Source organism: Frankia nepalensis (assembly GCF_016786325.1).
Classification (GTDB): Bacteria; Actinomycetota; Actinomycetes; order Frankiales; family Frankiaceae; genus Pseudofrankia; species Pseudofrankia nepalensis.
The window spans coordinates 1-55,145 of sequence record NZ_JADWYU010000248.1 but is presented as its reverse complement, the minus strand read 5'-3'; the positions used below and the strand labels follow the sequence as shown (position 1 = coordinate 55,145).

The 55,145-nt window shown below is 72.9% G+C and carries 45 protein-coding genes; 17 read left to right on the top strand and 28 right to left on the bottom strand.

The genetic code is table 11. The annotated features are described in order from the left end of the window. Window positions 1-171: 171 nt before the first annotated feature. The 3 genes from I6A81_RS38640 to I6A81_RS38630 form a co-directional block, all read right to left on the bottom strand. Window positions 172-966 (bottom strand): enoyl-CoA hydratase/isomerase family protein, encoded by a 795-nt coding sequence (locus tag I6A81_RS38640; protein WP_203003456.1) that lies wholly within the window; start codon window positions 964-966, stop codon window positions 172-174. A gap of 124 nt (window positions 967-1,090) precedes the next feature. Continuing rightward, entirely contained in the window at window positions 1,091-2,305 is a 1,215-nt protein-coding gene (locus I6A81_RS38635) for an acetyl-CoA C-acetyltransferase (protein WP_407661446.1), read from the bottom strand. Between the two features lie 19 nt (window positions 2,306-2,324). Then, entirely contained in the window at window positions 2,325-3,221 is an 897-nt protein-coding gene (locus tag I6A81_RS38630) for an SDR family oxidoreductase (RefSeq protein WP_203003454.1), read from the bottom strand. A gap of 100 nt (window positions 3,222-3,321) precedes the next feature. Here I6A81_RS38630 and I6A81_RS38625 point away from each other — a divergent pair, with 100 nt between their 5' ends. Next, entirely contained in the window at window positions 3,322-4,617 is a 1,296-nt protein-coding gene (locus I6A81_RS38625; RefSeq protein WP_203003453.1) for an acyl-CoA dehydrogenase family protein, read from the top strand. A 114-nt stretch (window positions 4,618-4,731) separates the two neighbouring features. Here I6A81_RS38625 and I6A81_RS38620 read toward each other — a convergent pair whose 3' ends face one another. After that, window positions 4,732-5,712: a phosphotransferase family protein gene (locus I6A81_RS38620; RefSeq protein WP_203003452.1), complete on the bottom strand. Its 981-nt coding sequence runs from the start codon at window positions 5,710-5,712 to the stop codon at window positions 4,732-4,734. Between the two features lie 42 nt (window positions 5,713-5,754). Between I6A81_RS38620 and I6A81_RS38615 the strand changes: the two genes are divergently transcribed. Beyond that, window positions 5,755-6,540 (top strand): SDR family NAD(P)-dependent oxidoreductase, encoded by a 786-nt coding sequence (locus I6A81_RS38615; RefSeq protein ID WP_203003451.1) that lies wholly within the window; start codon window positions 5,755-5,757, stop codon window positions 6,538-6,540. Window positions 6,541-6,592: 52 nt separating this feature from the next. Here I6A81_RS38615 and I6A81_RS38610 read toward each other — a convergent pair whose 3' ends face one another. From I6A81_RS38610 to I6A81_RS38600, 3 genes are all read right to left on the bottom strand, one after another. Next, window positions 6,593-7,426: a TauD/TfdA dioxygenase family protein gene (locus I6A81_RS38610; RefSeq protein ID WP_203003450.1), complete on the bottom strand. Its 834-nt coding sequence runs from the start codon at window positions 7,424-7,426 to the stop codon at window positions 6,593-6,595. A 234-nt stretch (window positions 7,427-7,660) separates the two neighbouring features. Next, complete coding sequence (gene fxsT / locus I6A81_RS38605; RefSeq protein ID WP_203003449.1) at window positions 7,661-10,360, bottom strand: FxSxx-COOH system tetratricopeptide repeat protein; 2,700 nt, start codon at window positions 10,358-10,360, stop codon at window positions 7,661-7,663. Between the two features lie 283 nt (window positions 10,361-10,643). Continuing rightward, complete coding sequence (locus I6A81_RS38600) at window positions 10,644-11,522, bottom strand: alpha/beta fold hydrolase (RefSeq protein ID WP_203003448.1); 879 nt, start codon at window positions 11,520-11,522, stop codon at window positions 10,644-10,646. A 124-nt stretch (window positions 11,523-11,646) separates the two neighbouring features. Between I6A81_RS38600 and I6A81_RS38595 the strand changes: the two genes are divergently transcribed. Continuing rightward, a complete protein-coding gene (locus I6A81_RS38595; RefSeq protein ID WP_203003447.1) occupies window positions 11,647-13,635 on the top strand; it encodes a BTAD domain-containing putative transcriptional regulator in 1,989 nt (662 codons plus the stop codon). An 18-nt stretch (window positions 13,636-13,653) separates the two neighbouring features. Here I6A81_RS38595 and I6A81_RS38590 read toward each other — a convergent pair whose 3' ends face one another. Continuing rightward, a complete protein-coding gene (locus I6A81_RS38590) occupies window positions 13,654-14,325 on the bottom strand; it encodes a TetR/AcrR family transcriptional regulator (RefSeq protein ID WP_203003446.1) in 672 nt (223 codons plus the stop codon). Window positions 14,326-14,453: 128 nt separating this feature from the next. Between I6A81_RS38590 and I6A81_RS38585 the strand changes: the two genes are divergently transcribed. From I6A81_RS38585 to I6A81_RS38575, 3 genes are all read left to right on the top strand, one after another. After that, entirely contained in the window at window positions 14,454-16,382 is a 1,929-nt protein-coding gene (locus tag I6A81_RS38585; protein ID WP_203003445.1) for a flavin-containing monooxygenase, read from the top strand. Between the two features lie 387 nt (window positions 16,383-16,769). Further along, window positions 16,770-18,509: an N-acyl-D-amino-acid deacylase family protein gene (locus tag I6A81_RS38580; RefSeq protein WP_203003444.1), complete on the top strand. Its 1,740-nt coding sequence runs from the start codon at window positions 16,770-16,772 to the stop codon at window positions 18,507-18,509. A gap of 243 nt (window positions 18,510-18,752) precedes the next feature. After that, window positions 18,753-19,616 (top strand): BKACE family enzyme, encoded by an 864-nt coding sequence (locus I6A81_RS38575; protein WP_203003443.1) that lies wholly within the window; start codon window positions 18,753-18,755, stop codon window positions 19,614-19,616. Window positions 19,617-19,725: 109 nt separating this feature from the next. Here the strand turns inward: I6A81_RS38575 and I6A81_RS38570 are convergent, their stop codons facing one another. The 5 genes from I6A81_RS38570 to I6A81_RS38550 all read right to left on the bottom strand — a co-directional run bounded on the left by I6A81_RS38570 (window position 19,726) and on the right by I6A81_RS38550 (window position 25,569). Further along, window positions 19,726-20,787, bottom strand: a complete 1,062-nt coding sequence (locus tag I6A81_RS38570; RefSeq protein ID WP_203003609.1) for an NADPH:quinone oxidoreductase family protein — start codon at window positions 20,785-20,787, stop codon at window positions 19,726-19,728. Between the two features lie 2 nt (window positions 20,788-20,789). Beyond that, complete coding sequence (locus I6A81_RS38565) at window positions 20,790-21,539, bottom strand: SDR family NAD(P)-dependent oxidoreductase (RefSeq protein WP_307875191.1); 750 nt, start codon at window positions 21,537-21,539, stop codon at window positions 20,790-20,792. Then, on the bottom strand, window positions 21,536-23,083 hold the full coding sequence (locus I6A81_RS38560) for an acyl-CoA synthetase (RefSeq protein WP_203003608.1): 1,548 nt from the start codon (window positions 23,081-23,083) through the stop codon (window positions 21,536-21,538). The genes I6A81_RS38565 and I6A81_RS38560 overlap by 4 nt, the downstream gene beginning before the upstream one ends. A 1-nt stretch (window position 23,084) precedes the next feature. Continuing rightward, window positions 23,085-24,371: an acyl-CoA dehydrogenase family protein gene (locus I6A81_RS38555; RefSeq protein WP_203003607.1), complete on the bottom strand. Its 1,287-nt coding sequence runs from the start codon at window positions 24,369-24,371 to the stop codon at window positions 23,085-23,087. Window positions 24,372-24,576: 205 nt separating this feature from the next. Then, window positions 24,577-25,569, bottom strand: coding sequence for a phosphotransferase family protein (locus tag I6A81_RS38550; protein ID WP_203003606.1), 993 nt, complete (start codon window positions 25,567-25,569; stop codon window positions 24,577-24,579). Window positions 25,570-25,772: 203 nt separating this feature from the next. Between I6A81_RS38550 and I6A81_RS38545 the strand changes: the two genes are divergently transcribed. Beyond that, window positions 25,773-26,456 carry a GntR family transcriptional regulator gene (locus I6A81_RS38545; protein WP_203003605.1) on the top strand — a complete coding sequence of 228 codons (684 nt, stop codon included), beginning with the start codon at window positions 25,773-25,775 and terminating at the stop codon, window positions 26,454-26,456. Between the two features lie 139 nt (window positions 26,457-26,595). Here I6A81_RS38545 and I6A81_RS38540 read toward each other — a convergent pair whose 3' ends face one another. After that, a complete protein-coding gene (locus tag I6A81_RS38540; RefSeq protein WP_203003604.1) occupies window positions 26,596-27,297 on the bottom strand; it encodes a TetR family transcriptional regulator in 702 nt (233 codons plus the stop codon). Window positions 27,298-27,670: 373 nt separating this feature from the next. On the opposite strand from I6A81_RS38540, the gene I6A81_RS38535 reads away from it, so the two are divergent. The 4 genes from I6A81_RS38535 to I6A81_RS38520 all read left to right on the top strand — a co-directional run bounded on the left by I6A81_RS38535 (window position 27,671) and on the right by I6A81_RS38520 (window position 30,699). Further along, window positions 27,671-28,156, top strand: coding sequence for a pyridoxamine 5'-phosphate oxidase family protein (locus I6A81_RS38535; protein ID WP_238429288.1), 486 nt, complete (start codon window positions 27,671-27,673; stop codon window positions 28,154-28,156). Between the two features lie 39 nt (window positions 28,157-28,195). Continuing rightward, window positions 28,196-28,945, top strand: coding sequence for an enoyl-CoA hydratase-related protein (locus tag I6A81_RS38530; protein WP_203003603.1), 750 nt, complete (start codon window positions 28,196-28,198; stop codon window positions 28,943-28,945). A 174-nt stretch (window positions 28,946-29,119) separates the two neighbouring features. Continuing rightward, window positions 29,120-29,752: a class I adenylate-forming enzyme family protein gene (locus I6A81_RS38525; RefSeq protein ID WP_203003602.1), complete on the top strand. Its 633-nt coding sequence runs from the start codon at window positions 29,120-29,122 to the stop codon at window positions 29,750-29,752. Then, window positions 29,749-30,699, top strand: coding sequence for an NAD(P)H-dependent flavin oxidoreductase (locus tag I6A81_RS38520; protein WP_203003601.1), 951 nt, complete (start codon window positions 29,749-29,751; stop codon window positions 30,697-30,699). The genes I6A81_RS38525 and I6A81_RS38520 overlap by 4 nt, the downstream gene beginning before the upstream one ends. 599 nt (window positions 30,700-31,298) lie before the next feature. Here the strand turns inward: I6A81_RS38520 and I6A81_RS38515 are convergent. Continuing rightward, window positions 31,299-31,763 carry a winged helix-turn-helix transcriptional regulator gene (locus I6A81_RS38515; protein ID WP_203003600.1) on the bottom strand — a complete coding sequence of 155 codons (465 nt, stop codon included), beginning with the start codon at window positions 31,761-31,763 and terminating at the stop codon, window positions 31,299-31,301. Window positions 31,764-31,955: 192 nt separating this feature from the next. Here I6A81_RS38515 and I6A81_RS38510 point away from each other — a divergent pair, with 192 nt between their 5' ends. Next, a complete protein-coding gene (locus I6A81_RS38510) occupies window positions 31,956-32,819 on the top strand; it encodes an NAD(P)H-binding protein (RefSeq protein ID WP_203003599.1) in 864 nt (287 codons plus the stop codon). A gap of 88 nt (window positions 32,820-32,907) precedes the next feature. Here I6A81_RS38510 and I6A81_RS38505 read toward each other — a convergent pair whose 3' ends face one another. After that, on the bottom strand, window positions 32,908-33,606 hold the full coding sequence (locus I6A81_RS38505; protein ID WP_203003598.1) for an SDR family oxidoreductase: 699 nt from the start codon (window positions 33,604-33,606) through the stop codon (window positions 32,908-32,910). A gap of 92 nt (window positions 33,607-33,698) precedes the next feature. Here I6A81_RS38505 and I6A81_RS38500 point away from each other — a divergent pair, with 92 nt between their 5' ends. After that, entirely contained in the window at window positions 33,699-34,640 is a 942-nt protein-coding gene (locus I6A81_RS38500; RefSeq protein WP_203003611.1) for an AraC family transcriptional regulator, read from the top strand. An 82-nt stretch (window positions 34,641-34,722) separates the two neighbouring features. On the opposite strand, the gene I6A81_RS38495 is transcribed toward I6A81_RS38500, so the two are convergent. Further along, the gene (locus tag I6A81_RS38495) at window positions 34,723-36,198 is read right to left on the bottom strand and encodes a B12-binding domain-containing radical SAM protein (protein WP_203003597.1); all 1,476 of its coding nucleotides are present in this window, start codon (window positions 36,196-36,198) and stop codon (window positions 34,723-34,725) included. A gap of 95 nt (window positions 36,199-36,293) precedes the next feature. Between I6A81_RS38495 and I6A81_RS38490 the strand changes: the two genes are divergently transcribed. Next, window positions 36,294-36,926, top strand: coding sequence for a TetR/AcrR family transcriptional regulator (locus I6A81_RS38490; protein WP_203003596.1), 633 nt, complete (start codon window positions 36,294-36,296; stop codon window positions 36,924-36,926). 56 nt (window positions 36,927-36,982) lie between these two features. Here the strand turns inward: I6A81_RS38490 and I6A81_RS38485 are convergent, their stop codons facing one another. The 4 genes from I6A81_RS38485 to I6A81_RS45925 form a co-directional block, all read right to left on the bottom strand. Beyond that, window positions 36,983-38,842: a serine/threonine-protein kinase gene (locus I6A81_RS38485; RefSeq protein WP_203003595.1), complete on the bottom strand. Its 1,860-nt coding sequence runs from the start codon at window positions 38,840-38,842 to the stop codon at window positions 36,983-36,985. A gap of 217 nt (window positions 38,843-39,059) precedes the next feature. Beyond that, window positions 39,060-39,974, bottom strand: coding sequence for a cyclase family protein (locus tag I6A81_RS38480; protein ID WP_203003594.1), 915 nt, complete (start codon window positions 39,972-39,974; stop codon window positions 39,060-39,062). A 330-nt stretch (window positions 39,975-40,304) separates the two neighbouring features. Further along, window positions 40,305-42,113 (bottom strand): diguanylate cyclase, encoded by a 1,809-nt coding sequence (locus tag I6A81_RS38475; protein ID WP_203003593.1) that lies wholly within the window; start codon window positions 42,111-42,113, stop codon window positions 40,305-40,307. Between the two features lie 272 nt (window positions 42,114-42,385). Beyond that, a complete protein-coding gene (locus I6A81_RS45925; RefSeq protein WP_203003592.1) occupies window positions 42,386-43,135 on the bottom strand; it encodes a helix-turn-helix transcriptional regulator in 750 nt (249 codons plus the stop codon). A gap of 46 nt (window positions 43,136-43,181) precedes the next feature. Between I6A81_RS45925 and I6A81_RS38465 the strand changes: the two genes are divergently transcribed. Next, window positions 43,182-43,745: a hypothetical protein gene (locus I6A81_RS38465; protein ID WP_203003591.1), complete on the top strand. Its 564-nt coding sequence runs from the start codon at window positions 43,182-43,184 to the stop codon at window positions 43,743-43,745. On the opposite strand, the gene I6A81_RS38460 is transcribed toward I6A81_RS38465, so the two are convergent. After that, the gene (locus I6A81_RS38460) at window positions 43,706-44,794 is read right to left on the bottom strand and encodes a Rieske 2Fe-2S domain-containing protein (RefSeq protein ID WP_203003590.1); all 1,089 of its coding nucleotides are present in this window, start codon (window positions 44,792-44,794) and stop codon (window positions 43,706-43,708) included. The genes I6A81_RS38465 and I6A81_RS38460 overlap by 40 nt on opposite strands. A 77-nt stretch (window positions 44,795-44,871) precedes the next feature. Further along, the gene (locus I6A81_RS38455; RefSeq protein ID WP_203003589.1) at window positions 44,872-47,088 is read right to left on the bottom strand and encodes an acyl-CoA dehydrogenase; all 2,217 of its coding nucleotides are present in this window, start codon (window positions 47,086-47,088) and stop codon (window positions 44,872-44,874) included. 839 nt (window positions 47,089-47,927) lie between these two features. Here I6A81_RS38455 and I6A81_RS38450 point away from each other — a divergent pair. Further along, entirely contained in the window at window positions 47,928-48,596 is a 669-nt protein-coding gene (locus I6A81_RS38450) for a TetR/AcrR family transcriptional regulator (protein ID WP_203003588.1), read from the top strand. A gap of 97 nt (window positions 48,597-48,693) precedes the next feature. On the opposite strand, the gene I6A81_RS38445 is transcribed toward I6A81_RS38450, so the two are convergent. The 5 genes from I6A81_RS38445 to I6A81_RS38425 all read right to left on the bottom strand — a co-directional run bounded on the left by I6A81_RS38445 (window position 48,694) and on the right by I6A81_RS38425 (window position 52,793). Further along, window positions 48,694-49,446: an SDR family NAD(P)-dependent oxidoreductase gene (locus I6A81_RS38445; protein ID WP_203003587.1), complete on the bottom strand. Its 753-nt coding sequence runs from the start codon at window positions 49,444-49,446 to the stop codon at window positions 48,694-48,696. Then, the gene (locus I6A81_RS38440; RefSeq protein ID WP_203003586.1) at window positions 49,443-50,306 is read right to left on the bottom strand and encodes an NAD(P)-dependent oxidoreductase; all 864 of its coding nucleotides are present in this window, start codon (window positions 50,304-50,306) and stop codon (window positions 49,443-49,445) included. Before I6A81_RS38440 ends, I6A81_RS38445 begins: the two co-directional genes overlap by 4 nt. Before the next feature lie 88 nt (window positions 50,307-50,394). Then, window positions 50,395-50,964, bottom strand: a complete 570-nt coding sequence (locus I6A81_RS38435; RefSeq protein ID WP_238429286.1) for a nuclear transport factor 2 family protein — start codon at window positions 50,962-50,964, stop codon at window positions 50,395-50,397. After that, window positions 50,961-52,049, bottom strand: a complete 1,089-nt coding sequence (locus tag I6A81_RS38430; RefSeq protein WP_203003585.1) for an alcohol dehydrogenase catalytic domain-containing protein — start codon at window positions 52,047-52,049, stop codon at window positions 50,961-50,963. The genes I6A81_RS38435 and I6A81_RS38430 overlap by 4 nt, the downstream gene beginning before the upstream one ends. 114 nt (window positions 52,050-52,163) lie before the next feature. Further along, window positions 52,164-52,793: a TetR/AcrR family transcriptional regulator gene (locus I6A81_RS38425; protein WP_203003584.1), complete on the bottom strand. Its 630-nt coding sequence runs from the start codon at window positions 52,791-52,793 to the stop codon at window positions 52,164-52,166. Window positions 52,794-53,540: 747 nt separating this feature from the next. Between I6A81_RS38425 and I6A81_RS38420 the strand changes: the two genes are divergently transcribed. Beyond that, window positions 53,541-54,761, top strand: coding sequence for an ABC transporter substrate-binding protein (locus tag I6A81_RS38420; RefSeq protein ID WP_203003583.1), 1,221 nt, complete (start codon window positions 53,541-53,543; stop codon window positions 54,759-54,761). Window positions 54,762-55,145: the final 384 nt, after the last annotated feature.

The following is a 55,145-nucleotide window of genomic DNA, read 5'->3' as shown; positions in this document are numbered from 1 at the left end:
CGGTCAGCGCCGACCTCGAGACGCTGCGCCACGTCGTCGTGACCGGCCCCGACCGGCTCGAGTTCCCGGGCGTCGCCCCCCCCCCCCGGGGGGCCCGGGGGGGGGCGCCCGGGCCCCGCCCCGGGCGCGGCCGAGGCAGCCGCGCCGTGCGCGCCTGGCGGGGTCCGCTGGTCAGGCTCTGCCCGCCCATTTCGCGCGCTCCGCGGCGGCCTCGTCGGTGGCATGGGTGATCAGCTGGTTGCGGTTCTCGATCTCGAGAGCCGCGGCGAAGCTGGGCGCGTCGGTGTTCGCCTGCAGCGCCCGCTTCGTCAGCTGGACGCCGAGCGCGGAGTGCCCGGCGATCCGCGCGGCCAGGTCCAGGGCGTGCTCCAGCAGCCGGTCGTCCTCGACGACGGCGCTGACCAGGCCGGCGTGGTGGGCCTCGTGCGCGGTGACGGTACGCCCGGTGAGCATCCAGTCGGCGGCGACCGTCAGGCCGACGATCCGGGGCAGGTAGTAGCTCATGCCCATCTCGGCGCCCGAGAGCCCGAGCTGGATCGCCGCGTTGGCGAAGGTCGCCGACGCGGCGCACACCCGCAGATCGGCCGCCAGGCACAGCGCCATCCCGCCGCCGACGGCGGGGCCGTTGACAGCGGCGATCACCGGCTGCGGCAGCGCGCGCAGCGCCCCCGGCAGGCCGGCCATGCGTTCCTGGAAGCGCAGCCGGTCGATGGCCGGGGCGGACGCCTCCGGCAGGCTCGGCCCGAAGTCCCGGACGTCGAGGCCCGAGCAGAAACCGCGGCCCGCGCCGGTCAGCACGACCACCCGGGTCTCGGCGTCGGCGGCGAGGCGCGCGCAGGTCTCGGTCAGCTCGCCCAGCATGACCTCGTCGATGGCGTTGAGCCGCCGGGGGCGGTTGAGCCGCAGTACGGCGGTTCCTGGCGCCGGCGTCTCGAGCTCGACCGCCGTCGTCGTCTCGCCGGTCATCGCCACCCCGGCGCCGCCGCCGCGCGCCCCGCCGTCTCACCCTCCGCCGTCTCACTCCCCGCCGCGCTACCCCCCGCCGCGTGACCCCCTGCCGCCTCGCCGCCTGCCGTCTCGCCGGTCATCGTCAGAGCCTCTCGACGATCGCGGCGGTGCCCATGCCGCCGCCAGTGCAGATGGTGACCAGGCCCGTGGCCAGGTCGCGGCGTTCGAGCTCGTCGAGCAGCGTTCCGAGCAGCATCGCGCCGGTCGCCCCGATCGGGTGTCCCAGCGCGATGGCGCCGCCGTTGACGTTGACCTTGTCGTGGTCAAGGCCGAGGTCGCGCATGGTCTTCAGCGGCACCGCCGCGAACGCCTCGTTGATCTCCCACAGGTCGATGTCGGCCGCGCTCATGCCGGCCAGGGCCAGGCACCGCTCGGCGGCGGGGCCCGGCGCGGTCAGCATGATGACGGGCTCGGACCCGACGGCCGCCGTGGCCCGCACGCGGGCCCGGGGCGCGGCCCCGTTCGCGCGCGCCCAGCCCTCCGAGGCCACGACCACGGCGGCGGCCCCGTCCACGACACCGGAGGAGTTGCCGGCGTGGTGGACATGGCTGATGGGCCCGGCCTGGGGATAGCGCGCCTGGCAGAGCTCGTCGTAGCTGCGCGCGTCGCCCTCCGGGCGCGCCGCGCCCATCTCGGCGAACGCGGGGCGCAGGCCGGCCAGCCCTTCCGCCGTGGTTCCCGGGCGCGGGTGCTCGTCCCGGGCCAGCAGGACCTCGCCGCCAGGACCGGTGACGGGGATGATGCCGCGCTCGAAGCGGCCTTCGCCGATGGCCTGGGCCGCGCGGCGCTGGCTCTCGGCGGCGAACGCGTCGACGTCGCGGCGGCCGAAGCCCTCCAGCGTGGCGATGAGGTCGGCGGAGACCCCCTGCGGCACGGTGGCGTAGCGCTCGCGGAAGGCGGGGTTGTGGCCGTCGATGGTCACCGAGCCGGCGGCCAGGCCCCAGCGCGACATCGACTCGACGCCGCCGGCGACCACGAGGTTCTGCCCGCCGCCGCGCACGCCCGCCGCGGCGACGGTGACCGCCTGCAGGCCGGACCCGCAGAACCGGTTGAGGGTCATCCCGGGAACGGTCCGCGGCCAGCCGGCGAGCAGCGCGCTCAGCCGGGCGATGCAGTCGCCGTGGTCGCCGCTGAGCATCCCGTTGCCGGCCACGACGTCGTCGACGTCCACGGGGTCGAAGCCGACCCGCTCGGCGACGGCGCGCAGGCACTGCGCGAGCAGCTCCTGCGGGTGCACGCCGTGCAGGGCGCCGGTCGGGCGCCCCCTGCCCCGGGGGGTGCGGACCGCGTCGAGGATCCAGGCGTCGGCCACGGCGTCAGTTCACCTCGTGGAACAGCGTGCGCGGGCGGGCGTCGGCCAGTAGCTGGCGCACGGCGGCGCCCACCTTCTCCGGGCTGTCCACCGGGTCCGTGGAGGGCCCGCGGTGCCAGCCTTCGGCCACCGCGAGCACCAGTCCGGAGGACTCGATGACCTGGCCGGTGACGTCCGCGGAGTCGGGCGAGGCGAGCCAGGTCAGCACCGGGGCGACCCAACTCGGCGCGAAGCGGGCCCGGATCTCGTCGCTGATCTCCAGGCCGCCGGTGAGCCGGGTCAGCGCGCCGGGCGCGATCGCGTTCACCGTGACGCCATAGCGGGCCAGCTCCTGCGCGGCGATCTGGGTGAACGCGGCGATGCCCGCCTTGGCCGCGCCGTAGTTGCCCTGGCCCGGATTGGCGTAGAGCCCGGACACCGAGGTGGTGTTGATCAGGCGGGCGTCGTTCGTCTCCCCCGCCTTGGACCGGGCCCGCCAGTAGGCCGCCGCGTGGTGGCTGGGCGCGAAGGTGCCCTTGAGGTGCACCTTGATCACCGCGTCCCATTCCTGCTCGGACATCGAGAACAGCATCCGGTCACGCAGGATGCCGGCGTTGTTGACCAGCACGTCCAGCCCGCCGAAGGTCTCCACGGCCTGCGCGACGAGCCGGGCCGCCCCCTCCCACGAGCTCACGTCGTCGGTGTTCGCCGCGGCCTGCCCGCCGAACGACCGGATCTCGGCGACGACCTCGCTCGCCGGCCCGGAGTCGGCGCCGGTCCCGTCGCGGCCGCCGCCCAGGTCGTTGACGACGACCCGCGCGCCGTGCCGCGCCAGGGACAGCGCGTACTCGCGCCCGAGCCCTCGCCCGGCACCGGTGACGACGCACACCCGCCCGTCGCAGACACCTAACGCTGGGGTCATCTCCGCTCCGTTCCGCCGACGAGTTCGCGAGCAGCTTGACCCTGCTCGGCTTCGGACAGCACTGTCAACTCGTTGCGACCGCGATCGAAAGGGACGGCCGATGGCGTGGGACTTCTCGACGGACCCCGAGTACGCCGAGCAGCTGGCGTGGGCGGAGGCGTTCGTCCGGGAGGAGTGCGAGCCGATCGACCTCGTCATCCGGGAGTCCCATGATCTGGGTGACCCGGTCCGCCAGGCCCTGATCCCGCCGCTCCAGAAGGTCGTCAAGGAGCGTGGCCTGTGGGCGACGCATCTCGGGCCGCATCTGGGCGGCCCCGGCTACGGTCAGGTGAAGCTCGCGCTGCTGAACGAGATACTCGGGCGCTCGGAATGCGCGCCGATCGTGTTCGGGTCCCAGGCGCCGGACTCGGGAAACAGCGAGATCCTCGCCCGCTACGGCACGCCGGACCTGAAGAAGCGGTACCTGGAGCCGTTACTCGACAACCGCATCGTGTCCTGTTTCTCGATGACGGAGCCGCAGGGCGGCGCCGACCCCAAGGTGTTCACCACTCAGGCCGTCCGGGACGGCGACGAGTGGGTCATCAACGGCGAGAAATGGTTCTCGTCGTTCGCGTCGATGGCGGCGTTCATCATCGTCATGGCGGTGACCGACCCGGACGCCCCGCCGTACGAGCGGCACACGATGTTCGTCATCCCGGGCGGGACACCGGGCGTCAACGTGCTGCGCGACGTCGGCCTCGGCTACCAGCCGCTCGGCGGCGGCCGGGAGGGCTACGTCCGCTACGAGAACGTGCGCGTGCCGGACGACCACATGCTCGGCCCGCGCGGAGGCGCCTTCGCCGTCGCCCAGACCCGCCTCGGCGGCGGGCGGATCCACCACGCGATGCGCACCGTGGGCCTCGTCCGCCGCATCTTCGACATGATCTGCGAACGGGCCGTCTCGCGGTACACCCAGGGCGAGCTGCTCGGCAACAAGCAGATGGTCCAGGAGATGGTCGCCGACTCGTGGACGGAGATCGAGGCTTTCCGCCTGCTCACCATGCACACGGCCTGGAAGATCGACCAGTTCGACGACTACCAGAAGGTGCGCGCCGACATCTCGGCCGTGAAGGCCATGATGCAGAAGGTGCTGCACGACGTGTCCGCGCGCGCCCTGCAGCTTCACGGCTCGCTGGGCACGACCCACGAGATGCCCTTCGTGGCGCATCTCGTGGAGTCGTTCGTGCTCGGCCTCGCCGACGGGCCGACCGAGGTGCACAAGGTGACGCTGGCGCGCCAGCTCCTGAAGAACTACAAGCCGGCACCGGACCTGTTCCCCTCCGAGCACCTGCTGCGGCTGCGCGCGGCGGCGGAGGCCAAGTTCGCCGACCGGCTGGCGGGCATCCCCCGCGTCTGAGCCCCGCCGGCGGCCTGACGCGTTCCTCGCGCGGTCCTGGCGTGGGTCCCGGCGGGCCGCCGCCGTCGCGGCGCCGGCCCGAGGGCCCTCGGAAGGATCAGCGCCGGTCGAGGATCAGCGCCGGTCGAGGAAGTGCCGCGCGCGCTCCAGCAGATGGGGCAGGGTCGCGGCCATCTCCTCGAGCGCCGGGTCGGGCTCGGCGGCCCGGCGGTTGTGCTTCACGATCAGCGACCACGTGGCCGCCGACTTGAAACAGGCCAGGGCCTGGAACCAGGCCAGGTCCGGCACGTCGCGGCCGAGCGCCCGCGCGTAGGCCGCCGCGAGGTCGTCGGGCCCCGGAAGCAGCCCCGTGTAGGCCGTCGCGCGGCGGTACGTCGCCGCGTCGGCGTTGACGAGGAACCAGCCGAGGTCGGTGCGGGGATCCCCCACCGACCAGATCTCCCAGTCGACGACCGCGGTGACGTCCGGACCGTCGGCGAGCAGGTTGCCCAGGCGGAAGTCCCCGTGCACCAGGGCGGGCGCCAGGGCCGGCGGCTCGCCGGCGCGCAGCGCCGCGGCAACCGCGGCCCAGCCGGGGACGAGGGCCGCGTCGACGGTCTCCAGCGGCCGGCACCAGCGGTCGACCTCGACCCCCGGGCTCACCAGCGGCTCCGCGGCGAGCCCGAGCGCCCCCGGGTCGAGACGGTGCAGGACGGCCAGCGCGCGGGCGGCCGCGCGCAGGCGCTCGGCGACCACCGCCGCGGGCTCCCGACCGTCCCCACGGTCGAACAGCGGCTCCAGCGAGGTCCCCTCGACGAAGGACATGACGAACAGCGGGGGTACCTCCGGCGGGTCGCCCGGGTCCTCCCACACGACCTCGGGGACCGCCACCGCCGTCGGGGCCAGCGCGCGCAGCACCCGGGCCTGGCGCAGCACGTCGCGGTTGCGCACGGGCGCGACCCCCGGCGGCGCCACCTTCACCACCACCCGCCGCGCGCCGATCGACCCGGCGTAGGTCAGGCTCGAGGCGCCCCCCGCCAGCGCGCGCACATCCCGCACCCCCGCCGGGGCGAGGCGGTCCGTCAAAAGGTTGAACTCGATGTCACGTCCGGCCATGGTGCTTAGTGTCGCCGTCCCCCGGGGTCACAAGGAGCGTCGTTGAGCAGCGGATGCGCGGGAAAGGTCGCGCTCGTCACGGGCGCCAGCCGTGGGCTGGGCAAGGCGATCGCGCAGCGGCTGGCCGCCGAGGGCGCCACCGTCGCGATCACGGCGCGGACGCTGGAGCCCGACCCGAAGTACACCGGCTCGCTGCGCGAGACCCGCGAGGAGATCCGGGCGGCCGGCGGCGCGGCCATCGCCGTCCAGGCCGACTTATCCCGCGACGAGGACCGCGCCAGGCTGTTCGAGGAGGTCACGGCCCAGGTCGGCGCCCCGGACATCCTCGTCAACAACGCCGCCGTGACCTTCCTGCGGCCGCTGGACACCTTCCCGCCGCGCCGCGCCCGCCTGATGATGGAGATGCACGTCGTCGCGCCCTTGCATCTCACGCAGCTCGCGGTGCCGGCGATGCGCGAGCGCGGGCGGGGCTGGGTGCTCAACCTGACGTCGGTCGGCGGTGACCACCCGTCCGGGCCGCCCTTCTCGCCGTTCGACACCGACGCCGGCTTCGGCATGTACGGGACGGTGAAGGCCGCGCTCAACCGCCTGACCCTGAGCCTCGCCGCCGAGCTGTACGGCGCCAACATCGCTGTCAACGCCGCGGCGCCGTCGAACCCGGTGGCCACACCGGGTGCCGGCACTCTCGACCTGGCCAAGGAGGAGACCGAGGACATCGGTCTGATCACCGAGACGGCCTACATCCTGTGCACCGGCGACCCGGCGACGATGACCGGCGTGATCGCCCGCACCCAGCCGTTCCTCGCCGGGCTGGGCCGGTTTCCCTGACGGCCGCGCGGGCCCGCCCGGCCGGGCCCGCACGCCCTCCGGCGGCGGGTTCTCAGGCCACCGTCTCCTCGCCGACCAGCGTGGTGCGGTGCATGAGCCGGCGGGACTGCGCGGTGTAGGGCTGCGCCCGGTGCAGCATCCCCGTGTTGTCCCAGACGACCAGGTCTCCCTGGCGCCACTGGTGGCGCAGCGTGAAGCGCGGCTGCGTCGACCATTCCAGGAGGCGGTCGAGCAGGGCCCGGCTCTCGTCCGCCGCCATGCCCACGACGTGGTCGGTCGTGGCGCCCACCAGCAGGGACCTGCGGCCGTTGCCGCGGGTCCAGACCAGCGGCTGCACCCGTGACGGCGCCCGCTCCCAGGCCGCCCGCTGCTTCGGCGTCGGGTCCGGGTTGGCCAGCAGCTGCGACGCCGTGAACGTGTGCAGCACGCGCAGGTTGGCGTACTCGTCCTTCTCGGCGTCGGTCAGCGCCTCGTAGGCGGCGTAGGTGCTGGCGAACTCGGTGTCGCCGCCGCTGTCGGCGACCTGGCGGGCGGTGAGCAGGGTCGCCTTCTGCGGGACCTCGTCGGTCACCCCGTCGATGTGCCAGAAGAACGTTCCCCGCCGGTAGGCGGCCAGGGTGCTCTGGGCCGGGTCGAGGCTGATCGCGGAGATCTCCGGGTAGGTGCTGTCGCCGCCCATCGGCGCGACGACGACCGTGCCCAGCATCCGGCTGAAGGCGACGAGATCGGCGTCGCCGATGTGGACCTCGCGGTAGACCACGACCCCGTACCGCGCCAGCGCCGCCTGGCATTGCACGGCGATCTTCTGGTCGACCAGCTCGTGGCCGGACAGACCCGTGATCTCGACTCCGACCTGGGCACCGAGCTTGGTGAAGGTGACGGCCATCGTTCCTCCTGTCAGGCTGGTCCAGCGTCGGTCACGGCCGGTCAGGACGGGTGTCACACGCCGGCCACTCCCTGGGAAACGGCTCGGTGCGTACCGCGCCCGCGGCCTTCCGTCGCGAAACCGTCGTGCGCCGCCGGCGTCGTGCGGGACGTGACACCGCCAGCCCGTTGGGCACTTGCCCAAACGCCCGAACAGACCTACCACTGGGCGTTCTGAGCGGTCAAGAAGCCAAGGTCACCGGCGGGCGAAGTCCTCCCACTCCCGCGCGGCCTGGCCCTCGCCAAGCAGGCGCAGGTCGCTGGCGAGGGCGGTCGCCGAACGCAGGGTGTCGGGATGGTCGTCGCCGAGGACACGGCGGCGGCGAGTCAACGTGTCCTCGTCGAGGGATCGGGCGGCCCGGTGGTCCCCGAGGGCGCGCAGGTCGGCGGCGAGATTGTTCATCGAGTCCAGGGTGTGGGGATGGTCGTCACCGAGTACCCGGCGGTGGCGGCCCAGGGTGTCCTCGTCGAGAGAGCGGGCGGCCCGGTGGTCGTCGAGCGCGCGCAGGTCGGCGGCGAGGTTGTTCGCCGAGCGCAAGGTGAAGGGGTGGTCGTCGCCGAGGATGCGGCGGTGGCGGGCCAGGGTGTCCTCGTTCAGTCCCCGGGCGGCCTGGTACTCCCCGAGCATGCGCAGGTCGGCGGCGAGATTGGTCGCCGAACGCAGGGTGTCGTAGTGGTCGTCGCCGAGGAGACGGCGGTGGCGGGCCAGCGTGTCCTCGTTCAGTTCGCGGGCGGCCTGGTACTCCCCGAGCTGGTGCAGGGCGACGGCGAGGGTGATCGCCGAGTCCAGGGTGTGGGGGTGGTCGTCGCCGAGAACCCGGCGGTAGCGGGCCAAGGTGTCCTCGGCGAGGGTTCGGGCGGCCTGGTGTTCCCCGAGAGCGCACAGGTCGGCGGCGAGGTTGTTCGCCGTGCGCAGCGTGTCGGGGTGGTCGTCGCCGAGGAGACGGCGCCAGCGCGTCCGGGTGTCCTCGTCGAGGTCCCGGGCGGCACGGTAGTCCCCGAGCAGGTACAGGGTGAAGGCGACGCCGTGCGCCGAGCCCAGGGTGGCGGGGTGGTCGTCGCCGACCATCCGGCGGCACCGCGCCAGGATGTCCTCGGCCACGGTCCGGGCGGCCTGGTACTCCCCGAGCACGAGCAGGACGGCGGCGAGGGTGGTCGCCGAGTTCAGGGTGTCGGGGTGATCACTACCCAGGATGGTCTTCCACTGCTGGTACAGGGCGGCGGTGAGGGTGTGGGCGGCGCGGACGTCGCCTCGGGCGAAGAGATACATGCCGGCCTCGGCCAGCAGCCCGCGGGCCCCGCCGCCGATGTCGGTGCCCGGTTCGTCGGGGCGCAGCGCGGGGGCGGTGAGAACCAGGGGCGCCAGCGCGGCCCAGACCGGCCAGCCGGCCGGGTCCTCCACGTCGTGGGCGGGCCGGTGGGCCACCAGCAGTGCCCGCGCGGTCGCGGCGGCCTTCTCGTGCCGGTCGGGGGGTTGGTGGGCACGCATGACAGCCGCGACCAGCCGGTGCAGCGCGATGGTGTCCCCGAAGCGACGGGCCAGGGAGTAGGCCAGGACCGCGCCGATGGTGTCGTCGAGTTCCTCGGGCGCGAGGACGGGCCTGCGCCTGGCCCACCGGTGGTGCCTGACAGGTCGCCTGAACAGGGCCAGGGGGATGGGTTCGGGTCCGAGGTGGGCGCAGATGTCCAGCAGCGCCACGGCGGCCGGCGCCTGGGCGCGCAGCCGGTCCAGGGCCAGCGACCAGACGGTGTCGAGGTTGCCGCCATGGGCCAGGTCGCGGCCCCGGCGGAGCATCTCGGGGCGGCGGGCGCGGAACCTCGTCAGATAGTCAGCCGGAGAAAGGCCAGTGGTCTCCAGGTAGGCGGCAGCCTGTTCGAGGGCGAGCGGGAGGTCGCCGAGCTCGGCGGCGAGCGCGTCCGCGGCCCGCGGGTCGATGTCCGGCGCGCGGCGGGCCAGCAACGCGACAGCCTCGACGCGGGGCAACACGTCGACGTCGAGGGGCGCGGCGAGCCCACCCCAGGCCGGGTTCCGCGACGTGACGATCACCTGGCCGGGCCCGCCTGGCAGCCAGGGTCGCAGCGCGTCCGGGTCTTCGGCGTTGTCGAACACCATCAGCCACCGCTCCCGGCGACGCAGGGCGTCCAGCGCGGCCCGCGCGTCCTCGGGCACCCGCCCGGTCGTGGGCAGGCCGAGCCGGCCCGCGAGGTCGGCGAGACGCTCGCCGACCAGGGCGGCCTGCTCGGCCTCGACCCACCAGACCAGGTCGAACGCGGCCGCGTACCGGTGGGCGTACTCGATCACGAGCTGGGTCTTGCCGACGCCGCCGAGGCCGCGCAGAGCGGTGATCGCCATTGGTGAGCCCCGCGCGCGTCCGGCCCGCAGCCGGTCGAGCAGATCCTGGCGACCGGTGAAGTACCGCAGCCGCGGGGGCACGTTGAAGATCGCGGGTTGTCGGCCTGGGAACGGTGTGCCATCCGCCGCGCCCCCGGGCGTCGGCGCTGCGCCGGGAAACCCGGCGGAGACCCGGGCTGTCCTGGCCAGCCCGGTGGCCTCCAACAGCCGCCGCCGGGCGGTGTCCTCGTCGACGCCGTGCAGGTCCCGGTAGGAGATGGTGGCCAGCACCGGGGGCATCGGGCAGTCGGCGACCCGCAGCGGGATCAGTTTCCTGCCGGCCAGCGCCCCGGTCCATTCCTGGGTGCACCAGTGGGAGTCGAAGTAGGCGGGCGAGCAGAGGGCGACCGTCCGCCCGGCGGCCGCCATCTGCTCGTTGATCCAGACGACGAAGTTCTCCCCGGCCGGAGAGTCCCACACCTGCACGGCGACGGTCTTGCCGGACTTCTCCAGCGCGGCGGCCACCCAGGTCGCCCACGCCTCGTCGGCACCGGTGTAGGACACGAAAAAATCCACCCGCGCGGGTAGCGGGCCGGCCAAGTCCTCCCCCGAGACCACGCTCACAGCCTGCCAGACCGACGCGGACCGGCCCAGAGCACATCCACACCGAGTCATGACGCTGGTGGCTGGCTTGGCGAGCCGGAACTGACACGAAAACAAGGAGACCGGCGCGCATTCGGTGGTAACGGCGAGTTGACCACGAGGGGCAGCGAATCTGGCGGAGATACCCGAGGATCCTTTTGGCGGCCGCCCGCGGCGGCCACTTCGGGCCGCGGTCTCGACCCGTTCAACGGGTAAGGAGGTCTCGCAACGCCTTGCTTATGTCGGCGGGGGCCTCTTCGGCCATGAAATGGCCGCAGGCGACCGTGGTGTGCCGCAGGTCGGGGGCCCAGGCGCCCCACAGCGCTGCGGCGTCGAAGCCGAGTGCTGTGCCCCAGTCCTGCTGGAGCACGGTGACCGGCATCCGCAGCCGTCTGCCGCTGGCGCGGTCGACCCGGTCATGGTCGACGTCCACGCCGGCGGAGGCCCGGTAGTCGGCCACGATCGAGGGCACCGCGGCGCGGCTGGCGTCCAGGTAGGCGGCGCGGACGTCGGCGGGAAGGGCCCGCGGGTCGTTGGTCCAGATGTCGAGGAAGTGCCCGAAGAACACGTCCGGCGCGGCCAGGATCATCTGTTCGGGCAGGGTCGGGGGCTGGGCCATGAGGTAGAGGTGGAAGCCCACGGCGGCGGTGACACCGCGCATCACCTCCCACATGTCCAGGGTGGGGAGCACGTCGAGGCAGGCGAGGTGGGTGACCGCCTCGGGGTGGTCGAGTCCGGCGCGGAAGGCGACCAGGGCGCCGCGGTCGTGCCCGGCCAGCGCGAAGCGCTCGTGCCCGAGCGCGCGGGCCAGGGCGACGATGTCGGCGGCCATCGTGCGCTTGGCGTAGGCGGTGCCGTCGGTCTCGGCGGGTTTGTCGCTGGCGCCGTAACCGCGCAGGTCGGGGCAGATCACGGTGTGGTCGGTGGCGAGGTCGGCGGCGACGTGCCGCCACATCAGGTGGGTCTGCGGAAAGCCGTGCAGCAGCACGATCGGCGGGCCCGAACCGCCGACGGCCGCGTTGAGGGACACGCCGGCGGCGACGGGGACACGCCGATAGTCGAAGGTCGCGATGACAGGTGCCATGATTCCGCTCCTTTTCGCGGTGACCGGAGGTGATCAGACGTCTTCAGGGTGCCGAGCGCGGATGAGCATCGGATGAGCGCGCTACCGTGACCGCGGGGCGGCGCCCCGGAAAGGGCGGTCAGGGGTGCAGGTCCTGTTCGGCGTGCTGGGGCCGGTGGTGGCCTGGGACGACGCCGGGGACGCCATCGCCCTGAAAGGGCCTCGACACCGCGCGGTGCTGGCCCGGCTGATCATCGCCCGGCGGCGCGTCGTGCCGGTCTCCCGCCTCGTCGAAGACCTGTGGACGAATCCGCCGCCGGAAGCGGTGGGCGCGGTGCGCACCTTCGTGGCCGCGCTGCGCCGCGCCCTGGAACCGGGGCGCCCACCCCGCGCCCCGGCCCGGCTGCTGGTGACCGAGGGGCCGGGGTACGCGCTGCGCGCCGAGCAGCACGCGGTGGACGCCTGGCGCTTCGAGCAGGAGGTGGCCGCCGCCGCGACACTGCCGCCCACGGACGGGTTCCCACGGCTCGCGCGGGCGCTGGAGTGCTGGCGCGGGCCCGCCTACGCCGAGTTCGCCGATCAGCCCTGGGCCCGCGCGGAGCGCTCCCGGCTCGCGGACCTGCGACTTCACGCGGTCGAGCGGCAGGCCGAGGCCCGCCTGGCGCTGGGCCTGGCCGCCGAGGCGGCGGCGGACCTGGATGCGCACGTGGCCGAGCATCCCTGGCGTGAGGACGCCTGGCGCCTGCTCGCCCTGGCGCTGTACCGCGCCGGCCGCCAGGCGGACGCGCTGGCGGTCCTTCGCCGAGCGCGCGCGCTGCTCGCCGAGCAGCTCGGGGTCGATCCAGGCCCGGGACTGCGCGGCCTGGAGGCGGACATCCTGCGCCACGCCGCCCACCTCGACCCCCAGCCGGGCGGCGCGACGGGGCGGGTGTGGGCGCAGACGGCGGCGGCCTACGACCGCGCCGTGCCCTCCGGGGCGCGGGCACGCCTGGAGTCGACGGTGGGTCTCCTGCGCGACCTCGCCGTGACCGGGGGTGGCGGCCTTCAGGCGGCCCGCCGGCACCGGGTGGCGGCGATCGCGGCGGCCGACGAGCTGGGCGACGCGGAACTGACCGCCCGCCTGATCGGTGCCTACGACGTCCCGGCGATCTGGACGCGCGTCGACGAGCCGGAACAGGCCGCGCAGGTGATCGCCGCGGCGGAGCGTGCCCTGAGCGCGCTCCCACCCGGCGGGCACGAGGCGGCCCGGGCGCGGCTGCTGGCCACGATCGCCCTGGAGTCGCGCGGCACCCGCGCGGCCCGCGGGCCCGAGGCCGCCCGGCAGGCGGAGGAGATCGCCCGCCGCCTGGACGACCCGCGGGCGTTGGCGTTCGCGCTGAACGCCGTGTTCATGCAGACCTTCCACCGCGCGGGTCTGGCGCCGCGCCGGGACGAGATCGGCGCCGAGCTGGTCGCGCTGTCCGCGCGCCACGGCCTGGCCACCTTCGAGGTACTCGGCCACCTCATCCGGCTCCAGGCGCGCGGCGCGCTCGGGGACTTCCTCACGGCCGACCAGCACGCGAGCGCCGCGGACCGCCTGGCCGAACGCCACGAACTGCCGCTGGTGGGGGTCTTCACCCAGTGGTACGCGGCCCTGCGGCTCGCCGCGACCCGCCCGCCAGCGACGGCCGAGATAGCGGCGGCCTACCGCGACGCCGCCGCGCGGCTGGAAGGCGCCGGCATGCCGGGACTGGAGCACGGCCTGCTGCCGCTCGCGCTGCTGTGCACGCGGGTGGAACACGCGCTGCCCGCCAGCGCCGACGCGCTCACCGACTGGGGACCCTACGAGCCGTGGGCTCGCCCCCACACGCTGCTGGCCGAGGGCCGCCGCGAGGAGGCCGCCGCGGCGCTGCGAAAGGTCCCGGACCCGCCCCGCGACCTGCTGTTCGAGGCCCTGTGGTGCCTCACCGCCCAGGCGGCCATCTCCGTCGGCGACCGGGAGACGATGGAGCGTGCCCAGCGCGAGCTCACCCCCGCGGCGGCGGAGCTGGCGGGGGCGGGTAGCGGCCTGTTGACCGTGGGCCCGGTCTCGAGGCACCTGGGCGACCTCGCCGCCGCGCTGCGCCGTCTCGGGCCACCCCGGTCAGGACGCTGAGCTCCGCGGCGGGCCTCGTCAGCAGCGGGCCGGGGCGACGGGTACACCCGTCAGGGCAGTGACGGCCCGCGCCACCTCCGCCTGGGGCAGCGGCTGGACGATGTTGAGCTGCACGACGCCCAGCAGGTACAGGTGCAGCGCACGGGCTTGTTCGGCGGGGTCGTCGACCCCGCAGCGGGCCAGCGTCGCCTCGAACAGCTCGCGGAAGGTCTCGAAACAGGCGAGCAGCGCGGCGCGGGCGCCACGCGGCCAGGCGTGCGTGAGGTAGGCGCTCCAGATGATCGGGTTGTGCAGCCAGACCGCCTCACCGAGTTGGATCGTCCGCGCGCCGCGGCCCAGGAAGGTCCGCACCAGGACGCACAGCGCCTCGGGTCCGTCGGGCGCCTCGTCGCAGCCGCGCCGCGTCTGGGCGGCGAACTGCCGCAGGTAGGTCAGCACGGCGAGGTCGACCAGTTCGTCGGCGTCGTCGACGTAGTAGTGGACGGTGCTCTTCGTCAGGCCGGCCTCCTCGGCGACGGCCCGGATCGTGCACGCGGTCGGACCGGAGCGCGCGACCAGGCGGGCGGCGGCGAGCGCGAGACGCGAGCGCGCGGCCTGCTGGTTGGGCGACCACCGCTGCGTCGCGGCGAGTTCCTCGATCCGCTGCCCCGAATCCTCACCTGTCCAGGTCGCCTCCGGCGCGCCGGTCATCCCGCGCTCTCCTCATTCCACGCTCGGCATCCCACGTCCGGTATCCCACACCCGGTATCCACCTTCGATCCGGACACGTGTCCGAGACTATAGGACAGGCGTCCGAACCTCGTGCGATAGTTGCGGGCATGCGCCTGGACTTCACCCGCGAGGACATCGACGCTGACGACGCCACCATCCGGGCTCAGGCCGCCCAGGCCCCGGTGGCGCCGCTTCTCGCCGCGGTCGCGCAGCTCACCGGCGAGTACGACCTGTTATCCGACGACATCCGGCCCGATCCGGCATTACCGTGGATGCCGCCGGACTACGGCTACCCGTCCGAGACCGCGGCCAGGGCACGCCTTTCGGCCGCCGACGCGCTGATTCGTTATCGCGACCGCCGCTGCCCGCCGCCCGTCGAGCCGGATCCCAAGCAACTGCGCGCGCTGGTCGAGTTCGTCGTCGCGCCCGCCGCCGTCGACGACGACTACCTCGAACTGCTCCAAGAGGAGCTGGCCCTTGGCGGCGACCTTCGGGCGCCGCGATGGCGGGTGGCCACCACGGCGCCGCGCCGGCGGTTCTCCGTCGCCGTTATCGGCGCGGGGATGTCCGGCCTCGTCGCCGCGCACCGGTTGCGTCAGGCCGGCGTCGACGTGCGCGTCTTCGAGAAGAACACCGACCTCGGGGGGACGTGGCTCGAGAACTCCTACCCCGGCTGCCGCGTCGACGTGCCCAACCACCTCTACAGCTACTCGTTCGCCCAGACCGGCCACTGGCCTCAGTTCAACTCCACGCAGCCAGTCCTGCTCGACTACTTCCGAAGCTGCGCCGACGAGTTCGGGCTCGCCGAGCTGATCAGCCTTGGCACGGAGGTCGTCGAGGCCCGGTGGAACGACCAGACCAGCCGCTGGGCGCTGCGCCTGCGCGACGCGTCCGGCGCCGAGCGCACCCACGAGGCGAACGCCGTCGTCAGCGCCGTCGGCCAGCTCAACCGCCCAAGCCTGCCGGACATCGAGGGGATCGACAGCTTCGGCGGGCCGTACTTCCACTCGGCCCGCTGGCGGCATGACATCGACGTCACCGGACGGCGCGTCGCGGTCATCGGCACCGGCGCGAGCGCCGTCCAGTTCGTTCCCCCGCTGGCCGAACGGGCCGCGCGGCTGACCGTCTACCAGCGGACCGCGCCCTGGCTGCTGCCGGTCCCGAACTATCACGACGACCTGCCCGCCGAGATCAACTGGCTGCTGCGGCACGTGCCCGACTACGCCCGCTGGGACCGGCTGACCACCTTCGGACGCCTCCAGGAAGGCACACTCCCGCAGACCATCGTGGATCCCCGCTGGGACCGCTCCAACAACTCGGTCAGCGCCGTCAACGACCTGGCCCGGCGCCGGCTGACGGCCTGGTACGAGGCCGTGTTCCCCGATCCGGCGTTGCGCGCCAAGGTGCTGCCCACCCATTTCTACGGCGCGAAACGCATGATCCCGGACAGCGGTCGCTACGCGGCCACCCTGCAACGCCCGGACGTCACTCTGGAGACCGCCGAGATCGGACGGATCACCCCGTCGGGGATCCAGCTGGCCGACGGCCGGCACGTCGACCACGACGTCATCGTCTACGGAACCGGTTTCCAGGCGTCCCGTTTCCTGACTCCGATGCGCGTCGTCGGCGCGGGCGGCCTGGACCTGCACGACTGGTGGGACGGGGACGCCCGCGCTCACCTCGGGATCACGGTGCCCCGTTTCCCGAATCTCTTTCTCATGTACGGGCCGAACACGAACATCGTGGTCAACGGCAGCATCATCTACTTCTCCGAGTGCGCCGCCCGCTACATCACCGAGTGCGTGGGCCTGCTGCTCGCGCGGGACGCCGCCTCCCTGGACTGCCGGCCCGAGGCCCACGACCGCTACAACGAGTGGATCGACGCCGCCACCGACGAGCGCGCCTGGGGCGTCTCCGACGTGCACACCTGGTACCGCAACGGCAAGGGACGCATCGCGCAGAACTGGCCGTTCAACCTCTACGACTACTGGCGTCTCACCCGCGCGCCGAACCCGGCGGACTACGTCCTGCGCTGAAGGGGCGTCCCACAGGTGAAAGGGCGTCGCGGGGGGCCGGCCGTTGCCGAGGTGGGCGCGTTCCGTTCCGAGAGGCGGGAACGACCGCGTCCCGGCCAACCTGTGGCGTAGGACACGCGAGGACGTTATTTTGTCTAGACAGATCACGCCGTACCGCCTGTCAGATGACCCATCCCGCTCGGCGCCGGGCCCGGCCCGCGGGTCGCGACCACCGAGCAGGACCACGGTGATGATCGGCGTCCTGGCGGAACGCTGACCCGGGCCGGACGAGGAAGAGCGCGAAGCGCGTGGCGTGGACGTGCCCCACGCGCGGGATCTGGGGGTCCTCCCCGTGTGGGGGGGGACCGTCGGTCGGAGCAGGCACGGAACGCCTGGGAGGCGGGCTAGATGGCACCGAATTTCGACCACGTGATCCGTAACGGGACGATCGCGGATGGCAGCGGCGGCGAGCTGTTCGAGGGCGATGTCGCGATCAGGGACGGCAGAATCGTCGCGGTCGGCCGGGTCGAAGGCGCCGGCGACGTCGAGACCGACGCGCGGGACAAGCTGGTGACGCCGGGATTCGTGGACATCCACACCCACTACGACGGTCAGATCACCTGGGAGCACCGCCTGTCGCCGTCGTCGAGTCACGGCGTCACCACCGCCGTGATGGGCAACTGCGGCGTCGGTTTCGCTCCCTGCAGCCCGCACCATCGCGAGCTGCTGGTCAAGGTCCTGGAGGGCGTCGAGGACATCCCCGAGATCGTCATGGCGGAAGGTCTGCCCTGGACCTGGGAGACCTACCCGGAGTACCTGTCGGTGCTGGCCGATCGCGCGGCCGACATGGACTTCGCGTCGCAGCTCCCGCACGCGGCGGTCCGCGTGCATGTCATGGGAGAGCGCGGGGCGAACCGGGAGGCGCCAACGCCGGGCGACCTCGACGAGATGACGCGCATCGTCGCCGAGGCGGTGACGGCCGGCGCCATGGGGGTCAGCACCTCCCGCAGCATCGGCCACCGAACCCCCGAAGGTGACCTGGCGCCGACGGTCGGGGCCGACGAGGCCGAACTGCACGCGCTGGCGCGTGGCCTGCGCCAGGCCGGCGCGGGCGTGCTCCAGCTCATCGGCAGCCAGGGCGCGCACGACCCCCTCGCGGAGGTGGCGCTGTTCCGACGGCTGACCATGACCTCGGGCGGGCCACTGTCCTTCTCGCTCATGAGCTCGCAGCACTTCCCGGACCACCACCAGCGCTACCTCGACGCGCTGGCCGCGCAGGACCGCGACGGTCTCCCGCCGATCCGCGGGCAGGTCTTCCCCCGCCCGGTGGGAGTCGTCCTCGGGCTCGACTTCTCCTTCCATCCCTTCGTCTTCAACCCGAGCTACCAGCAGATCGGCGACCTGCCGCTGCCCGAGCGCGTCGAGGCCATGCGTGCCCCGGACCGTCGGGCACGGATCCTGTCCGAGCGGCCCGAACACCCCAACCCCGTCTTCCAGTACTTCGCCAGCCAGGACGCCGCGCTTTACCTCATGGCCGAGGTGCCCGACTACGAGCCGACGCCCGACAGGACGATGGGCGCGCTCGCGGCGGCTCGGGGAATCACCCCCCGCGAGCTGATCTACGACACGATCGTCGACAGCGGCGGGCTCGCCGCGTTCCTCCTGCCGGCCACCAACTACCAGAGCGACAGCCTCGAGCCGGTCCGCCTTCTTCTGCGGGACCCGCACACCGTCGTCGGCCTCGGCGACGGCGGCGCGCACTACGGCACGATCAGCGACGGAAGCTACCCGACGACCCTGCTCACCCACTGGACCCGCGACCGCACCCGAGGCCCGAGGATCCCGGTGCAGGAGGCGGTCCGGCTGCTTACCAGGCCAAACGCCGAGACCGTCGGGCTGCGCGACCGTGGCCTGCTCGCGCCCGGGTTCAAGGCCGACCTCAACGTCATCGACTACGACGCCCTCCGGCTGCACCGGCCCGTCGCGGTCCGGGACCTGCCCGCGGGCGGCCGCCGGCTCGTCCAGAAGGCGGAGGGCTACGCGCTCACCATGGTCAGCGGCGCCGTCACCTACCGCGACGGTGAACCGACGGGCGCGCTTCCGGGACGGCTGGTACGCAATCCCGCCACGGCGGCCCACCGGGCGTGAGCGGCGGACCGCCACACGACGCCGACGTGCCGCGCCTTCCGCGGCCGTCCGCGCATGGCGGTCCGCGCTTGGCCGTCGCTCACCCGGTCGCCGCGCGGCGCGTCGGAGGCCAGGGATCGGAGGGCCGGAGATCAGCCACGGCCCTGTCGCGGACGAGGTCCGGAAACACCACCAGGGAAAGAGGAAGCAGTGGCGTCGACATCACCGTCCCGTTCCTGGGCTCCCCCGGCCCCACCAGGCCCAGTGATCATCGAGGCGGCGATCAACGGATCCGTCGGGAAGGCACAGAACCCGAACGTGCCGATCTCCCCGGAGGAGATCGCGGCCGACGCGATCGCCTGCCTCGATGCCGGCGCCGCCATCATCCACAACCATGTCGACACCTTCGGCCCCGACGCGGTCGCCGCGGAGCGGTACCTGCGGGGGTGGCGGCCGGTGCTAGCGGCACGGCCCGAGGCGCTGATCTACCCCACCGTGAATCCCGGCCCGGGCGGCGAGATCGGCTATGACCACCAGGTCCCGCTCGCGGAGTCCGGGCTGCTGCGCATCGCCATCGTCGACCCGGGCTCGGTGAACCTCGGGGGACGCGGCCCCGACGGGATTCCGACCGGCGGGTTCGTGTACCGAAACTCCTACGACGCGATCGCCCATGCGTTCGGCATCTGCCGGGAGCACGCGCTCGGCCCGAGCATCGCCATCTACGAGCCGGGGTGGCTGCGCACGACGCTGGCCTGGTGGGACGCGGGCCGGCTGCCCCAGGGAGCGATGATCAAGCTGTACTTCTCGACGGAGCGCGGGCTCATCGGCGCCCCGTTCGGGCTCCCGCCCACCGCGGCCGCGCTCGACGCCTACCTGGAGATCCTGGGCGACCGGCCGCTGCCCTGGGCGGTGTCGGTCGTCGGTGGCGACGTGGTCGCCGCCGACGTCGCGCGCCTCGCCCTCGAGCGCGGCGGCCACCTGCACCTCGGCGTCGAGTTCTACGGCGGACAGCGCCAGCCGACGAACGTCGAGCTGGTCACCGAGGCGGTCGCGTTGTGCAAGGCCGTCGGCCGGCCGGTCGCGTCGAGCCCCGAAGCGGCCGAGTTGCTGGACCTCCCGCGCCGCTGACCGCGCGAGATCCCCGGCGCCCCCCGGCCCGCCCGCCGGGGCCCCCCCCCCCCCCCCCCCCCCCCCCCCGCCCCCCCGGCGGGGCCGGGCGCCGCCACGCCGTCCACGCTCACCGCCCGGCCGCCGGGCTGCTCACGTCCGACGGCATCTCGATGACGACCTTGCCGAGAACCCGTCGCTGCCGCACGACCCGCAGCGCCTCGGCCGCCTCCGCCAGGGGGTACCGATGCCCGATGGACGGCCGGACCTTGCCCTCGCGGTACCAGTCGAACAGCGCCTTCATGTCCCGTGCGTTGGCCGCCGGGTCGTGAAGGGCGGACATGCCGTAGGCGACGCCGATGATCGAGATGCACTTGAGGATCGTCTGGTTGACGCTCACGGTGGGTATCCCACCCGCGAACCCGATCGCCAGGTACCGCCCGTTCCAGGCGAGCGCGCGCAGCGGCTCGCGGATGTCGGCGCCCCCGACGGTGTCGAACACGACGTCGACCCCTTGGCCGCCGGTGTGCTGGCGCACCAGGGCCGAGAGCGCCTTCGGGTCGGCCGGGTCGAGCTCGCGGTGGTCGAAGGCGGCGTCCGCGCCGAGCTCCCGGACGAGGGCGGTCTTCTCGGCGCCGCCGGCGACCGCCAGCACCCGGGCGCCGGCGGCCTTGGCCACCTGGACCGCGGCCGACCCGCAGCCGCCGCTCGCCCCGGTGACCAGCACCGACTCGCCGGCCACGAGCCCGCCGCGGCCGATCAGCCCGTGGTACGCGGTGCCGTAGGTGATGTCGAACGCGGCGGCCTCGTCGTAGGGCATCGCGTCGGGGATCCGGTGGACCTGCTGCCACGGCGGCGTGACGACGGCCTCGGTCGCGAAGGCCCCGACGCCGACGACCGACAGGACCCGGTCGCCGACGGCGAGCCCGGTCACCTCGGCTCCCACCTCGACGATGTCGCCGGCGGCCTCGGTCCCCGGCACGAACGGCGGCTCCGTCCGGGCCTGGTACTGGCCACGGATCATCAGGACGTCCGGGTAGTTCACCGACGCGGCCCGGACCGCGATCCGGACCGCGCGCGGCCCGAGCGGCGCGCGGGGCCGGTCGCGCACCTCCAGCGCGTCCTCGCCGGTCAGCTCAGTGCAGACGACAGCGCGCACCGTGTCCTCGGCCGGGGTAGCCGTCGATGTCATGATCATCCTCCGTCCAGCGTCAGCAGCGCGCCGGTCATGTAGGACGACGCGTCCGACGCGAGGAACAGCGCCGTCCCGACGATCTCGTCGGGCGTGGCGATCCGGCCGAGCGCGATCCGGGCGGCGAACTGCTCGGCGAGCTCGGGCGTCGGGATCGAGCGGTCGAAGCTGTCGGTGTGGAACGAGCCGCAGACGATCGCGTCGACCCGCACGCCCCTGGGCCCGAGCTCCTGGGCGGCGGCGACGGTCAGCGCGTTCAGCCCTGCCTTCGCCGCCGCGTAGACGACGGTGTGCGGCGTGGGGTGCGTCGAGGCCTTCGAGCTGATGTTGATCACGGATCCGCCCGGTGGCAGGCGCGGGCCCGCGAGTCCCGTCAGGCGCAGCGGCCCCTTGAGGTTGACCGCGACCGTCTTGTCGAACAGCGCCTCGGTGACGCCGGCCAGCGACGGCGGCACGGGCGCGATGCCGGCGTTGTTCACCAGCACGTCGAGCCGGCCGAGCTCGCCGACGGCCCGGTCGACCAGCCGCTCGCAGTCGCCCCAGTCGCCGACGTGCGCGCCCACCGCGAGCGCCCGGCGCCCCTGGCGGCGGATCTCGGTGGCCACCGGTTCGCACGCCTGGTCCGTGCGGCTGGACACGACCACGTCGGCGCCGGCGGCGGCGAACCCGAGCGCGATGGCCCGGCCCAGCCCGCGGCTGGCGCCGGTGACCAGCGCGACCTTCCCGTCGAGCCGCAACGATGGTCCCGTCACGATCCGTCCTTGCGGTACTCGTCGTGCAGCACGCCCTTCGCCAGCTTCCCGGTGGGCATCCTGGGCAGCTCGTCGCGGAAGCTGACGACCCGCGGGACCTTGTAGTGGGCGAGGGCGTCGCGGGCGTGGGCGCGCAGCTGTTCGGCGAGCTCCGGCGACGGCGCGACCCCAGGGGCGGGCTGCACGACGGCGTGCACGTACTCGCCCATCTCGGGGTCGGGCAGGCCGAAGACCGCGACGTCGGCGACCAGCGGGTGCATCACCAGGCAGGCCTCGATCTCGGCCGGGTAGATGTTCACCCCACCCGATATGATCATGAAGCTCTTGCGGTCGGTGAGATAGAGGTAGCCCTCGTCGTCCAGATAGCCGACGTCGCCGACCGCGATCCAGTTCGGGTGGACCGGGTGGCGGCTGGACCGGGTCTTCTCCGGATCGCCGTGGTAGGAGAAGGAGGCGGCAGGCTGCTCGAAGTAGAGCAGCCCCGGCTCGCCGGCCGGCAGTTCGGCGCCGTCGTCGGCGCACACGTGCGGGACGCCGACCAGCGGCCGCCCGACGGAGCCGGGGTGACTCAGCCAGTCGGCGGCACCGATATAGGACAGGCCGGCGCCCTCGGTACTCGCGTAGTACTCGTCCACGATCGGGCCAAGCCAGTCGATCATGGCCCGTTTGACGTCGGGCGGGCACGGGGCCGCCGAGTGGATCACACGGCGCAGGCTCGACAGGTCATACCGCAGCCGCCGCTCGCCGGGCAGCTTGAGCACACGGACGAGCATCGTCGGGACGACCTGGGTATGGCTGACCCGCTCGCGCTCGATCACCGCGAGCATGCCCTCGGCGTCGAACTTCTCCAGCACGACGAGGGTGCCGCCCAGCTCGTGCACGCCGGCCGACCACTGCAGCCCCGCCGCGTGGTACAGCGGTGTCGGGCACAGGTAGACCGACGTCTCGTCCATCCCGAACACGGCCCGCTCCAGCAGGGACGTGCCGGCACCCTCGGGATCGTCGACGCTCCGCCCGGTCAGCGGACGGCGGATGCCCTTCGGCCGGCCGGTCGTGCCCGACGAGTAGAGCATCACCTCGCCGCGCGGCTCGTCGTCCAGCGGCGTGGCGGGCTGGGTGGCCAGCGCGGCCTCGTACGGCTCGAACCCGGCCAGCTCGCCGTCCAGGATGAGCCGGCATCCGAGACCGGGCACCATCGCGGCCGCCTCGGCCGCGGTGCCCGCCAGCGCGGCCGAGGTGACGAGCGCCTTCGTGCCGGAGTCCTCGATGATGTAGGCGGCCTCGGCCGGGGCGAGGTAGCGGTTGATCGCCGTGAGATACAGGCCGGACCGCTTCGCCGCCCAGTACACCTCGAAGTAGCGCGGGTGGTTCTCGGCCAGGATCGCGACCGTGTCGCCCACCTTCAGGCCGCGCGCGGCCAGCAGCCGCGCCAGCTGGGTGGACCTCGCGTCCAGCTGCGCGTAGGTGACGCGCTCGCCGCCGGCGGCCATGACGACCGCCGGCCGGTCCGGCGCGGTCCTCGCGTATAAGCCCGGATAGACCACGTCACCCCTCCACGAGGCTCGCGTAGCGGGCACGGGCGGCCTGGCGGCGCGCCGGAAGATGCTCGCTGGGCCAGGCGCCCTCGCTGGGGCGATGCTCCTTGAGGACGTCACGCGCGAGGGTGGCCTGATGGACCTCGGTAGGCCCGTCGGCGATCCCGAGCGCCACCGAACCAAGCAGCATGCGGGCCAGCGGCATCTCGTTGGAGATCCCGAGGGCGCCGTGCGCGTGCATCGTGCGCAGCACCGCGTTGTGGTACACCTTCGGCGTCGCGACCTTGACTCCGGCGATCTCCCGCCGGGCCGCCTTCGCCCCGTGGGTGTCGACGCACCAGGCGGCGTGCAGCACCTGCAGGCGGAACTGGGTCAGCTCGACCCAGGCTTCCGCGATCTTCTGCTGGGTCAGCTGCTTGCGCGCCAGCAGCTCGCCCTGGGTGGTCCGGCTCAGCGCGCGTTCACACAGCATGTCCAGGCAGCGGGCGACCGCGCCGACCGTGCGCATCGCGTGGTGCAGCCGGCCGCCGCCGAGCCGGGTCTGGGCGATGACGAACGCCTGCCCCTCGCCCCCGAGCAGGTTCTCCGCCGGCACGGCGACCCCGTCGTAGCGCACATAGGGGTGGTTGCCTGTGCCCTCGGCGTCGTAGCCCAGTCCGGTACGCCGGATCACCTCGAGCCCGGGGGTTCCCGCCGGGACGAGGAACATCGACGTTCCCTGGTAGACGGGCACGTCCGGGTTGGTGACGGCCATGACGATGGTGAACGCGGCCTTCTCGAAGCTGGAGGAGAACCACTTCTCCCCGTCGATCACCCAGCGGTCGCCGTCCCGCGCGGCCCGGGTCGTGAACAGCGCCGGGTCCGCCCCGCCCTGCGGCTCGGTCATCGCGTAACAGGACGAGATCTCCCCGTCGAGCAGCGGCTTGAGATAGCGCTCCCGCTGGTCGAGGGTGCCGTAGTGGGCAAGGATCTCCGCGTTGCCGGAGTCCGGCGCCTGGCAGCCGAAGACGGTCGGCGCGAATGCCGAGCGACCCAGGATCTCGTTCATCAGCGCGAGCTGGACCTGCCCGTAGCCCTGGCCGCCGAACTCACGCGTCAGGTGACACGACCACAGCCCGCGCTCGCGCACCCGCTCCTGCAGGGGACGCAGGTAGCGGTCGTGCACCGGGTGCGCCTTGTCGTAGACGACCTCCTCGTCGCCGAACGCGAGGTCGAGCGGCTCGATCTCGGTGGCGACGAACTCCCGGATCCAGGCGAGCTCGGCCGCCAGCGCTGGGTCCACCTCAAAGCTGATCATCGATCGACCCCTTAGTTTGTCTAGACAAAGTTAGCGAGCCGGTGGACGGGGCGCAACCAGGAGCCGCGGCAGAGCCGGCCCCGGCCCAGCCGACGCGGCCAACGCCGCCGGAGACCGCCGGCCAGCCACCATGGCCTGCGCCGCGGCCGCGCACCGCTGCCTGGCGGCCGGCGGCGCCGGCACGGCACGCCGCCGGGCTTTGCCCCTACCCGCTCGAGCGGACGAGATCCCGGGCGCGGTCGAGGTTCCAGCCGGCCCGTTGCCCGATGTCCTCCATGGCGGCGCGGGTGGGGTCCCGCAGCGAACGCTGGTAGATCCCTTCGAGCAACACCGCGAGCCGGAAGTTGTAGAGGACACGGTGGTAGGTCAGGTCGTCCATCTTGAGGTCGCCCACGAGGTGGCCCGCCACGCCCGAGTACCACGCGACGAGTTGGTCGGCGGTTCCCCACCGGTCGCCCAGCGAGGTGCTCCAGACCTCGCAGAACCCGGCCAGGTCGAGCAGCGGGTCGCCGATGGTCGCGGTCTCCCAGTCGAGGATCGCGACGACGCGACCCGGTGGATCCGGCGCGATCAGCACGTTGAGCATGTGGTAGTCCCCGTGCATGAGCGTCGGAGTGAACGACGCCGGCAGGTGGGCGCGCAGCCAGGCGGTCACCGCGTCGACGCCGGGGAGCTCCCGGCCCTCGTAGGACCGCAGCTGGCGAATCCAGCGGCTGGTCTGCCGCTCGTGGAAGCCCTCCGGCCGCCCCAGGTCGCCAAGGCCGCGGCCCCGCCAGTCGACGGCGTGCAGCCGAGCGAGCGACTCGGCCATCGAACGAGCAACCTCGGCCCGGCCCGTGTCGGTGTCCAGCGGCGCCGGCGGCGGCACGAGAACCACGCCGTCGAGCCGCTCCATGAGGTAGAAGACGGGGCCAAGCACGGCCGGGTCCTCGCACAGGGCGACGACTCCCGGATGCGGTACGCCGGTGCCGCCCAGGGCAGCGAGGATGCGGTACTCGCGGCGCATCCCGGCGTCGGCGCCGTCCACGGCGACGGCCGCCGGCCGGCGCAGAACCCACCTCCGCTCGCCCCGGTCGATCGTGAACATGACGTTGGACCTGCCGCCGGTCAGCGGCGCCGCCGCGATCGGCAGGCCGGGCTCGAGGCCCCGCGCGTCGAGCCAGCCCGCGAGCCGGTCGACATCGAGCAGTCCGGTCACGGCGCTCCCACCTCGCGACGACATCGGGACGCTTTGTCTAGACAAAACACGTCGAAGGCAAGATAGCCTGGTGGCAGCGAACGTGCCAGCCACAGCCCGGCGGCGATCAGCGCGGTCCGGCCGAGGCGGGCATACAGTCCACAGACACAGCACCGGCCGCGCACACGGCGGGTACCGGCCAGGCGGCCGAGGAAGGATGAAGCGTGGCGGCGCCGCGACACCGGGTGCTGACCGAGGAGCTGCTGACCGGGATCGCCGACGGCACCTACCCGGTGGGAAGCCGGTTCCCCACCGAGGAGCAGTTGTGCGCGACGCACGGTCTGGCCCGGGAGACGGTGCGGCGCGCGCTGCGACGGCTCGAGGAGCTCGGACTGGTCAGCCGCAGGCCAGGGGCGGGGACCACCGTCGTGGCGGCCAGGCCCGTCGCGGACTACCAGCCGTTCGCCCGGTCCGCCGAGGACATCCTCGCGCTCGCGGTCGAGACGCGCATCGTCCATCCGACCTCGGCGGAGATCCTTCTCGACGCCGACACCGCCCGCCGCGTCGGCGCCGACGAGGGCTCGCCGTGGTTCGTCGTCCGCGGGGCCAGGACCCGGCGCGGCGACGACATACCGGTCTGCTGGAGTGAACAGTACCTACGAGCCGACCTGCCACACGACAAGATCCTCCGGGTCAGCTTCCAGGCCGAGGACCTCGCCGGCAAGCCGGTCGAACAGATCATCTCGGCCGCCCTGCTCACCGACGAGATGGCCCGCGCGCTGGGGGCCGACTCCGCGTCGGCCGCCCTGGTGATCACACGGCGTCACTACGACCGCGACGGCCACCTGGCCAGCGTCGGCATCCACACCCACCCGGCCGACCGCTACCAGATCTCTACCCGGCTCTGACCCCGCCGCCCCGGCAGCCCGCATGCTCCCAGCCGCGAGCGCTCGAACCGTCGAGCCGTCGCGAGTCGGCCGGCGTCCTGGACCAGCCGCGCCGCGCGGTCGTCGACGTCCGTGCCTTGGGCGCCCCTGGCTCGGGCTTCTATGCCTCGGGCGGGGTGTGGCGGAGCTCGTCGAGGGTTCGCGCGAGGGAGAGAAGCTGTTGCTGGGCGGTGTCGAGCGCGGTTGTCAGCTCGACGGACAGGGCACCGCCTTCTGGCGCCGGCCGCAGGCCGGGCGCGACGAACCGCCGAAACCACCGGCGGGCAGCGGCCTCGTCGAAGGTCCACGTAAGCAGCAGTCGAGTCTGGCTCTCCAGCCACTCGGTGATCTCGTCGACGGGAACATCCCGACGGATCTGCCCGAGATCCTGACCGTCGCGCAGGATCGGGATGGTGACGTCGGCGAGCATCATCCGGACCGCGTCGTCGAACCACGACTCGCGCAACGCGTTCAGCGCCGACCGGATCCGCGGCAGCTCCCGCGCTCCGTACGCCCAGCCCTCCTCCAGCTTGCCGACGGCGTGGGAGGATCCGGCCATCGCGGTCGCCACCCCGGCGGCGTGCCGCCTCGCCAGAATCACGATCACATGGCTGGCGAGCCCGTTGCGATCACCCAGGTAGCGGTAGGCGGTCGCCCGGCCCACGCCCGCCTCGCGGGCGATCCCCTCGACCGTGAGCGCGGCGGCATCGATCACTTCGCGGCCCAGGAGACGGCCCAACGCCTCGTCCAGGCGCGCCTGGTGCATTCGCCGATGCGCGTCGTCACCCGTGACCAGGGTCAACGCCTCGGTGGGCTCGGCCATCACGCGTTCATCTCGCATCCGCTCGGGAACCAGTTCTCACCGACCCGCCGCGCACACTCGGCACGGTCGGGCCGGATCTTTGGGCCGCGTCTTGGGGGCGGAGCGCGCGGGACGCCCCGTGGGCGAACGGTGCCCGCCGCCCGCCCCCCGAAACAAGATCCATCTGCCCTGGCCTTGTGTCCGCACTGACCGAGATGGTAGACCTGCCCCACGGCATAGCGAGACAAAGTTTGCCGGCAGTCTCAAGACAGGGACCCGAGAGGCAGGAAGTCTCGTCTGCGATCGGCGGGTGGCGATCACGTCAGGCCACGCCGAGCCGGCCGGAACCAGCACCGGTGTCCCTGCATCCAGCGGTCGTGAGCATGGAGGCGTCATGCGGTCCGAACTGATCGACACCCAGCGGCGGGGGCGCAGGATCGCCCTGAGTGGCGAGGAGGTCGACGCGCTGCTGACCGAACAGCAGGTGTGCCGGGTGGCGACGCTCACGGCCAGCGGGTCGCCGCACGTCAGCCCGCTCTGGTACGTCTGGGACGGCACCGCCCTGTGGCTCTACTCGATCGTGCGCAGCCAGCGCTGGGCCGACGTGCTGCGCGACCCGCGCGCCGCCGTCGTCGTCGACGCCGGCGGCGACTTCGGCGAACTGCACGGCGTGGAGCTGCGCGGCCGCTTTGAGCAGGTCGGCGAGACGCCCCGCACCGGAAAGACCGACGAGCCCGAACTGGCGACACCCGAGCGGCTGTTCGCCGGCAAGTACATCGCCAACCCGGACGGGTCGATGTACCACGACGGCCGGCATGCCTGGCTGCGCCTCGTCCCGGAGAAGATCGCCTCCTGGGACCACCGCAAGATCGGCCGCTGACCGCCGTCCAGCGCGGCACTCGAGAGGTGGAGTAGCACGGTGAGCGTGGAGCTGAGCCGGCAGGGCCGGATCCTCGTCGTCCGGATCGACCGGGAGGAGAAACGCAACGCGCTCAACGCGGCCGTCACGGCCGGCATCGACGCGGCGATGAACACCCTGGAGGACGACCCCGAGCTGTGGTGCGGCATCCTGACCGGCGGGACGCGGGTGTTCTCCGCCGGCGCCGACCTGGCCAGCGGGCCGGGCGAGCCGACCGAGCGCGGTGGCCTGGTCGGACTGATCCACCGGCGGCGGACCAAGCCGCTGATCGCCGCGGTCGAGGGCCTGGCGCTCGGCGGCGGCGTCGAACTCGTCCTGTGCTGTGACATGGTCGTCGCGGCCCGCACCGCCCAGTTCGGCCTGCCCGAGGTGAAGCGCGGCCTGATGCCGGACTTCGGCGGCGCATTCCGGATCACCACGGCGCTCCCGCGCAACGTCGCCTACGAGATGCTCGCGACCGGCGACAACCTCACCGCCGAACGCGCCGAGCGCCTCGGCTTCGTCAACCTCGTGACCGAGCCGGGCGAGGCTCTCGCGGGCGCGCTCGCCCTGGCCGACCGGGTCATCGCGAACGCGCCGCTCGCCGTCCGCGCCGCGCTGGACACCGCCCGCCGGGAGGTGTCCCCCGACGAGACCGCCAGCTGGGCGCACAGCGACGCCGCCCATGCCGGCCTACTGAAGACCGCGGACCTCGCCGAAGGCCTCGCCGCCTTCTTCGAGCGCCGACCACCCAGGTGGACCGGCCACTGACCCACGTGGGCGCAATCCCGATGTCGTCGCCGAGGTCGCGGAACGCCTCCAAAGATCACGTGTCTCGACGGATCAACTGTCTCCCACGAATCGCCACGACCGACGACAGGGGGCACCGCGACGATGGACACCGCTCGATGATGGACACCGCCTGACGATGGAAACCGCCTGACGATGGACACGGCCTTAGGAATCACGCTGCCACCCATGCACCCGTTCCTGGGCATGGACATGACCTCCCTGCTGGACGAACGCGTCCGGCGCGACGGCGAGCACCCGTTCCTCGGCGGTGTGTGCGGCCTGTCGCTGTTCGCCGGGTACGTCGGCGACCCGGCCGCCACCGCCGAGGCCTTCGGCGACGACGGCTGGCTGCGCACCGGCGACCGGGTGACCGTCCTGCCCGGCGGGGCGCTGAGGTTCGCCGAGCGGGCCAAGGACATGCTCAAGGTCAGCGGCGAGAACGTGGCGGCGGCGGAGATCGAACGCGTCGTCGCCTCGGTGCCGGGCGTCCGGGAGGCCGCGGTCGTCGCACGCAAGGATTCGGTCCGCGGCGAGGTCGCCGTCGCGTTCGTCACCGTCACCGCGGACGCCGGCCAGGCCGCCCTGGACGAGGCCGCCCTGGAGGAGGCCATCATCGCCGTCTGCCGCCAGCGGCTCGCCGACTTCAAGGTCCCCCGCGCCGCGTACGTCGTCCCCGACCTGCCGCGGGTGACCCTCGACAAGATCTCCAAGGGCGTGCTGCGGCAGTGGGCCGCCGACCGGCACGCCGCCGAGAACGACCCGACCCGCCAGGTGGCGTCCCGATGAGCCCCACCGGGTCGGGCCCCACCTCGGCCGCCCCCGCGGAACTGGGCGCCGCGCCGCCAGGCCCCGGCCCGTTCGACCGGCTCACCGTGCCACTGATCGCCGCGCCGATGACCCGGGTGTCGACACCGGCCCTCGTGTCCGCCGCGTGCGCGGCCGGCATCATCGGAGCCTTCCCCACCAGCAACTGCCGCTCGAGCGCCGAACTCGACGAGTGGCTCGACGAGATCACCGCCTCCGTGCGGGCCGCGTCCGGCCGGCCCGACGCGCCGTCACCCGGCCCGGTCGCGGCCAACCTGATCGTGCACCGCGTCAACCGGCGCCTCGACGACGACCTGGCCACCATCGTCCGCCGCGGCGTCGGCATCGTGATCACCAGCGTGGGCAACCCGGTTCCGGTCATCGACCCGCTCCACCAGGCCGGCTGCCGCGTCCTCGTCGACGTCGCCTCCGTCGCCCATGCCGAGAAGGCGGCCGTGGCCGGGGCCGACGGCCTGGTGCTGCTGTCCGCCGGTGCCGGCGGGCACACCGGCTCGGCGAACCCGTTCGCCTTCGCCCGCGCCGTGCGCCACTTCTACCCAGGACCGCTCGTCCTCGCCGGCGGGATCAGCGACGGCACCGCCCTGTGGGCCGCCACCGTCCTCGGCTACGACCTCGGTTACATGGGCACCAAGTTCATCGCCACCGAGGAGAGCGGAGCCTCCCCCGAGTGGCGGCAGGCGGTCGTCGACGCCCGTCTCGACGACATCACCCTCGGCACCGCCCCGAACGGGGTCGCGGCGAGCCTGCTCCCAGGGTTCGGCAGCGCGGGCCACACCGTCTCCGGCGTCCACGCCGTCACCACGGTCGCCGAGGTCGTGCGCGCCACCAGGGCGCAGTGGCACGAGGCGCGCGCCAGGACCCACGCGGCCGTGGTCGACCTCGCGCGGGCTGGTGGTCAGACGACGTGATCGCGCCGCTCGCGGGTCAGTCAGACTCGCGGGTCAGTCGAACCGTCGAACCGTAGTTCCGAGGTCCGGCGCTGGCCGGTCACATGGGGCGATGGGACATCGCTGGTGGCTGGCCGGTCCTGGGATCGGGCCATGTGCTGTGGTGCCAGACGAGACGGCATTCGGCACCACAGCCGCTGGGATCACGGATGGGACACCCCACAGGTCATGCCTCGCCGCGACCAGGGGTGGGGCAACGCCGTACTGCCTGCTGGTTCGGTGGACTCGGGGGCGTAGCGCCGGCCGTTCGCCCGGGATGCCCCTCCTCCTGTCCGGTCCTGGAATCGGGCCATGAGCTGTGGTGCCGGACAAGGACGTTCTCGGCACCATGGCGCCTGGGATCAGGGTCGAACACCCCACGGGTCATGACCAGGCGCCTGTCGGGGCCGCCCCCGTCACCGGTCGCGAGGTTTCCCTCTGATCGAAGCGGCCACGGGCCTAGATCATCTGACCGAGCACGCCGGGAGAAGGCTCGGAACGGCGACAGGTGAACCTGCTGGCGAACGCCCGCGGTAACTCCCGACCCCGTGCCGATCAGGTACCGAGGAGCACGCGGGCGCTCATCCGGGTCCAGGCTCGGGGCGCGCCGCCGCGCCGCGCGCCGCGTCGTAGCGTTCCTGCGCGGCGAGCACCTCGACAGCCCTGGACTCGATGAGGTTGACGAGCGTGCGCAGCACGGCGGCGGTCTCGCGGCCGAGGTCGGTGAGCGCGTACTCGACGCGCGGGGGGATGGTCGACTGCACGTCGCGGCTGACGAATCCGTCGCGTTCCAGGGCGTGCAGCGCCTGAGCCAGCATCTTCTCGCTCACCCCGCTGACCCGCCGACGCAGTCCGTTGAACCGCATCGGGCCCTCGGCCAGCCCACCGAGTACGAGCGCGCCCCACCGGCCGGTGACGTGCTCGAGGATCGACCGCGAGGGGCAGCCCTGCGCGAACACGTCAAACGCCAGCGCGTCGAACGCGCTGTCCTCGTCGCGCGCCGCGCCGGTCCCGGCCTCGGCCTCGGGCGCCGTCGAATTGGCCATCGATCGACCCTACCATCCATCCCTCCCCCAGGGAAGCACTGTTCAATGGGTTGCACTTTCGATTTGAAAGTGCAAACCTGGCCGGCATCCGCTTCTGACCTGCTCGCCCCGGCGTCCTCGAACGCGCCGTGGTCGCCACGTCCCGTGCCGTGATCCACGGCGGCCCTGGGCGAGCCATCGAGAGGAGTCACGATGATCGTCGTCACCGGAGCCACCGGCCACCTCGGCCGGCTCGTGATCGCGGACCTGCTGAGCCGCGCCGTGCCCGCGGCGGGGATCGCCGCCGTCGTCCGCGACCGTGCGCGCGCGGCGGACCTCGCCACGAGCGGCGTCGAGATCCGCGTCGCGGACTACGAGCAGCCTCGGACCCTGCCAGGGGCGTTCGCCGGCGCCGACAAGCTGCTGTTCATCTCATCCGTCGGCCCCGACGACGCGCGCCTCGCCCAGCACCACGCCGTCGTCGACGCCGCCGCGGAGGCCGGGGTCGGGCTGCTCGCGTACACCTCGATCGTCCAGGCGGACACGAGCCCGCTGCGGCTCGCCGAGATACACCGGGCGACCGAGAAGGCGATCGCCACCACGGGCCTGCCCTCGGTGATTCTCCGCAACGGCTGGTACACCGAGAACCACACGGCGGCGCTGCCGACCGCCGTCCAGCTCGGCGCCCTGGTCGGTGGCGCCGGCCAGGGCCGGATCGCCTCGGCGAGCCGAGCCGACTTCGCCACCGCCGCGGCGGCCGTGCTCACCACACCCGGGCACGCCGGCCGCGTCTACGAGCTCACCGGGGACACCGCGTGGAACCTGCCGGAACTCGCGGCCGAACTGTCGGCGCGGACCGGTCGCGCGATCGGCTACCAGAACCTGTCCGCGAGCGAGTACACCGCCATCCTCACCGGCGCCGGCCTGCCCGGCTACCTCGCCGAGCTGCTCGTCGACGCCGACCTGCGCATCGCCGAAGGCGCGCTGGCGACCGTGACCGACGACCTGCGCACGCTCATCGGCCGCCCGTCGACCCCGCTGTCCGAATCCGTAGCCGCGGCCCTGGGCGACGGGTAGCCGCCCCAGCCGGCCCGCCCCTCGGCGGAGGCAGCGAGGCGGCGATGGCGAGATGGGTTGACGCGGCTCGTCGGCGGGCCACCAGCGGCTAAGCCAGGGCGTACACCTCGGCGGGGTCGGCGCTGAGGGCCGCCTTGGCGTCGATCGACTCCTGGTCCGCCAGGACTTCGAGCGCGCCGGCTTCGAGGCCGTCGAGCGCCGCGCGCACGACGTCGGCCGGGTCGTTCTTGGGAATGTCCCAGCCGGCCATCATGTCGGTGTCCGTCGAGCTGAGGACGACGCCGGTGACCTGGGTTCCCTGCCGCGCGAGCTCGAGGCGTGCCCCGTTGGTCAGGCTCCACGCCGCCGCCTTCGAGGCGGCGTAGGCGTTGGCGCCGTCGTACGACAGCCACGAGAGCCGGGACAGCACGTTGAGGACGGCGCCGCCGCCGTTCGCGGCCAGGACGGGCGCGAAGGCGCGGATCATCGCGAGCGGGCCGTAGAAGTTGGTGTCGAGTTCCTGGCGGACGCGGGCGAGGTCGCCGGTGACGAGGTTCGTCGCGGTCGAGACGCCGGCGTTGTTGACCAGGAGCGTGACATCGGTGGCGACGGACGCGGCGGCGGCGACGGACGCCGGGTCGGTCACGTCGAGGCGCAGGACGTGGACTCCCGGCAGGTCGATCGTCTCGGGTGTCCTGGCGGTGGCGTAGACCTTGGCCGCGCCGCGTTCGAGGAGCTGCTGGGCGAAGTGGCGCCCCAGCCCTCGGTTGGCGCCGGTGATCAGTGCGGTGCTGCCGGTCAGGTTCATGAAGCTCACGGTAGGCGGCATCGAATGCGGCTGTGGATGCGTAACAGCGCCAGATCCATATCTGTCTGCGTCATTCAGGTACGCTGCCGGGTATCGACATCCTCTCCGACATGCTCGCGGTCTCCGGCGTACGCGGAGTCCTCGGCGCCCGGATCGAGGCCGGCGACGACTGGGGCTGGTGGGCGGCTCCCAGCGCGGGGGCCGCGTTCCACGCCGTCACCGCCGGTACCGCGTGGCTGGCCAGGTTCGGCGAGCCGCCGCGCCAGCTTCTGCCCGGCGACGTGCTTCTCCTCCCCCGCGGCGCGGCGCACGCGCTCGGCAGCGATCCGGCCGCGGTGGCGCGCGCGGCGGCCGGCAGGCCCGACGGGTACGAACAGGCCGGGCCGGGGACGGTGCGCATCGGCGCCGGCCCGGTCCGCACGCACGTCCTGTGCGCGCACTACGAGCACGACCCGGTGGCGTCGAGCCAGCCGTTCGCGCTGCTGCCCGCGGTGGTGCACATCGACGGGCGGGCCGGCGGCCCGGGGCTGGAGGCGACGGTCCGCCTGCTCGGCCACGAGCTCGCCCAGGCGGAGCAGGTCGCGACGTCCGTCGTCCTCGACCGGCTCGTCGACATCCTGCTCGTGCAGCTCCTGCGGGCCTGGCTCGCCGGCGAGCCGCCGGGCGCCCGCCCCTCGGTGTTCGGCGCGTTGCGCGACCCGCTGGTCGGCGCCGCGGTCGCCGCGCTGCACCGCGACCCGGCCCGGGCGTGGACCACCGAGGCGCTCGCCCGCGAGATCGCGGTGTCCCGCGCGACACTCACCCGGCGTTTCCGGACGGTGACCGGCGACACGCCGGGCGCCTATCTCACCCGCTGGCGGCTCGACCTCGCCGCGCGACGCCTGCGCGACGGCGACGACAGCCTGGAGACGATCGCGCACTCCGTCGGCTACACCTCGGTCTACGCCTTCAGCCGCGCGTTCAGCCGGGCCCGAGCCACGCCACCGGGCCGGTATCGCGCCGAGGCGCGGCGGGCCGGTATCGACGAGGCCTGAGCGGCTCGCGGGGCTGGATCCCTCCCGGCTGTTCGAGACGGAGACCATCTTGTGATGGCTCGGTGGACGGGGGCCAGGGTTCTCATCGCTCCGGCCATTGGCTCAGTGGCCGCGGCTGGTGGGAGAACCGCACGTTGCGCACGAAATCGAGGATCTCGGCCAGCCACACCAGGCCGGTGTGGCGCGCGGTCCACCAGGCCTCCTTGCGTTCGGTGGGGTCGCGTACGAGGAACAGGCGACGTAGCCGGCGGGGACGCAGATGGAAGCTCAGTTCCAGCCATTTCACCGCCGCGAACAGGTGCCAGGGTCGCAGGTGCCGCTGTTCGAGCACCTGATGGCGATAGTCCCAGCGTCGCTGGTCTTCCTGCACGACCCTTCGCTGCTCCTGTTCCCGCGCGAAGGACGTCCAGCTGTGCGGCGTGGCGTACATGGCGTTGAGGTAGTCGCCGTCATATCTCGCGAGCGCCTGTCGTGCGCGGCGGAGATCCGCGCGTTTCTCGTCGCCCAGGCCGACGACGTGGCCGATGATGCTGTGGATGCCGTGTTCTCGCAGCAGCCGGCAGGCCTCGAAGTCGTCGCGGGTGGACGAGCGCTTGCGTACCTGCGCAAGGACGGCGGGATCGGTGGTGTCGATGCCCAGGAGCACGTAGCGCAGCCCGGCCTTGTGCCACAGGTCGAGCCGGTCTGCCGCGCGTACGACGTCGGTGGCGCGGATCGTCGCGAAGAAGGTCACGTCGACGTCGCGCCGCGCCATCGCGTCGAGGAACGACGTCCACACGTCGCCGAGCGTGGTGGGGTTCTCGTCCGCGAACGTGACGAAGCGAATGCCGTGCTCGTCGTGCAACCAGGCGATCTCGTCCACCAGGGCCGAGGGGTCACGGTGGCGCCAGCGTTTCCAGAACCCGTGTTGGCCGCAGTAGGTGCACCGGTGCGGGCAGCCGCGGGAGAACTGAACGATGGCCGCGCGCCCGCGGCCGAAGCACTCGTACCTGTCCCAGTCGTCGATCAGCTCCCAGGCGGCGCGGTATTCGTCGAGGTCGGGGATCGCGGACCGGTCGGGTGTGCGGACGATCCCGTCGACCGACCGGTAGGTGAGGCCTTCGACGCCGGCCAGGGCGTCGTGGCCGTCCCGGGAATCATCCTGGAGAGCGTTGAGTAGCGCGACGGCCGTCGCCTCGCCTTCACCCCGCACCACGACGTCCACGGCACGGTGGCGTCGTAACACCTGCTCGTCGTGGTAGGTGGGAAAGACGCCGCCGTAGACGCAGGTCACTCCCGGCGATACCTGCCTGATTGCCTCGAACATCTCCATGCACACCGGGTGCGCCGGGGTGCTCCCGGCATGGCCGGTCATCACCACGTCCGGCTTTCGGCGGCGCACTTCCGCCGCCACCTGCGCGCAGCTCAGCCGCATCGCCTCCGCGTCGAGGAGCGACACCTCGTGGCCGTGGTCCACCAGGCCGCCGCCGACCAGGAGCAGGCCGAGCGGAACCTGGTGCCCTACTCCCCATCTGTTCGTGATCGTCTGATAGGGCGGATTGATCAGCATCGTCCGCATGAGCAGACCTCCGAGAGCCCTGGGGGATCGCGGAGATCGTAGGTAGGTTTGACCAGTTGGTCAAACCGACTGGTCAGGACCAATAGACTGGGGCGATGGCGCGTTCTGGGCCCAAGCGAGGCGACAGCCGGGGAGAGACTCGCGGAGCGATCCTCGACGCGACCGTCGGCTCGCTGGCGGAGCTGGGGTTCTCCGGCACCAGCGCGCGAGCCGTGGCCCAGCGCGCGGGGGTGGCGCCCGGCGGGGTGTTCTACCACTTCGGGTCGATGGACGACCTGCTCACCGAGGTGTTCGCCACCTGCCTGGACCGGCGCATCGCCCGCCTGCGGGCCGCGGTCGACGTGCCGAGATCCGGGCTTCCCACGGCGTTCGCCCAGGCGGTCCGCGACGAGTTCGCCCATCCCGAGTCCCGCGCCCTGCTCGAGCTGGTGGTGGGCGCGATCGACTCCCCGCTGCTGGCGGCCCGGGTCCGGGAAGGGACGGACCAGGCGTTCGCCTTCACCCGCGAGGTCGTCGAGCTGCTGCTGGCCGACTCTCCGATGGCCGGGCTCCTGCCCCTCGACCTCGTCGCCCAGGTCGCCGCGTCGGCGTTCTTCGGCCTCGGGGTCATGGCGCTGGTGGGCGCCGACGTCGACGTCGACGGGATGACCGACCTCGTCGGCGTGCTGCTCATGTTCCTGGGCGGCGACTGGCCGGTCCCGACCGGCGGCCAGGACCCGCCCGACTGATCGACGGCACACCCCGCGAGCGCGCGGCTACCCGTGCTCGCCGGCGAACAGCCGGGTCATCTCCGGGAGATTTTTCCCTGGGTGTCGACGTACACCGCGGAGCATCGCCTGCCGGCGGGGTCGTTCTGATTCCAGACGCAGATCCGCACGGAGTACTTGTAGTAGCCGAAGGCGAGCATGTACTCCGGCTTGGAGTCCGCGCCGGTATGGTTCGCCGCCGTGAGGCGGACGGTCGAGGGCTCGGCTCCGTGGGCCTCGTCGGTGGTGGTGATGTCGGCGGCGCAGGAGGCGGCTCCGGCGGAGAGCGCTCCGTAGAGAAGGCCGGCGTAGTCCAACCAGCCGGCGCAGCCGGGAACGCCGACCTCCGAGCCCGGCTGATATTCCGGGTCGTTTTCCGGGCCCGCGGGCCCTGCCTGGCTTGCGGGTCCCGCCTGCCCGGTGGGTCCCGCCTGGCCCGTGGATCCTGCCTGGCCCGGGCTGGATGGCGAGCTCGGCCTGGTCGACGCGGCCCCGGACGTGACGACCGAGGGGGCAGCGGTCTGTGGCTGAGCGCTGCTCGAAGCCGCGGCGGTCGATGTGCCGAGCGCGGTGGGGGTGCCGGACCGGTCCGCCGTTTCCGAGATGGGCGTCGCCCGAGCGGCCTCGGGACTCGCGCCGCCGACGAGACCGGCTCCGCCCTTCGCCGCCGACTGATCACCTCCGGACAGGAAGCCGGAGCCGAACAGCCCCACCGGTATCGCGAGGACGGCCACCACGACCGCGCAGACCGCGGCCAGCCGCGCTCCGCGCCGCCGGCCGCCTTTGGCGATGCCCGCTTTTAGGTCCGCTTCCGTCGACAGCGGCAGGAGCATTGACGACGACGACGGTCCGACGACCGGCTCGGTCGCATTGGCCGCCGGAGGCGCCGGAGGCACGGGTGCCGGGGACCGTCGCGGCGGGACCGGCGACGCGGGCTCGGTTGCCTGCGCGGCGACGGGCTGGGATGTCTCGGGGGAAGCCGGGGTGCTCGGCTCGCTCGCCGGTCCGTCCCGGGGATCGTCGGCGGCACGGCGGACGGCGTCGTCGAGATGCAGCGGCAGCCCGGCACGGGCGGTCCAGCCGGGGCCGAGGGCCTGGGCGGCGGCGTGCGCGAGGTCGAGCGCGAACGCGGTGGCATCCGGGTGCCGGTCGTCGGGGGATTTCGCCAACGCGCGGAGAACCACGGCGGCGAGCCGGGGGTCCACACCGGTCATGGGCGGCGGTGGTTCGGTCGAATGCTGGTACCACAACGCCGGCGCCGGCAGTGTCGGATCGAACGGCGGCCGGCCGGCCAGCAGCCGGTAGAGCACCATCCCCAGCCCGTACAGGTCGGTTCCCGGCCCCAGCCGGCCGCCCTGGATCTGTTCCGGCGCCATGTACAGCGGGGTGCCCACCATCCGGCTGGCGGTGGCCGCCGACCCCTCGAGCAGCTTCGCGAGTCCAAAGTCGCTGACCTTGGGCGTGCCGTCGGCGGCGAACAGGATGTTGCTGGGCTTGATGTCGCGGTGCAGCACCCCGCGACCGTGCGCGTGCGCCAACGCATCCGCCACGGCCAGCCCCACCGCGCACGCCTGCTCCGGCCCGATGCCCTCCTGCCGGTCGGTCAGCGTGCCGCCCGCCAGCAGTTCCATCACCACGAGGCACAGGCCCTCGGCCTCGACGTAGTCGTGCGCGCGCAGCACATGGGGGTGGTCCAACGTCGCCAGCACCCGCGCCTCGGCGCCAAAGCTGTCCGTCGAATCTTCCGCGCCTTCGGCGTCCATCACCTTGATCGCGACAGGACGGCCCATCCGCAGATGCTCGCCGGCCAGCACGAGCCCGTACGCTCCGGACCCCAACCGCTCGGCGACGTGGTAGCCGGGCAGGGCCTTCTCCACCCGCTCCCGGTCAACGATCACCGAGCGCCCCCGGGGCCCTGCCGCCCGACTTCCGCTGCCGCCCCCATGGTGAGAACAGTCTAGTCATTCGGCCACAGATCGCCCCAGACCGGCCACTTTCCGACGATAGCGCCGACACCGGTCGCGGCAGATCCGCTCCTCCTCGGGCAGTCCCCCGCGTCGGCAGGAGAACCGGCCCACCGGACCGATCATGAGCGGGGCCGGCGACGGACCGGCGCTATTTCACCGCCAGGGGGTTGAGGGGCGTGCCGACGCCGTTCGCGACCTTGAGCACGGGCGCGCACAGGAGGAACTCGTAGACACCGTCCGCCGCGCAGTCCGCGGCGAGCGCCTCCAGGTCGAACATCTCGCCGAGCGTCATTCCCAGGTCGCGGATAAGGACGTAGTGCACGGGCATGATGGCGTTCGGGTCCCCGCTCGGATACCGCTCGACCGCCCAGTTGTCGGCGGCGAGGGCCGCGACGTCGTGCTCACGGAGCCATCGGCAGCATTCCAGAGTGAGTCCGGGTTCTGCGCCCATGAACGCGGCGGCCGAGCCTTCGGTGAACTTCCGCGTCCACCCGGTCCGGACGAGCAGGATGCTGCCCGGCTCCAGTGTCACTCCCTGGCGGTCGAGAGCCGCGTCGAGTTCGTCCGGGCCGATCCCGTGATCCGGAGTCAGGCAGTCGACGCCGCGCAGGCGCGCGACGTCCACGAGCACGCCCCGCCCGATGACGCCGCGCGCCAGCCGGTCGATCGCGAGCCTGTCGGCGCCCCGCGCGGTGATCGACGAGGCGGGCACGTTGTTGTAGCAGAAGCCGTCGTAGAAGACGTGCGCGAGGCCGTCCCACTGCGTCGCGCACTGCAGCGGCATGAAGATGAAGTCGTCGGCGAACCCGCCGCCGTCGGGGTACGCGGACTGCCCGGTCATCGACATGAGGTGGACGGGGTTCACCCGGCCGCCTAACCCGATCTGCGGACCGCTCGACGAGAGGGTGTATCCCAGATCGAACACGCGCCCCGTCCGCGCCAGCGCCGCCGCCGCGGCGACGTGGGCCGGCGTGATCAGATTCAGGGTGCCGAGTTCGTCGTCCGCCCCCCAACGCCCCCAGTTCGACAGTTCACGGCCAACCGTGCGGAAATCGGTACTCATCGTTTCCCTCCTCCGGGCGCCGCGCTCGCCCCGCCGTGATCACAAGGGGATCGCGCCCTCGTGGCGAGCCGGCGCTCTCCCGGGAGGGTGACGATCGCGGTGTTCGACGATCAGCCACAGGTTGGTATGGCGGCCGTCGGGACACCGACGTCATCCACCCACAGGTCGGCCCGCCGTGCTCGCCTTGGCCCACTGACCAGCCACCCCACTGACCCGGGCATGTCCCCGAGCCCACGCGACGCGCCTGTGAGCGAGTGAGGCGGGTCCATCCCCACCGGTCTTCCCGGCGGCGCCGGATCACCCGAGCATCACCGGGCTCGCCCGATCTGGTCAGACGGTGGGTACCGGTGCCTCGGCGACCCGGTCGCGCCCGGAGTTCTTGGCCGCGTACAGCGCCTGGTCGGCGCGGTCGAGCAGGTCGGGCAGGTGCTCGTCATGCCTCGTGAGGCACGCGACTCCCACGCTGGCGGTCACGGTGAGCGTTCCGCCAGGGGTGGTCAGTTCGACGGCGGCGACCGCGCGGCGCAGCCGTTCAGCCAGCGCCCACGCGTCCGCGGACGGTACGAGGCTGATCACGGCGATCTCCTCGCCGCCGATCCTGCCCACCGCGTCGTCGGGCGCAAGAGCGGCCTGGATGCGCGCCGCCACCTCGACGAGCACCCGGTCACCCGTGGCATGGCCGAACGTGTCGTTGACCCGTTTGAACCGGTCGATGTCAATCATGAGAGCGGCCATCGGGCGCCCGTGGGCGCGGCAGTGGAGGAACGCCGCCTGCGCCGCCTGGAGGAAACGGCGCCGGTTGGGCAGGCCGGTCAGCGCGTCACTGGCCGCCTGCCGGCTGACCTCCTCGAACCGGCAGGCGCTGGCACAGGCGTCGGCGATCTCGGCGAGCAGGCCCTTCGCGGCCGCGCGCTGGCCCTCGCTTGCGACCGCTGGCCCCAGCGCCGCCACCACGACGCATCGACCCGGCGCGGGCGGCGTCGCGTCGGCCGCGGGTGGTGGCATGGCGGGGGCCAGGGGCCGCGCCCACCGCGAGCCGAGCGGTGAACCGACCGGTAGACCGCCGTCACCGGCCGCCACCGCCAACCAGGAGCCCGCCATCCGCAGCTGTCCGGGAAGCGGCACGCTCGACCGTCGGTTCGGCGCGGCCGCGTCCTGCTCGCGGATGGCGGTCCGCAGCACCGCCGCGGCGACGTCCGACGAGAGCTGGGCGCCGACGGCGCTGGAAACGACGTCGCCCCAGACGGCCGCCACCCGCAACACCCCGGAGTCCTGCCCGTCCAGCACCCATACGGCCTCGACCGGGAAGACCACGGCCGCCAGCTCCATGATCTGCGTGAGCAGGCACCCGACGTCCATCGCCGCCGCGCGCGTCATGATCTGGTACAGGTGCTCCCTAAGCGCGTGCCGCCGTCGCTCGGCGAGCATCAGTGCCCGCAGCGCCGCGGGATCATCGGAGCAGGCGAGCACCGCCAGGTCACCCCGGTCCGCCGTCACGAGCAGCTCCCGTTCGACCTGTACCGCCGCGGAACTCGCCATCGCCAGCAGGAGCGGACTCGACTCCCGCGCGGGACAGGTGAAGTTGACCAGGCCCACGATCTCCCCGCTGACCGGATCGCGGACAGGGGCCGCGCCGCACGAGAAGGCCGCTCCGATCTCGGAGTAGTGCTCGGCTCCGTCGACGAGAACCGGGCGCCGCAACGTCAGCGCCGTGCCGATCCCGTTCGTTCCGATCGTGGACTCCGAGAAGTCGAACCCGAGGGCCACCGCCCCCTCGTCCGCCATCCGCCGCTCGAACGCGGGATCACCACCGATGTGGAAGCGCAGCAGCCCGTTCGCGTCCGCGAGGACGGCGACGACCGCCGCCTCCCGGAGGGGCTCGACCGACGAGCACAGCACTGGGCGCGCGGCGCGCACCAGCGGGCAGTCCGGCTCCACGCCCACATACCGGGCATCGGAGAGATCCGCCGGCACCGCGAGCTCGCGGGCCCGTGCCCACGAACGGAGGACAAGGCCACGCACACCGGACGGGTCGCCGGCGCCAGCCTCGAAGAACCGCTCCCGTGCCCGCGCCAACGCCACCGAGGACGAGCCGCGTCGCCGCCGCGCCAGCTCCACCGATGCCTTCCGATCGATCATTAGTCCGCGAACTTCTTATGTATTCGACCGTTTTTCGGCTCCAACACTGCCACTTCCACGGTAACGCGCGCGGAAAAATCTACCTACCGCGCACAGCATCCCACAATCCACAAACCGCTCCGCTGGTAATACACCGGCCCACGCTGGTTATGGCGCTTGAATGCGGTTCCAAGTGGACATCTCAGGCCAGGACATTCAATTCTGGCGGCAAGTCATGTTCGGCGTCGAGACAGGGCGAACCCTGGCGGGGCCAGCGGCGGTCGTGGAGATCCTCATGGTGTGGAGTAGGCGGGCTGGGCGGCGAGCCAGGCGGCTACCCGGGCGCGGGAGCGGAGACCGAGTTTGTTGAGGATCTGCTGGACGTGCGTCTCGACGGTCCGGGCGGAGATCATCAGGGCGGTCGCGATGTCCTTGTTGCTCAGGCCGCGGGCGAGCAGGTCGGCGACCTGGCGTTCCCGGCGCGTCAGCGGAGTGATCACCGTCTGGCCGCTGGTGGCGGTGCCAGCGGGCGCCGCCACGCGGGCACCCACGCCGGTGACGGCGAAGTCGCAGGCCTCGTCCACGGCCAGGGCCGTGCCCCGAGCCCAGGCCGTGTGGAACGCCCTCGGTCCGAGAGACCGGCGGGTGGCGGCCTCGGCGCGTTGGCGGCACCGGAACAGGCCGGGGAGCGCGGCGGTAGAGGTTTCCATCTGCTTCCACAGGCGATCCGCCGCGCCGAGCAGCAGGGCGGCCGTGGGGTGCTCGTCGAGGCTGCTCTCGAACCAGGCCGCGGCCTCCAGCAGCAGGACGGAGCCCAGGTGGTCCTGCTGGTCGCGCCCGCCGGCGAGCGTCGAGCGGGTGATCTCGCGGGCTCGGCGCGCGTCGCCGGCGTGCCAGGTGGCGATCGAGTAGGCCCAGTCGGCGAACGACCGCGGCCGCGGTGAATCCAGCAGCTCCGAGATGGCGATCCACTCCCGGTGGTAGTCCTCCACGTTCGCGGGGGCACCACTGTTCTCGGAGGCACCACTGTTCGCGGGGGGCACCGCCGAACGCGACCGCGAGCATGAGCAGCGACAGGGTCTGCTGGAGATGGTCGAGGTCGCCTTCCCGGCGGAACTCGGCCAGGGCGGGCGTCAGGGCCTCGACCGCGCCCGGCCTGCCGGCGTAAAGCGCGCCGAGCCCGTCGAGCTGCGCTATGAGCGCCCGATGGCCGTCCTTTCCCCCGTGGGCCGCGAGTCCCCCGTGGGCGGCGAGCAGCGCGGCGCAGTCCCGCCGCAGCCGTTCGGCGGCGGCGAGGTCGCCGCGCATCGCGGCCAGCCAGCCCGCGGTGTGCAGGGCGTGGAGGCGGTGGGGCTCCTCACCCTCGGTCTGATCGAGGAAGGTGGTCAGCCAGCGCTGGCCCTCGGCGAACCGCCCGTCGGCGACCCAGTAGCGGCGCAGCGAACCGGCCAGCTCCAGCCCGGCGTCGCCGTCCTCCGCGGCGGCGCAGTGGCCGAGCGCCAGGTCGAGGTTCGCGTGCTCCTGGCGCAGCCGGCCCAGCCACCGCGACCGGCGCGCCGCCGCGGCCGGCGGCCTGAGGCGCCCGCGCCGCCGCTTCGGGTTGCCGGCCGGTGTCAGCGCTTCTTCGCGTTGGTGCCAGCCGGCCAGGAGTAGAACTGCTGGCACCAGCGGCGCTGCTCGGTGATGGCCTTCTCGGCCGGCCGCAGCACGGGCGGGTCCTTGAAGATCTTGTTCTCCCAGATCGGCAGGTCCTGGCTGACGGCGGCCGTGAAGCTGCGCGACGCCTTCTCGGCCGCGTTCTCGCCGAGCGACTTCGGCGAGGTGAAGATCCACCGGACGTGCACGTTCTCCTCGTCGATCGGCGTCGTCGACGACAGGAACGTGGTGTAGCCCTTCACCCGCAGCACGCCCAGGCCCAGGCCGAAGCCCTCGCGCACGAAGTTGCCGTTCATCCCGACGGTGCGCTTGTAGTGGCCGTCGGTGTGGAACTCCTCCTCCGGGATCGCTGGGGTGCCGTGGACGTACATGAAGTGCGGCCAGTCGACGTTGTTCTCCGTCATCTCCTGGCAGCAGGTCGCGATCTCGAAGTCCTTGACCACGATCGGCAGCCAGTCGTCGTCGTGGAACTCCGCCACCTCGGGCACCTCGTAGGTCGGCTCCGCCCGCTCCAGGTGGTGCCACGCCCAGATCATGTGGTTGCGCTCGACCACCGGGTAGGAACGCGCGGTGGCCGTCTTCGGGATGTAGGGATTGTCGTCGTAGGGCACCTCGACACAGGCACCGCTCGCGCCGTCGAACCGCCAGCCATGAAACGGGCACTGCAGGCTGCCGTCCACGACCTTCCCACCGACACCCAGGTTCGCGCCCAGATGCGGGCAGTAGGCGTCGAACAGATACGGCGTGCCGTCGGTGCCGCGGAACAGCACCAGATCCTTGCCGAAGTAGAACAGCGACTTCGTCCGACCCGGCTCGATCTCGTCGGCGGTGGCCACGACGAACCAGCCGTTCGGAATCGGGAACGGGAACCGCGGCCCCGACTCCCGGCGCACCCGGGTACGCCGGGACAGGTCGTAGAGGGTGTCCGGCCGCTGCGGCATCGGCAACCCGACCAGATCCTCCCCGGCCGAGGCGGTGACCGCGGTCGTGGAGTACGCGCCGTTCAGTTTCGACCGGCCGGCCCTGGTCTCGCCGGGGATCGTCATGTGCTGCCTCCAGGACGGAGCGAACGAGATGGGGGGAGCAACCGAGGTGGGGAGAGCGGAGAACGTCGCGTCACCGGTCAGCCGCGCGGAAGGCCGAGGATCCGCTCGGCGATGACGTTGAGCTGGATCTCGACCGTGCCGCCGCCGATGAGCTGCGGCGGCACCGACAGGTACTTCTGGACACGCTGCCCGGCCGGGCCGTCGGCCACCGCCGCGGCCGGTCCGAACCAGCGCATCGCCCGCTCGGCGATCCAGGTCACCAGGGTGCCCGACGCCACCTTGGAGACGCTCGACTCGGCGCCCGGGCGCAGGCCGGACAGGCTGCGCAGGGTGGTACGCATCCCGAGCGCGGCGAGCGCGTGCGCGGTGGCGAACGTCGCGCCGAGCTCGCGCACCACGTCGCCCGACGTGGCCGCGAGCGGCGCCGACCTGACGAGTTCGAGCAGGTCGGCCGGGATGTGCTGCATCCCGCTGATGCTGACCCGCTCGTTGCCCAGGGTGGTCCGGGCCAGCCCCCAGCCCTGGTTGACCTCGCCGACGAGCCGGTCGTCCGGGACGAAGACGTCGTCGAAGAACACCTCGTTGAACAGGTAGCCGCCGTTCGCCTCCCGCAGCGGCCGGATCTGGAGGCCCGGCGCGGTCATGTCGACGAGGAAGTACGAAATGCCCTTGTGCTTCGGCGCGTCCGGGTCGGTGCGGGCAAGACAGATGCCGTAGTGCGCCTCGCTGGCCATCGACGTCCAGACCTTCTGGCCGTCCAGCCGCCAGCCGCCGTCGACCTTGCGCGCCCGGGTGGACAGCGCCGCCAGGTCGGAGCCCGCGCCCGGCTCGCTGAACAGCTGGCACCACAGGATCTCCCCGCGCAGCGTCGCCGGGACGAAGAAGTCCTTCTGCTCGTCCGTGCCGTACGTGAGGATCGTCGGCAGCGCCCAGTCGCCGATGATCAGCCGTGGCTGCGCCACGGTGGAGCGCTCGTACTCCTGCTGGATCACCAGTTGCTCGACCGGGCTCGCGGCCAGGCCGTACGGCTTCGGGTAGTGCGGCACGACGAGCCCCTCGGTGACCAGCCGCGCCCGGCGCGCCGGCCCGTCCGCCGGCAGCGCCGCGACCTCGGCGAGGGTCGCCGCGACCCGCTCGCGAAACGCCGGGTCCGCGTCGGACAGGTCGATGTCGAAGGCACGCGCCGCGGCGTCCACGGACGGGCCGAGCACCAGCTCGCCGAGGTGGCGCTCCCAGCCGACGGCCGGGCCGAGCAGGTTCTCCAGGGTCATCGCCCGGCGCCAGTAGAGGTGGGTGTCGTGCTCCCAGGTGTAGCCGATGCCGCCCAGCAGCGTGATCGTCGCCAGCGCCAGGTCGGTCGCTCCCCGAAGGCAGACGGCGGCCGCCCCGGCGGCGGCGAGGGCGAGCTGGTCGTCGCTCTCGCCGAGCGCCCGCGCGCCGTCCCAGGCCGCCGCCGACATGGTCTCGACGTCGACGAACATCCGGGCACACTTGTGCTTGATCGACTGGAACGAGCCGATCGGCCGGCCGAACTGCTCGCGGACCTTCGCGTAGGCCACACCGGTCTGGACGCACCAGCGGGCGAGCCCGACGGCCTCGGCGGCGAACAGGACCGCGGCGAGCGCCCGGACCTGCGCGGACGTGACCGGGACCAGCTGGTCCGCGCGCACCACGACGTCGGTGAGCGTGACGGTGCCCACCGACCGGGTGTGGTCGACCGGCCCGCCGGCGGTCACCTCGATGCCAGCGGCGCCCTCGCCGCCGGCGCCCGGCTCGGCGACGAACCAGACCTCGCCGCCGTCCTGGGTGCCGGCACCGAGCAGCAGCAGGCTGGCGCCGGCCGCGCCGAGCACCGGGTCGCCGCCGCCGCTCACGCGGTACTCGCCGTCGCCGACCGCCGTCGCGGACAGTCCGGCCACCGACAGGGCGGTGGCGCCGGTGGCACCCGCCGCGAGCCCCGGCAGGAGTCGCTTGCGCAGGTGGTCGCCGCCGTGGCGGGCGAGCACCGAGCTGGTCAGCAGGCTGGGCAGTAGCGGCCCGGGCAGCAGGCCGCGGGCGGCCTCCTCGACGACGACGGCGAGCGCCACCGGCCCGGCGTCGGCGCCGCCGTGTTCCTCCGGCAGGTGCAGCGAGGTGAGCCCCTGCTCGACGATCCCCTGCCAGTAGTCGGGCAGCTCGCCGGCGACCCAGTCCGCGAACCCGGCCCGGACCCGCTCGGACGGGGCGTGCCGGGCGACGAACCCGCGGACCGCGTCGGCAAGCGCCGCGTGGTCCTCGTCAAGGCCGATGGACACGTCAAGCTCTCCTCGCTGCCGCTGGCCGTCGCCGATCGGCGTGGTGGTCGGTCCGGTACCGGCTCGGTCCGGGCGGGGCGGGTCAGCCGCCGCCGAGCTCCTCGGCGCTCTCCCCCATCGCGCCGCGGTCGCGCTCAGCGAACGCGGGTCTCTCCATCATCTTCGTAGAACCGGGTTTCAGGATAGTCAAGCGAGAGTGACGTCCGCCGCGAACGTGACCCTGCCCACGGGCGCCACCAGACCCTCGGTGCCACCCGCGCCACCCGCGCCACCCGCGCCGCGCGGGCCGGCCGCCACGGACGGCCGTCCGCGCGACACGGCCGGCCAGACGGGCGGCATCGCCGTACGGCGCACCTGCCGGCCGGCCCGTAACCGGTCACGCAGATCTCACCGGTCGACCGAGATGCAACTTCTAGTAGCCTATATTAGGAGTTCGACCGGCGACAGCCGGGACGTGACCTCGCCAGCGCGCTCCTGCGCTGCCGACCCAGAAACCAACCCCACCCTCAAGATGAAATGGGGTTCTAGATTCCTCCGACCAACCCTCAATCCACTGGCCCGCCGCGCGGGCTCAGGCGGCGCCTGCCGGTCACACCCCCGGCCGGTGGGCGGCGTCTGGCGACGAGGCCGTCCCCGCCGGGGCCGGGGCACCGTAGGTAGCATGGTCGCCTCCCGCATCCCGACGGAGGTCTGGCGTTGATCATGTCCGGGCGGGGCCGTGGGCGGGGTCGTGGGCGCGGACGGTCGTCGCGCGCCGTCGCCGCGCCGGAGCCGCCAGCCCGCCGCGCACGGGCGGAGGCCAAGGCGCGGGCAAGGGCGCGCGCGGGGATGGCGGGCCGATGACGGAGACAGAGGTCGACAGGCCAGGCTCCCGGCCGGGCCGCGACTCCCCCTCGGGCCCCGCCGCGCCGCGCCGCCGGGGCCGCCCCCGCGGACTGACCGATCGGGTCCGCCGGGACGTGTTCCGCACGGTCCGGGAGATGCTCGGGACCGTCGGGTACGAGGCGCTGCGGATCGAGGACGTCGCCGCCGCCGCGGGCGTGCACAAGACCACGCTGTACCGGCAGTGGTCCAGCAAGGCCGACCTGGTGCGTGATGTGCTGGTCGCCGCCGAGGCCGCCGCGCTGCCCCGGCCCGACGAGGGAAGCTGGGACGAGGACCTGAAGCAGCTCTGCGCGGGCCTGGTCCGGGTCTTCAACGACCCGGTGACGCTCGCTCTCGTCAAGACCCGGGTCACCGCGAACGACGAGTTGCTGACCGCCGGCCTGAGCGAGCTCGCGGCCCGGGACATGGCGTTCGTGGTGGCACCCTTCAGGCGGGCGGTCGCCCGCGGCGAGATCGCCCCGGACGCCGACCCCTCGATGCTCGCCGAGTGCCTGATGTCGGCGCTGATCACCCGGATCTGCGTGACACGGATGCCCGTCGACCAGGCGTTCATGGACCGGCTGGCCCGGCTGCTCCGCGCCGCCGCCGGTGTCGGCCCGGCGGCCGCGCACCCACCAGCCTGACCCGCCCTGACCCAGGCTGGCCGGCCTGGTCACGCCACGCTCGATGCACGTCACCACCAGCACCGGTCGCGGTCCTCGCGGCCAGGTGCGGCGATCGTCAGCGGATGTAGGCGAGGCCGCCGTCCACGGGCAGCGTCGCGCCGGTGATGTACCCGGACTCCGAGCTGGCCAGGAAGACCGCGGCGGCCCCGATGTCGGCCCGCGGGTCCCCGATGCGCCCGAGCGGGACGCCGGACGTGAGGGTCGCGGCGTAGTCGGGCTCGTCCGCGAGGAAGCGGTCGAGCGCCTCGGTGCGGGCGAACGGCATGAGGACGTTGACCCGGATGCCGTCGGGTCCCCACTCGTTGGCCGCGGTGCGGGAGATCGCGTTCAGGGCGGCCTTCGCCGCGGCATAGACGCCACGGTTGTTCGAGGACGGCGCGACGGCCACCGCGGACGAGATGTTGATGATCGACCCGCCGCCGCGCAGGTGCGGATGGCACAGCCTCATCAGTCGCAGGGCGGCCAGCGGCCCCGTGCGCAGCGCCGCCTCCACGTCGTCCTCGGAGATCTCCAGCAGGGTTCCGTGCGGCACGAACGCGGCGTTGTTCACGAGGACGTCGAGACGGCCGAACTCCCGCAGCGTCGCGGCGACGAGCTCGCCGAGGTCGTCGGCCACTCCCACGTCACACCGGGCGCCGAGGGCGCGGCGTCCCAGCGCCTCGATCTCGCGTCGGCAGTCGTCGAGACTGGCCGGTGTGCGGCCGGCGAGCACCAGGTCCGCGCCCTCGGCCGCGAGGGCGAGCGCGATGCCGCGCCCGACTCCCCCGCCGGCTCCGGTGACGATCGCGACCTTGCCGTGCAGCCTCATGAGGCGGTCAGGGGCAGGGGGCCGTGGTGGGCGGTGTAGGCGAGGACACCCGGGTCGGCGCCCTCCTCGGCGGCGGTGGCGAGCGCGGCGGCGACGTCCTTGCGCAGGTACTTCGCGCCCAGTTCCGCGTAGCGCTCGATGGAGCCGACGTCGCGCATGGTCTCGATGGCGCGGGTGGCGGCGCTGCAGTGCTGCAGCGCGGTGAACAGCGCTTTCGTCTCGACGCCGAGCTGCTGGCCGAGCGCCGCGGCGGCGGCCGCCGTCTGGACGTTGACGGTGAACAGCAGGTTGTTGACGAGCTTCACCCGGCTGGCGCTGCCCGTCGGCCCGGTGGGCAGGACCGTGCCGTACGTCTCCAGCGCGGGCCGCGCGCGCTCGACGACGGCGGGGTCGCCGCCGGCGAGGATCGTCAGGCGTCCGGCGAGGATGTCGTCGGGGGCGCCGCTGACCGGCGCGTCCAGCAGCGACACGCCACGCGCGGTGGCGGCCTCGTCGACCCGGGCGAGCAGCCGGATCCCGACGGTGGTGTGCGAGACCAGGACGGTGCCCGGCTCCAGCAACGCGATCAGGCCGTCCGGGGCAAGCAGCGCCTGTTCGACCTGGCTCTCGTTGAACAGGCAGGAGATGACGACACCCGCGCCCTTCACCGCGTCCGCGAGCGAGGCGGTCGTGTGCGCGCCCAGTTCGGTGAAGGTCTGGCGGACCTCGGGCCGGCGGGCATGGAGGGTGACGTCCACCCCCGCCCGCAGCAGGCGCTGGACCATCGGCGCGCCCATCTGCCCGGCTCCCACGAAGGTCACCGGGCCGGCCGCCGGCGCTCGCTCGTCCGGACCGGATCTCGTGGTGGCGGCGTCCGACATCGTGATCACCTTTCCTGTCGTTCTCGCGGGATCGTTCCTGGTGGCCGCGCGGTCAGCCCGGCTTGGGTCGCGGCCTGGCATGTCGGGTTCAGGCGGGCTGGCTGCCCGCCCGGAAGGGCTGGGTGCTGGCTTCGAAAAGGGCTCTCGGCTCCGGTGAGCCGTCGAGGCCGCGGTTGACCCGGTGGGCGACCCGCCAGCCGGCCGGCTCTCGCCGAAGCCACCAGCTGTTCGCGGACGCCCGGGCGATCCAGAACCGGTCCCGCTCGGCGTCCCAGCGGATGTTGAGCGCGTAGTTCCACGCGCGCGCCTCGTCGCCGTCGACCTTGACCAGCGGCGCGGTCAGCACGTGCGCGCAGCCGTTCATGATGAGCCCCTGATGGCCGGCGCCGTCGACCATGCCGGCGATCTCGTCGTGCCCGGTCCAGACCGCGTACGGCGGCACCTCGAAGACTCCGTCCTCGGCCCACAGCTCGGCGGCGGCGGTCGCGGAGCCGCTGTCCACGGCCGGCCCGTACCGGGCGACGAGCTGGCTGATCGCCACCTGGTCCTCGAACGTCCGCAGCCGCGCGCCGAGGCCGGCCACGGTCTCCCGCAGCTCGGCGAGCTGCCGCTGGAGACTCGCCGCGTCGCCCGCCACGTCGCCCGCCATGTCGCTCATCGGGTCCCCCCGAGGTCCGCGTCACCGGCAGGGTGGATCATGATGCGGGCCGGGCCGTCGGCGCGCCGGGCGACCTGAAGGGCATCGGGGACACCGTCGAGATCGACCGTCAGGCCGATGACCGGGCTGACGTCCAGGCCGCCGGCGCAGATCGCCTCCAGCGTGCCGTACCAGTCCTCGGGATCCGGGCCGCCACCGAACTGGATGTTGACGCCCTTGCGCTTGGCCACCATGGACGAGATCCGGTCGCCCTCCGGCGGACCCCCCGCCGACAGGATCCGGGTGCCCCGCTCGCACCCCTGAATGATCCCGTCGAGCACCCCCGGCAGCCCGACGAACTCGAACACCACGCACTGGGGCGCCTCCGGGTCGGCCGCGCCGAACGCCGGCCGGCCCGACCGCCCCTCCAGCGCCACCTCCCGCCACAGGTCGTACGGCGACCGATCGGCCGGGCTGATCGTGTGGGTCGCGCCCAACGCCTTGGCGGTCTCGAGCCGGCTGGTGTTGTAGTCCGCGACGAGGATCGGGCCGACGCCGCGGCGGCGCAGCGCCGCCACCGCGGACAGCCCGATCGCGCCCGCTCCGATCACCAAAGGCACGTCCCGAGGACCAAGCGCGGCGCGGCGCACGTAGTACTCACCGACCGCGAACGCGTCCGCCAGCGCCGCCTGATCCGACGGGACATGCTCGGGGACCGCGCGCACCAGCGACTCGGTCAGCAGCATCAGCTCGCCGAACCCGCCGGGGGCCTCCGGGCTGCACCCGATGATCCGCACCGGCCCCGCCCCGACGAGAACCGGCAGGCTGGTCACGCGCGTGCCGACCGGCAGCCGCCCCTCGGTGCCCGGACCGTAGGAGACGATCTCGCCGACGAACTCGTGGCCCATCACGATGTCCCGGTCCGCGTGGTAGTCCCACAGGCCGCTGTCGTCGGCGGCCACGCCCTCCGGGTGGTCCATGAAGTGCAGGTCCGACGCGCAGATCGCGCACGACAACGTCCGCGCCAGCAGCTGGCCCGGCCCCGGCACCGGATCCGCCGTCTCGCGGACCTCGACACGTCCATCCCGCAGCACCGCCGCCCGCATTCGCGCCCCTCTCCCTCGCCTGGCCACGTTCCGCCTACTTAAATTACGAAGCATGTCGGATCGTAATGCGAGCGGGGCGCCGACGCCCGAATCGCTCCGAGTAACCGCCCGGCGCTAGCCGGCCGGAGCGCGGTCACCGTCGTCCGGCCGCAGCGCTCGCATGAGCAGATCGCACACGCGGTCGTCCTGAGCGGCCCGGTCTGCGGCGGCGCCGGCCGCGCGACCGGTGAACGGGCGGATGAAGGCGTCGTACACGGCGGCGCCGATCAGGACGTCCATCACGGTGTCCGGATCCACCGCCGGATCGACCGTGCCCGGAGCGGCGGCCGCGAGCGTCGCCTGGAAGGCCGGCCGCACATCCTGCCCCACCCGGGCCACCAGCGTCCCGTGCCGCTCCGGCTCCGCCTGGTAGGCGGCGAGCAGACCCGGGACACCGGCCCGAGCGGCCGGCGACTCGAACAACTCGCGGTAGGCGACGACGAACCGGCGCAGGTCGGCGCGCACATCCCCGGTAGGAGCGATGTCGAGCACCCCCAGACCGGGAAACACCGCCGACTCGATGAGCTCGATCCGCGACGGCCACCGGCGGTAGATCGTGGACGCGCCGACACCCGTCTGCCGGGCCACCGCCTGGATCGTCGTCTCGGCGAAACCCCGCTGCGCCAACAGGTCACGCGTCGCCGCCAGCACGAGCCCGTCGATCCGCGGATCCCGCGGCCGGCCACGAGCGGAATCCCCACCCATCGAGATCCCCCTGCCTGCGCTCAATTCGATCCGAGGCGAACCATATCGTTCCTGACTGCCAGCTCCCCGCTCTCAGCCTCAGGTCCACCGGCACCCTGGCCCGGGGACCGTCGGTCACGGGGCCTGATCTCGGCCCGGCCGGGCGACAGCCCGCACGCGGCTGGACCAAGGAATCCCGAGCGGCACGACCTGGAAGCGGTAGCAGAGCTGGCGGGAGCGCCCGCCGACACGGGCTCGCCTGGCGGGTCTTCACCACCTCAGCGCTACTACCGGCGAGGTTCGCCTCCCCGCCTGGTTGCGCCCCAACTCCATTCCATTACGATGCACAGCGGATCGCAAGGCTGGGTGCCCGTCCACTCAGCTGTCGCCCCGAACAGCGCCGCCGGTCGCCTTCCGATGTCCACGCCCGTCCGTCGGATTCCCGTTCGGCGAACCCGTCGGCCAGCGAACCGACAACTCCACGAACAGGCACGGAGCGCCCCGGCTCCGTGCGACCCGCCGTACCGGCGGTGTTCCCGTCGACCCCGCGATCGGGCACCGCGGCGACGGCACCGAGCACAGCGGAACGACCAGATCAGCGAAGAGATGACGACAGACCTCGTGGCCGTGGGGCCTGACCACCCGGCGCGGGGCTTGGATGGGGGTGTTCCAACAGTGCAGGTTTCCTTACCGGGCCGGACCGGCCGGGCGAGCCGCGTGGCACCGGGTTCCTCGCGGCGCGGCCGGCGGTCCGGCACGGTCGCGGCCGTGGTGTCGACAGCGCTGCTCGCGGCGGCGGGGTGCGGCGGCTCGACGGGTTCCTCCAACACGGGCACGGACTGCTCGACGCCGGGGTTCAGTCCGACGTCGATCAAGCTGGGGCAGGTCTACCCCGACAGCGGGGTACTCGGCGAGCCGTTCCGCGCCGCGCGCAGCGGCGTCCAGGCCCGGATCGAGCAGGCCAACGCGGACGGCGGCATCAACGGCCGCACGATCGAGTACACGTGGCGCGACGACCGCGGCGAACCCGACGGCAACAGCCTGGCCGCGCACGAACTCGTCGAGGACGAACAGGTCTTCGGCCTCCTCGAGACGACGCTCGCCGCCTCCGGCAGCGCCCAGTACCTCGCGGACCTGCGCGTCCCCGTCGCCGGCATGCCGTCGGAGGCACTCTGGACGCGGTACCGCAACATGTTCACCACCGGTTACACCATCACCGAGGCCGGATCGGTCGACACGTTCGGCCGCTACATCCAGGCCCAGGGCGGGACCACCGCGGCGGTCATCAGGACCGACGTCCTGGCACCGGCGACCGACATCACGCGCAAGATCGAGCAGGGAGCCGCGCAGGTAGGCGTCCGGATCCTCCCGCAGCCGTTCATCTTCAACCCGACCGTCGGCAGCGTCCAGCAACTCGCGGCCTCGATCAAGAACTCGGGCGCGGACGTCCTGATCGGCGGCATCGGGCCGGACGACTGGGCGAAAGTCCTCCAGGCAGTCCAGGCCTCAGGTGCACGGATCAAGGTCGTCCTCGTCCCCGGCGGCTACGACAGCACCCTGCTCCACCTCTACGGCACCGCCGGGCCGCCCGTGTCGACGTTCCTCTCCCTCGTGCCGTTCGAGCTCGGCGGCCCGGCGCACGAGCGATACCTCGCGGCCATGGCGGCCTACGCACCAGAAATCGCCGACCCGCGCACCCAGATCGCCCTGACCGCCTACGTCCAGACCGACCTCTTCCTGCACGGACTGGCCGTCGCCGGACCCTGCCCCACCCGCGAGGAGTTCATCGACCGCCTCCGCGCCGTCGACGACTACGACGCCGGCGGGCTCCTGCCCAAGCCCATCGACCTGACAGCCAACTTCGGCAAGATCTCCCAGTGCTACGTGTTCCTACGCATCAACAACACCGCCAACGGATTCGACGTCGTGCCCAACCCCGACCCGGCCGCCAACCCCGCCTACACCTGGTGCGGCGACCGGATCGACTGATCCTGCCGGCTGACGGCCCCGGCGCACGCCGGGCTGAGGGAACGCGCCTCGGTCTCGAGACCCCGGGTCCTCGTTCGGCCGCTCTCGGTATGGGCCTGCTGCCAGGCGGCGCCGCGCGGCGGATCGCATTCAGCGGCAGATACAGCGGCTGTTGGCGCCGACGGCGCCAACACCAGGCTCGGTGATCCCATCTGTCGGCGACGGGGTTTCGGCTGCCGTCGCCGTGCGCGGATGCCCGTCAGGTGGGCAACAGGGCGTGACCCGCTTCGGTCGGGTTCTGGCCGGCGCCGAACCGTTCAGCCCGGGAGCGCAGGGTGGCCACGGCGTCGTCCCGGCCGAGCATGACGAGGTACTCCCCCGCGAGGATCCCACGCAGGACGTCGT

Excerpts from the sequence above, each read along its gene's own strand:
- I6A81_RS38515 (WP_203003600.1), bottom strand. The coding sequence starts at position 31,763 with ATGGCCAATTCGACGGCGCCCGAGGCCGAGGCCGGGACCGGCGCGGCG.
- I6A81_RS38450 (WP_203003588.1), top strand. The coding sequence starts at position 47,928 with ATGACGGAGACAGAGGTCGACAGGCCAGGCTCCCGGCCGGGCCGCGAC.
- I6A81_RS38540 (WP_203003604.1), bottom strand. The coding sequence starts at position 27,297 with ATGGCCGAGCCCACCGAGGCGTTGACCCTGGTCACGGGTGACGACGCG.
- I6A81_RS38480 (WP_203003594.1), bottom strand. The coding sequence starts at position 39,974 with ATGAGTACCGATTTCCGCACGGTTGGCCGTGAACTGTCGAACTGGGGG.
- I6A81_RS38430 (WP_203003585.1), bottom strand. The coding sequence starts at position 52,049 with ATGCGGGCGGCGGTGCTGCGGGATGGACGTGTCGAGGTCCGCGAGACG.
- I6A81_RS38630 (WP_203003454.1), bottom strand. The coding sequence starts at position 3,221 with ATGACCCCAGCGTTAGGTGTCTGCGACGGGCGGGTGTGCGTCGTCACC.
- I6A81_RS38570 (WP_203003609.1), bottom strand. The coding sequence starts at position 20,787 with ATGACATCGACGGCTACCCCGGCCGAGGACACGGTGCGCGCTGTCGTC.
- I6A81_RS38445 (WP_203003587.1), bottom strand. The coding sequence starts at position 49,446 with ATGAGGCTGCACGGCAAGGTCGCGATCGTCACCGGAGCCGGCGGGGGA.
- I6A81_RS38465 (WP_203003591.1), top strand. The coding sequence starts at position 43,182 with ATGGTCGAGGTCGCCTTCCCGGCGGAACTCGGCCAGGGCGGGCGTCAG.
- I6A81_RS38535 (WP_238429288.1), top strand. The coding sequence starts at position 27,671 with ATGCGGTCCGAACTGATCGACACCCAGCGGCGGGGGCGCAGGATCGCC.
- I6A81_RS38460 (WP_203003590.1), bottom strand. The coding sequence starts at position 44,794 with ATGACGATCCCCGGCGAGACCAGGGCCGGCCGGTCGAAACTGAACGGC.
- I6A81_RS38440 (WP_203003586.1), bottom strand. The coding sequence starts at position 50,306 with ATGTCGGACGCCGCCACCACGAGATCCGGTCCGGACGAGCGAGCGCCG.
- I6A81_RS38475 (WP_203003593.1), bottom strand. The coding sequence starts at position 42,113 with ATGATCGATCGGAAGGCATCGGTGGAGCTGGCGCGGCGGCGACGCGGC.
- I6A81_RS38610 (WP_203003450.1), bottom strand. The coding sequence starts at position 7,426 with ATGGCCGTCACCTTCACCAAGCTCGGTGCCCAGGTCGGAGTCGAGATC.
- I6A81_RS38625 (WP_203003453.1), top strand. The coding sequence starts at position 3,322 with ATGGCGTGGGACTTCTCGACGGACCCCGAGTACGCCGAGCAGCTGGCG.
- I6A81_RS38490 (WP_203003596.1), top strand. The coding sequence starts at position 36,294 with ATGGCGCGTTCTGGGCCCAAGCGAGGCGACAGCCGGGGAGAGACTCGC.
- I6A81_RS38620 (WP_203003452.1), bottom strand. The coding sequence starts at position 5,712 with ATGGCCGGACGTGACATCGAGTTCAACCTTTTGACGGACCGCCTCGCC.
- I6A81_RS38640 (WP_203003456.1), bottom strand. The coding sequence starts at position 966 with ATGACCGGCGAGACGACGACGGCGGTCGAGCTCGAGACGCCGGCGCCA.
- I6A81_RS38505 (WP_203003598.1), bottom strand. The coding sequence starts at position 33,606 with ATGAACCTGACCGGCAGCACCGCACTGATCACCGGCGCCAACCGAGGG.
- I6A81_RS38600 (WP_203003448.1), bottom strand. The coding sequence starts at position 11,522 with ATGGCACCTGTCATCGCGACCTTCGACTATCGGCGTGTCCCCGTCGCC.
- I6A81_RS38555 (WP_203003607.1), bottom strand. The coding sequence starts at position 24,371 with ATGATCAGCTTTGAGGTGGACCCAGCGCTGGCGGCCGAGCTCGCCTGG.
- I6A81_RS38435 (WP_238429286.1), bottom strand. The coding sequence starts at position 50,964 with ATGAGCGACATGGCGGGCGACGTGGCGGGCGACGCGGCGAGTCTCCAG.
- I6A81_RS38510 (WP_203003599.1), top strand. The coding sequence starts at position 31,956 with ATGATCGTCGTCACCGGAGCCACCGGCCACCTCGGCCGGCTCGTGATC.
- I6A81_RS38525 (WP_203003602.1), top strand. The coding sequence starts at position 29,120 with ATGGACACGGCCTTAGGAATCACGCTGCCACCCATGCACCCGTTCCTG.
- I6A81_RS38585 (WP_203003445.1), top strand. The coding sequence starts at position 14,454 with ATGCGCCTGGACTTCACCCGCGAGGACATCGACGCTGACGACGCCACC.
- I6A81_RS38425 (WP_203003584.1), bottom strand. The coding sequence starts at position 52,793 with ATGGGTGGGGATTCCGCTCGTGGCCGGCCGCGGGATCCGCGGATCGAC.
- I6A81_RS38495 (WP_203003597.1), bottom strand. The coding sequence starts at position 36,198 with ATGCGGACGATGCTGATCAATCCGCCCTATCAGACGATCACGAACAGA.
- I6A81_RS38590 (WP_203003446.1), bottom strand. The coding sequence starts at position 14,325 with ATGACCGGCGCGCCGGAGGCGACCTGGACAGGTGAGGATTCGGGGCAG.
- I6A81_RS38580 (WP_203003444.1), top strand. The coding sequence starts at position 16,770 with ATGGCACCGAATTTCGACCACGTGATCCGTAACGGGACGATCGCGGAT.
- I6A81_RS38520 (WP_203003601.1), top strand. The coding sequence starts at position 29,749 with ATGAGCCCCACCGGGTCGGGCCCCACCTCGGCCGCCCCCGCGGAACTG.